Origin of the sequence: Desulfovibrio sp. MES5, from assembly GCF_002237645.1 — a bacterium.
Lineage (GTDB): Bacteria > Desulfobacterota > Desulfovibrionia > Desulfovibrionales > Desulfovibrionaceae > Desulfovibrio.
In genome coordinates, this window is record NZ_MJUZ01000052.1 from 57,672 (window position 1) to 107,713 (window position 50,042).

38 protein-coding genes (1 of these 38 only partly in view) are annotated in these 50,042 nt (G+C 59.9%); 26 read left to right on the forward strand and 12 right to left on the reverse strand.

The window, feature by feature from the left end:
* On the forward strand, window positions 1-751 hold the 3' portion of the coding sequence (locus BCS36_RS13925) for a ZIP family metal transporter (RefSeq protein WP_291303444.1). 89 nt of this gene lie to the left of the window's left edge; 751 of the gene's 840 nt are visible here — the last part of the coding sequence; its start codon lies off the left edge, out of view; its stop codon occupies window positions 749-751.
* A 440-nt stretch (window positions 752-1,191) separates the two neighbouring features.
* A complete protein-coding gene (locus tag BCS36_RS13930) occupies window positions 1,192-2,817 on the forward strand; it encodes a methyl-accepting chemotaxis protein (RefSeq protein ID WP_291303445.1) in 1,626 nt (541 codons plus the stop codon).
* A 556-nt stretch (window positions 2,818-3,373) separates the two neighbouring features.
* On the opposite strand, the gene BCS36_RS13935 is transcribed toward BCS36_RS13930, so the two are convergent.
* On the reverse strand, window positions 3,374-4,213 hold the full coding sequence (locus BCS36_RS13935) for a C-GCAxxG-C-C family protein (protein ID WP_291303446.1): 840 nt from the start codon (window positions 4,211-4,213) through the stop codon (window positions 3,374-3,376).
* Window positions 4,214-4,524: 311 nt separating this feature from the next.
* Here BCS36_RS13935 and dnaK point away from each other — a divergent pair, with 311 nt between their 5' ends.
* From dnaK to BCS36_RS13960, 5 genes are all read left to right on the forward strand, one after another.
* Window positions 4,525-6,438, forward strand: coding sequence for a molecular chaperone DnaK (gene dnaK / locus BCS36_RS13940; RefSeq protein ID WP_291303447.1), 1,914 nt, complete (start codon window positions 4,525-4,527; stop codon window positions 6,436-6,438).
* A 265-nt stretch (window positions 6,439-6,703) separates the two neighbouring features.
* The gene (locus tag BCS36_RS13945) at window positions 6,704-8,065 is read left to right on the forward strand and encodes a hypothetical protein (RefSeq protein ID WP_291303448.1); all 1,362 of its coding nucleotides are present in this window, start codon (window positions 6,704-6,706) and stop codon (window positions 8,063-8,065) included.
* A gap of 56 nt (window positions 8,066-8,121) precedes the next feature.
* Complete coding sequence (gene gatC, locus BCS36_RS13950; RefSeq protein WP_291303449.1) at window positions 8,122-8,418, forward strand: Asp-tRNA(Asn)/Glu-tRNA(Gln) amidotransferase subunit GatC; 297 nt, start codon at window positions 8,122-8,124, stop codon at window positions 8,416-8,418.
* Between the two features lie 480 nt (window positions 8,419-8,898).
* The gene (gene gatA / locus BCS36_RS13955) at window positions 8,899-10,359 is read left to right on the forward strand and encodes an Asp-tRNA(Asn)/Glu-tRNA(Gln) amidotransferase subunit GatA (RefSeq protein ID WP_291303450.1); all 1,461 of its coding nucleotides are present in this window, start codon (window positions 8,899-8,901) and stop codon (window positions 10,357-10,359) included.
* Window positions 10,360-10,450: 91 nt separating this feature from the next.
* Window positions 10,451-11,005 (forward strand): cysteine hydrolase family protein, encoded by a 555-nt coding sequence (locus tag BCS36_RS13960; RefSeq protein ID WP_291303451.1) that lies wholly within the window; start codon window positions 10,451-10,453, stop codon window positions 11,003-11,005.
* A gap of 382 nt (window positions 11,006-11,387) precedes the next feature.
* Here BCS36_RS13960 and sugE read toward each other — a convergent pair whose 3' ends face one another.
* The 3 genes from sugE to BCS36_RS13975 all read right to left on the reverse strand — a co-directional run bounded on the left by sugE (window position 11,388) and on the right by BCS36_RS13975 (window position 14,072).
* A complete protein-coding gene (gene sugE / locus BCS36_RS13965) occupies window positions 11,388-11,702 on the reverse strand; it encodes a quaternary ammonium compound efflux SMR transporter SugE (RefSeq protein ID WP_291303452.1) in 315 nt (104 codons plus the stop codon).
* Between the two features lie 314 nt (window positions 11,703-12,016).
* Window positions 12,017-12,916 carry a M23 family metallopeptidase gene (locus tag BCS36_RS13970; protein ID WP_291303453.1) on the reverse strand — a complete coding sequence of 300 codons (900 nt, stop codon included), beginning with the start codon at window positions 12,914-12,916 and terminating at the stop codon, window positions 12,017-12,019.
* A 385-nt stretch (window positions 12,917-13,301) separates the two neighbouring features.
* Complete coding sequence (locus tag BCS36_RS13975; RefSeq protein ID WP_291303454.1) at window positions 13,302-14,072, reverse strand: tRNA 2-thiocytidine biosynthesis TtcA family protein; 771 nt, start codon at window positions 14,070-14,072, stop codon at window positions 13,302-13,304.
* A 233-nt stretch (window positions 14,073-14,305) separates the two neighbouring features.
* Between BCS36_RS13975 and rpoZ the strand changes: the two genes are divergently transcribed.
* Together rpoZ and dnaJ are read left to right on the forward strand one after the other, a co-directional pair.
* On the forward strand, window positions 14,306-14,545 hold the full coding sequence (gene rpoZ / locus BCS36_RS13980) for a DNA-directed RNA polymerase subunit omega (RefSeq protein WP_291303455.1): 240 nt from the start codon (window positions 14,306-14,308) through the stop codon (window positions 14,543-14,545).
* Between the two features lie 111 nt (window positions 14,546-14,656).
* Window positions 14,657-15,763, forward strand: coding sequence for a molecular chaperone DnaJ (gene dnaJ / locus BCS36_RS13985; protein WP_291303456.1), 1,107 nt, complete (start codon window positions 14,657-14,659; stop codon window positions 15,761-15,763).
* A 1,799-nt stretch (window positions 15,764-17,562) separates the two neighbouring features.
* On the opposite strand, the gene BCS36_RS13990 is transcribed toward dnaJ, so the two are convergent.
* The gene (locus BCS36_RS13990; RefSeq protein ID WP_291303480.1) at window positions 17,563-19,386 is read right to left on the reverse strand and encodes a carbon starvation protein A; all 1,824 of its coding nucleotides are present in this window, start codon (window positions 19,384-19,386) and stop codon (window positions 17,563-17,565) included.
* 855 nt (window positions 19,387-20,241) lie between these two features.
* Here BCS36_RS13990 and thiS point away from each other — a divergent pair.
* From thiS to thiF, 4 genes are all read left to right on the forward strand, one after another.
* Window positions 20,242-20,442: a sulfur carrier protein ThiS gene (thiS, locus tag BCS36_RS13995; protein ID WP_291303457.1), complete on the forward strand. Its 201-nt coding sequence runs from the start codon at window positions 20,242-20,244 to the stop codon at window positions 20,440-20,442.
* A gap of 223 nt (window positions 20,443-20,665) precedes the next feature.
* The gene (locus BCS36_RS14000) at window positions 20,666-21,478 is read left to right on the forward strand and encodes a thiazole synthase (protein WP_291303458.1); all 813 of its coding nucleotides are present in this window, start codon (window positions 20,666-20,668) and stop codon (window positions 21,476-21,478) included.
* 12 nt (window positions 21,479-21,490) lie between these two features.
* Complete coding sequence (gene thiH / locus BCS36_RS14005; RefSeq protein ID WP_291303459.1) at window positions 21,491-22,612, forward strand: 2-iminoacetate synthase ThiH; 1,122 nt, start codon at window positions 21,491-21,493, stop codon at window positions 22,610-22,612.
* Window positions 22,613-22,810: 198 nt separating this feature from the next.
* Complete coding sequence (thiF, locus tag BCS36_RS14010) at window positions 22,811-23,410, forward strand: sulfur carrier protein ThiS adenylyltransferase ThiF (protein WP_291303460.1); 600 nt, start codon at window positions 22,811-22,813, stop codon at window positions 23,408-23,410.
* Window positions 23,411-23,980: 570 nt separating this feature from the next.
* Here thiF and BCS36_RS14015 read toward each other — a convergent pair.
* The 7 genes from BCS36_RS14015 to BCS36_RS14045 all read right to left on the reverse strand — a co-directional run bounded on the left by BCS36_RS14015 (window position 23,981) and on the right by BCS36_RS14045 (window position 34,218).
* Window positions 23,981-25,618 (reverse strand): L-lactate permease, encoded by a 1,638-nt coding sequence (locus BCS36_RS14015; protein WP_291303461.1) that lies wholly within the window; start codon window positions 25,616-25,618, stop codon window positions 23,981-23,983.
* 584 nt (window positions 25,619-26,202) lie between these two features.
* The gene (locus BCS36_RS14020; protein ID WP_291303462.1) at window positions 26,203-27,177 is read right to left on the reverse strand and encodes a glycosyltransferase; all 975 of its coding nucleotides are present in this window, start codon (window positions 27,175-27,177) and stop codon (window positions 26,203-26,205) included.
* A complete protein-coding gene (locus BCS36_RS14025; RefSeq protein WP_291303463.1) occupies window positions 27,174-27,731 on the reverse strand; it encodes a GtrA family protein in 558 nt (185 codons plus the stop codon). Before BCS36_RS14025 ends, BCS36_RS14020 begins: the two co-directional genes overlap by 4 nt.
* On the reverse strand, window positions 27,698-28,837 hold the full coding sequence (locus BCS36_RS14030; RefSeq protein WP_291303464.1) for a DegT/DnrJ/EryC1/StrS aminotransferase family protein: 1,140 nt from the start codon (window positions 28,835-28,837) through the stop codon (window positions 27,698-27,700). Before BCS36_RS14030 ends, BCS36_RS14025 begins: the two co-directional genes overlap by 34 nt.
* Window positions 28,838-28,950: 113 nt before the next feature.
* Window positions 28,951-29,445 (reverse strand): chemotaxis protein CheW, encoded by a 495-nt coding sequence (locus BCS36_RS14035; protein ID WP_291303465.1) that lies wholly within the window; start codon window positions 29,443-29,445, stop codon window positions 28,951-28,953.
* Between the two features lie 101 nt (window positions 29,446-29,546).
* Window positions 29,547-32,477 (reverse strand): response regulator, encoded by a 2,931-nt coding sequence (locus tag BCS36_RS14040; RefSeq protein WP_291303466.1) that lies wholly within the window; start codon window positions 32,475-32,477, stop codon window positions 29,547-29,549.
* A gap of 154 nt (window positions 32,478-32,631) precedes the next feature.
* Window positions 32,632-34,218 (reverse strand): cobyric acid synthase, encoded by a 1,587-nt coding sequence (locus BCS36_RS14045; protein ID WP_291303481.1) that lies wholly within the window; start codon window positions 34,216-34,218, stop codon window positions 32,632-32,634.
* A 348-nt stretch (window positions 34,219-34,566) separates the two neighbouring features.
* Here BCS36_RS14045 and BCS36_RS14050 point away from each other — a divergent pair, with 348 nt between their 5' ends.
* The 13 genes from BCS36_RS14050 (at window position 34,567) to lepA (ending at window position 49,988) form a co-directional block, all read left to right on the forward strand.
* Entirely contained in the window at window positions 34,567-36,798 is a 2,232-nt protein-coding gene (locus tag BCS36_RS14050; RefSeq protein ID WP_291303467.1) for an AsmA-like C-terminal region-containing protein, read from the forward strand.
* Between the two features lie 427 nt (window positions 36,799-37,225).
* Window positions 37,226-38,074: a flagellar motor stator protein MotA gene (gene motA, locus BCS36_RS14055; RefSeq protein ID WP_291303468.1), complete on the forward strand. Its 849-nt coding sequence runs from the start codon at window positions 37,226-37,228 to the stop codon at window positions 38,072-38,074.
* A 390-nt stretch (window positions 38,075-38,464) separates the two neighbouring features.
* Complete coding sequence (locus tag BCS36_RS14060) at window positions 38,465-39,175, forward strand: flagellar motor protein MotB (protein ID WP_291303469.1); 711 nt, start codon at window positions 38,465-38,467, stop codon at window positions 39,173-39,175.
* Between the two features lie 551 nt (window positions 39,176-39,726).
* On the forward strand, window positions 39,727-40,425 hold the full coding sequence (gene aroL, locus BCS36_RS14065; protein WP_291303470.1) for a shikimate kinase AroL: 699 nt from the start codon (window positions 39,727-39,729) through the stop codon (window positions 40,423-40,425).
* Window positions 40,361-41,485 (forward strand): glycosyltransferase, encoded by a 1,125-nt coding sequence (locus tag BCS36_RS14070; protein ID WP_291303471.1) that lies wholly within the window; start codon window positions 40,361-40,363, stop codon window positions 41,483-41,485. The genes aroL and BCS36_RS14070 overlap by 65 nt, the downstream gene beginning before the upstream one ends.
* Window positions 41,486-41,816: 331 nt before the next feature.
* Window positions 41,817-42,236 carry an ATP synthase F0 subunit B gene (locus tag BCS36_RS14075; RefSeq protein ID WP_291303472.1) on the forward strand — a complete coding sequence of 140 codons (420 nt, stop codon included), beginning with the start codon at window positions 41,817-41,819 and terminating at the stop codon, window positions 42,234-42,236.
* 104 nt (window positions 42,237-42,340) lie between these two features.
* Window positions 42,341-42,922, forward strand: coding sequence for an ATP synthase F0 subunit B (locus BCS36_RS14080; protein WP_291303473.1), 582 nt, complete (start codon window positions 42,341-42,343; stop codon window positions 42,920-42,922).
* Window positions 42,919-43,470, forward strand: coding sequence for an ATP synthase F1 subunit delta (gene atpH / locus BCS36_RS14085; RefSeq protein ID WP_291303474.1), 552 nt, complete (start codon window positions 42,919-42,921; stop codon window positions 43,468-43,470). The genes BCS36_RS14080 and atpH overlap by 4 nt, the downstream gene beginning before the upstream one ends.
* Window positions 43,471-43,473: 3 nt before the next feature.
* Complete coding sequence (gene atpA / locus BCS36_RS14090; protein WP_179980135.1) at window positions 43,474-44,982, forward strand: F0F1 ATP synthase subunit alpha; 1,509 nt, start codon at window positions 43,474-43,476, stop codon at window positions 44,980-44,982.
* Between the two features lie 26 nt (window positions 44,983-45,008).
* Window positions 45,009-45,893: a F0F1 ATP synthase subunit gamma gene (locus tag BCS36_RS14095; RefSeq protein ID WP_291303475.1), complete on the forward strand. Its 885-nt coding sequence runs from the start codon at window positions 45,009-45,011 to the stop codon at window positions 45,891-45,893.
* Between the two features lie 11 nt (window positions 45,894-45,904).
* Window positions 45,905-47,326, forward strand: coding sequence for a F0F1 ATP synthase subunit beta (atpD, locus tag BCS36_RS14100; protein WP_291303476.1), 1,422 nt, complete (start codon window positions 45,905-45,907; stop codon window positions 47,324-47,326).
* A gap of 82 nt (window positions 47,327-47,408) precedes the next feature.
* Window positions 47,409-47,813, forward strand: coding sequence for a F0F1 ATP synthase subunit epsilon (locus tag BCS36_RS14105; protein WP_291303477.1), 405 nt, complete (start codon window positions 47,409-47,411; stop codon window positions 47,811-47,813).
* A gap of 369 nt (window positions 47,814-48,182) precedes the next feature.
* Complete coding sequence (gene lepA / locus BCS36_RS14110) at window positions 48,183-49,988, forward strand: translation elongation factor 4 (RefSeq protein WP_291303478.1); 1,806 nt, start codon at window positions 48,183-48,185, stop codon at window positions 49,986-49,988.
* Window positions 49,989-50,042 lie beyond the last annotated feature (54 nt).

The following is a 50,042-nucleotide window of genomic DNA, read 5'->3' on the forward strand; positions in this document are numbered from 1 at the left end:
AACTCTGGGAGCCGCCTTTATTTTCACCCGCCGTGAATTTTCGCGTAAGGCTATGGACTGCCTTCTCGGCGCGGCTGGCGGCATGATGCTGGGCGCGGCTTTTTTTGGTCTTTTGCAACCCGCAATGGAAATGGCCGGGCATATGGGCCGCCTTGGTTTTGTGCCTGTGGTTTTCGGCCTTTTGCTGGGTGCGGCTTTTCTTCTGCTGCTTGACCGCGCCCTGCCGCACCTGCATCTGGTTCAGGGCACCACCGAAGGCATTTCCACCAGCTGGAGGCGCAGCGTGCTTCTGGTGACGGCCATGGCCCTGCACCACATCCCAGAGGGGCTTGCCATCGGCGTGGGCTACGGCGCGGCCGCCGCTGAAAACGCCATGCTCGGCAACATTGAAAGCCTCGGCATGAGTACGGCCCTGGTGCTCACCGTATCCATCATGCTGCAAAACCTGCCTGAGGGCATGGTTGTTTCCACCGCATTGCGGGCTGAAGGCTACACGGCCAAAAAATCTTTTTTCTACGGCATGCTTTCCGGCGTGACCGCGCCCATCGGGGCAGTGCCCGGCGCTCTGGCCGCAGGCGTGACTGCGGGCATACTGCCCGTAGCCCTGGCCTTTGCCGCTGGCGCCATGATTTATGTGGTCTTTGAGGAGGTTATTCCTGAGGCCAACGCCTCCGGCAACGGCAACGCAGCCTCGGTTTCCTGTATTTGCGGGGTCTGCCTTGTCATGGCGCTGACAACGCTTCTTGGTTAGACCCCTGTTTGTTTTTAATATAAAAACTCATGCCGACAACTGACATGCTATAATTTTTTTTGAAACATATCCGATAGGTTCAGTATGCGCATGGCAAAAACCTTTGCTTATTGCTCAGGATGTATGCTTTGACACTTGCGGCCATTACTTTTTTACCCTATTTTTAAATAACCCATAATTAAATTTTGTTGCCGAATGCCCAGGCGAAACGCAGATCTCCAGGTTTGTGGCCTTTCGCACGGCGAAGGAGAGGCAGGCATGCGGAAAATCAAACTTTAACTGTAGTTCTGGGTACAAAAAACTCTCTGGTAATGGGGCAACATTACAGTTCGGGCTGAATCGGTGGGCAGCCCGTACGACACCGCACCGCTTCACAGGCGCCACTGACCGTTCCTCCCCAACCTGTGACTACCGGTAACGGGCACTCAAGGATAAACCGTATGAATCTGACCCTCAGCCTTCGCATGATCCTCTTTTTCATCATATGTCTTGTTTTGGCCTGTACCGCCATGCTTGTGAGCTTCAAGCTGGTTATAGGCGACGGCTTTTCTTCGGCGCTGATGTGGAAATCACTGCTCGGCGGCATGGCCGTGGTGGTGCCCATTGCTGCGGTCGGAGCCGCACTTATCAACAGTTGGCTTTCGCCCATCCGAAAATGCGTGCTGTTCGCCGAAGCCGTCTCCGCCGGACGCGAAGACGCCAAACTTGACGTGTATCGTACAGACTGTCTTGGCCACCTGGCCGAATCCCTGCGCATCATGGTGTCAAAGCTTGAGGATCAGGCCCACTGGTACGAGAGCATACTCAATACCCTGCCCCTTTCCATTTCCGTCACGGACAACGACATGGTCTGGACGTTCTGCAATGCCAATGCCCTCGGAAGCATGCAAAAAACCTGTCAGTCAGACGTGGTGGGCAAGCACTGCTCTGAAAAGCAGGGCAACATCTGTAACACGCCCGAATGCGGCATTGAGCAGCTCCGCCTTGGCAACAAGAGAGTCATCAATCACATGCCCAACGGCAAGACCATGCAGATCATGCTGGACTACCTGAAAGACTCACAGGGCAGAACCATTGGGCATGTGGAAATAGGCGAAGACATTACCGAAAAAGTACTTCTTGAAAAAAAGGCCGCCGCTGCCGCGCATCAGGCCAGAATGTCCACCGTGACGCAGCTTGAGGACGTGGTCTCACATCTGCAAAAGGCGGCCGACACCCTCAATGCCTCGCTGGGCGATGTGCGCGACAAGGCCGGCATAGCCGCCGACCGCATGGCAGAAACCGCCACGGCCATGAACGAGATGAACGCCACGGTTCTTGAAGTGGCCCACAACGCCGAAGGCGCGGCTGACGCCGCCACCTCGGTGCAGGGGCATGCTCAGGACGGCGCGGGCATAGTGCTGCGCACCATACAGCGCATGCAGAGCGTGCAGCAGCAGTCCAGTGGGCTCAAGGGCGACATGGCAGACCTGGACAAGCAGGCCAAGGACATCGGCACAGTGCTTACGCTCATCCGTGACATTGCCGACCAAACCAACCTGCTGGCGCTCAACGCCGCCATTGAGGCTGCCCGCGCGGGCGAGGCCGGACGCGGCTTTGCCGTGGTGGCCGACGAAGTGCGTAAACTGGCCGAAAAAACCATGAGCGCCACCCGCGAGGTGGAAACCGCCATTGCCACCATTCAGGAAGGCACCGGCAAAAGCTCCACCACTGTGGACGGCACCGTGACGTCCATTGAGGAAGTGGGCCGTATGGCCGAAGAATCCGGCCAGTCGCTTGAGCGCATCTCAAACCTCGCTGGCGACTCCAGTTCGCGCGTTTCGGCCATTGCCGCCGCAGCCACGGAACAGTCCGCCGCTTCTGAAGAAATCAACCGTAACATCGCTGAAGTGAACACCCTGAGCGCCCACATCGCCGAGGCTATGGATCTGGCCGCGCGTCAGGTCAGCGACATGGCCGGGCAGGTCAGCGTCGTCACGGGCATCCTGGACGTCATCCGCCAGGAAGACAAGCAACAGTCCCTCGCCGAAGAAGCGGAATCAAAAACGCACGCCGTGCGGGCATAACAGGCCGCGTCGCAGAACGGCCCACACTTGGCGTCAGGCTGCGCCCTGTACGCAAATTCGGGCATACGCCCACGAGCAACATCCGCTGGAAATTTCCGGCGGATGTTGCTTGTTTTTGGGCCCAAGCGTTTTTCGCCCCGCCTTTCAGGTCAGATCAGATTACCTTTGAAGTGTGGCGCCGTAAATTTGTCATGCAACAAAAAATGCGGTTTTCGGCTGAATACGCGCCACATTGCGGCGCGCTGCCCTCTCATGCAGCAGCAGGGCGTTTGACCTTTTTCAGAGGCTAGTTGCTCCATTGCGTCCAAAAGAGCAACATCACTATGTGAATTTTACCCCATTTCCCATACTGCGCCGCACGCAACGAGAAATTTCATGATGCAAAGTCCTGCGTGAGCGCAGCCTGTCATGGCCGCCAAAGCGGTTTCAGACCTGTATCGCCCCATGCGCACTGCAAAAACATGAGGGCGACCTTCCGTACGGAAGGCCGCCCCATGTTCATTTGTCAGGGCCGTTTGCCGACGGCCCCGGCACTCAATCCATCATCCCTTCGGCACTAGGGATGATTCACAAACTTGTTCTGCGTGGCGGACGTGCCGCTGTGGCAAGGGGTGCAGTCCATGACGCCCTTGGCCCAGTTGGCATCGTTGCCCTTGGTCATATGGCACTCGCCACAGTAGGTCACAGATTTCTGCATGGGGAAGGCCCCCTTGAAATCCTTGCCCTGGTCGATCTTGGCATTGATGATTTCCGCTGCCTTGAAGGCAGTGTCCGCAGTGAGGCGGCCGCAGCGTTCGCTACGCTGCTTGCTTTCGGCCTCAACCTTGTTTTCATAACACCATTTGGACACGGAAATGTGGCAAAGCACGGAATCCGAGGCGCTCATGGGCTGTTCGCCCTTGAAGCCCTGGGCCGCGTCGCCGGGATTATACACGGGCAGTTTGGTTACTTCATACCAGCGGAACAGCTCGTTCACCATGGGGCGCACTTCTTTGCGATCCCAGAACAGCGAAAAGCTGGACGCTGCTCCGTAAAGAGCGCCGCAAATGGTGCCCCAGTCGGAGATGCCGCCCTTGTTGGCCTCAAGCATGGCAAAGGGAAACTGATTGTACGGCGCGCCGTATTTTTCGCCCATCAGGCCGATTATACTGTAAAAAGTTCCAAATCCACAGCCGAAGCCCTTGTGCCAGTAGCCCTCATAGGCCACCTTTGCGCATTCCTTGGGGTCGAGCTTGTGGGGCGTCCAACCAAAGGCTCCTCCAACCTGGTCAAAGCGGCCCGCTGCCTGCTGCGTCTGCCCCGCAGCATTGGCTTCAGCACCGCCCAATCCGAGCATAGCTCCGCCCACTGCGAGCCCGCCAAGGCCGCAGATAAGATCACGTCTGCCGATATTCACTTTAACTCCTCCTGGTTATGTGTCTGCCGTGACACAGTTAAGTTAATTAATTCACTAACAAGATTGAGAAAGAAAGGTCAAATACAAAGTTGAGGCAAAATCGCCCCCCTCCTGGCCGCCCGAGCGCACACTTTTTATTGTTTTTTTTCGGCAATGCTCTGGACGACCCGCCAGAAGGACTTACATATAGCTCGCAGTTGGTTAGCCATCTGCCAGAATTTGTCGCGCGCGCCGTTCTGAGCGGCCCAGAGGGCGACCCGGTCGCTGCGCGAAACTACACGAGAAAAGCTTTCCCCGAGGAGGATCACCATATGTCCAAAATTATCGGTATTGACCTGGGTACTACCAACTCCTGCGTTTACGTCATGGAGGGCAAGGACCCCAAATGCATCACCAATCCTGAAGGCGGCCGCACCACCCCTTCCGTGGTGGCTTTTACGGATAAGGAACGCCTTGTGGGCGATATTGCCAAACGCCAGGCCGTTACCAATCCCACGCGCACCATTTTCGCCATCAAGCGTCTCATGGGCCGCAAGTTTGACAGCCCTGAGGTTGACCGCTGGAAGGCGCACAGCCCCTATGCCATCGTCAAAGCCCCCAATGCCGACGCCGGTGTTGAGGTGGACGGTCGCACCTACAGCGCGCCTGAAATTTCGGCCATGATCCTGGCCAAGCTGAAGGCCGACGCCGAAGCGTACCTGGGTGAAACCGTTACCGAAGCCGTCATTACGGTTCCGGCCTACTTCAACGATGCCCAGCGTCAGGCCACCAAGGACGCGGGCCGCATCGCCGGTCTTGAAGTAAAGCGCATCATCAACGAGCCCACGGCCGCCTCGCTGGCCTACGGCGCGGACAAGAAGGCCAACGAGAAAATCGCGGTCTTCGACCTTGGCGGCGGCACGTTTGATATTTCCATTCTGGAAGTGGGCGACAACGTTGTTGAAGTGCGCGCCACCAATGGCGACACCTTCCTCGGCGGCGAAGACTTTGACCAGCGCGTCATCAACTTCCTGGTTGAAGAGTTCAAGAAAGAGAACGGCATTGACCTGTCCAAGGACAGCATGGCCCTGCAACGCCTGAAGGAAGCCGCTGAAAAGGCCAAGAAAGACCTTTCCACCTCTATGGAAACCGAGGTCAATCTGCCCTTTATCACGGCTGACCAGAACGGCCCCAAGCACATGCTCATGAAGATCAGCCGCGCCAAGCTGGAATCCCTTGTGGGCGACCTCGTGGACAGCACCATCGAGCCCTGCAAGAAGGCCCTGGCCGACGCCGGCATGTCCGCCAGCCAGATCGACGAGGTCATCCTCGTGGGCGGCATGACCCGCATGCCCCTGGTGCAGCAGGTTGTGGGCAAGTTCTTTGGCAAGGAGCCCAACCGCTCCGTCAACCCTGACGAAGTGGTGGCCATGGGCGCCGCCATCCAGGGCGGCATCCTCAGCGGCGACGTGAAGGACGTGCTGCTGCTCGACGTGACCCCGCTTTCCCTCGGCATTGAAACCATGGGCAGCGTGTTCACCAAACTTATCGAGCGCAACACCACCATCCCCACGCGCAAAAGCCAGGTCTTTACCACGGCTTCGGACAATCAGCCCTCGGTGTCCATCCACGTGCTCCAGGGCGAACGTCCCATGGCTGGCGACAACATGACCCTGGCCCGCTTTGACCTTACGGGCATTCCCCCGGCGCCCCGCGGCGTGCCGCAGATCGAAGTGTCTTTTGACATCGACGCCAACGGCATCGTCAACGTGTCCGCCAAGGACATGGGCACCGGCAAGGAACAGTCCATCAAGATCACGGCTTCTTCCGGCCTGTCCGAAGACGACATCCAGAAGCTGGTGCGTGAGGCTGAAACCCACGCCGACGAAGACAAGAAGAAGCAGGAGCTTATTGAAGCCCGCAACCATGCCGACAGCCTTATTTACGGTACTGAAAAGTCCCTGGCCGACCTGGGCGACAAGGCTGACGCCACGGTGAAGAGCGATATTGAAACCAAGATGGCCGACCTGCGCAAGCTGATGGAAGGCGAAGACGCCGCTGCCATCAAGGCCGCCACGGACGAGCTCGCCAAGGCCTCCCACAAGCTGGCCGAGCAGCTCTACCAGCAGCAGGCCCAGCAGACGGGCGGCCAGCCCGGCCCGCAGGCGGGCGCGGCTGAAGGCCAGTCCCACGGCAATGCCGGGGACGACGTGGTGGACGCCGACTACACCGAAGTGAAGAAATAAGCACGCCAGAAGCTGCTGACAGCAGTGTTTCACCAGGTTTGCCGACCGGTTCCGGCTGCGGGCGTTCGCGCCCGCGCCCACCGGCGGCCAAGCGGTTTGCCAGCCTGACGGCGAGGCGGGCCGCGCCCGGACTTGGGCGAACCTGGGTGAACTTGCCTCAATGCCTCCACTGTACTAAAAAGGTCTGGCTCCCTGTGAGCCAGACCTTTTGCTTTTTGCGGGCATAACAAGCGCCCGTATAATACCTATCCTGTCGGAGGATACAGTGCGTACATCCACGACGTATAGCCGCGCCCTCGCGCGCCTGACGCTTGGCCTTCTGGCGCTCCTGCTGCTCGGCAGCCTCAGCGCCTGCAAGATGCCTTTCAGCGGGCAGGGCGCTCCCGTGGCCCCAGCCAAACCGGTTGCTGGCCCCGGAACCTGCGTGGCTTTGGCCTTGCCTTCTTCCGGGCCGTATGCGCCCATTGGAAGCAAAATCCGCCAGGGCGCTCAGATGGCCCAAAAGGAAATGGCTGCCAATGGCGTGAACATGCGCCTTGAAATAATCAACACATCCGCTGCTGACTGGCTGCAAAAACTCAAAGCCCTGCCGCCGTCCTGCACCGTGGTGGGCGGCCCCCTTCAGGCCTCCAATTACGCGCAGGCCCGCAACGCGGGCGTCACCACCGAACGCGCGCTCTTCACCTTTCTTCCCTCCCTTGAACAGGGCGACGAAGGCACGCGCGCGTGGCGCTTTTTCCCCAGTCCCCAGGACCAGATCGACGCGCTCATCGGCTTTGCGTCCGACGGCCTGAACATACGCAGCTACGGGGCCTTCTACCCCAGCGACGCTTACGGCGCGCGCATGACGGGCCTTCTGGAGCAAAGCCTCTACAAGCGCAACATGGCTCTGCAAAAAGCCTCGTATAATCCGGGAGACTCCACATCGTGGAGTACCGCTGTCGCGCCCCTCATCAATGCAAAAACGCCTGAAGGCAGCAGCACCCCCGTGCCGCAGACAGCCTTTGAAGCCCTGTTTCTTCCCGATTCGTGGAAGAATATGGAGATGCTGACCACAAGCCTGCTCTATAATGGCGAAGACCGCCTGGTGCTGCTCGGCACCACGCTGTGGGAGCAGGGGCTCTCCGGCAAGGTCGTGAACATGCCTGAAAAGTATGCCCTCGCGGTCTTTCCCGCCGCGTGGAACGCCGCCCGCGCTCCTCGCGCCCTGCAAGCGCCCGGTTCGGACTTCTGGACGGCTCTTGGCTATGATTTCACCCGCTTTGCCGTGAGCCTCGGTCTTGATACGCGCCTCAGCTCGCCGGAAATCACCGCCCGCGTGCAGCGCGCCTCGCAGATGGTCTGGGGCATGGCTCCCATCACCTGGGACAATGCCGGCGTGGCACACCAGAAGCTCTTCATCTTCGGCGTGTCGTCCTCAGGCATGGTGCCCGTTGTTCTGGAAGACTTCCGCCAGACCCACAGCAATATCCTGCAGCAGTCCGCGCTGCGCATGCAGGGCCTGCCCCCTGTGGATGCGGCGGGCAATCCCGTCACGCCAGCCGAGGGGCAACAACAGCCAACGCTCCAGCCCATCGGCACCACGCCGCGTCCCTCGTACAAGCTCAGTCTGCCCTCACACCTCTAGAACACCATCTTTGGCCCGGCGAGCAAAACGCCGCCGGGCCGACAAAGGACTTCATAATGGCAGAGAATAAAGGCATCGGTTCAAAAGAAGTGGCCCACATGGCCCAACTTTCACGGCTCAGTCTGAGCGGGCAGGAGCAGGAGCTTTTTGCCCGGCAACTGGGCGACATCCTCGGCTATATGGATGTGCTCGCCAAGGTGGACACCAGCGCCGTTGAACCCCTGTACAGCCCGGCGCATCATACGTCCGCCGCGCGTGAAGACGTGGCCGCCCATGTGCGCACCCGTCAGGAAGTGCTGGCCAATGCCCCCGAGGCTGACGGCGAATACTTCATGGTGCCCCGCATCGTCTAGGGAAACGCTGATTTATTCCGTTTGGCGGCGTTGCTTCACTTTTTTTGAAACAGTCGAGGACGGAAAAGTCCACTCCTGCTTCAAAAAAAGAGCGCGCCTTGCCAAACGAAACAACTGCGCGTTTCCAAGAGGCTCTTTAATCAGTGCTTTCCTAGAGCATTTAACACTTTAAATGCTCATGCACGGCGGGCAAAAACCTGCCTACTCGCATTTCGTGGCAGGGATTTTCAGAAAAATCCTTGCAGAACAGTTAACTCGTTTCATTCATAAACTGCTCCAGGCGGATTGGCGTTGAGAACGGCCATTCGCAACAGTTACGGCACGGCAGTTGCGGCAAGCGGGCACGCCGCCGCAGAAGGGCGGCTTCCTGGCAGCCCGCATGGCAAGATTGCCCAAAAGCCCCGCTCCCGGAGCATGCGTACTCCCGGAGACCTGTTTGTATTCGCGCAAATACCGTAAGCGGAACACTTGAGAATACCCATGACCGACATATGCTCCCTCTCCCTCACGGCTGTGGCCCAGGCGCTGCAAAAAAAAGAACTGAGCGCCGAACAAGTGGCCGCCGCCTGCCTTGACCGCGTGGCCGCCACCGAGCCAGCACTGGCCGCCCTGCTGCATGTGGACGCTGAAAACGCCCTGGCAACGGCCGCCGCCCTGGACAAGGCTGGCCCCGACGCTTCGCGTCCTCTGTGGGGCGTGCCTGTCACGGTTAAAGACGCCCTTTCCACCAAGGGCATGCCCACCACCTCCGGCTCGCGCATACTGGAAGGCTATACCCCTTTTTACGACGCCTTTGTGGTGCAAAAACTGCGTGAAGCCGGAGCCGTCATTCTGGGCAAGGCCAACATGGACGAATTCGCCATGGGCTCCAGCACGGAAAACTCGGCCTACCAGACCACCCGCAACCCCTGGAACGTCAACAAGGTTCCCGGCGGATCCAGCGGCGGTTCCGCAGCCTCGGTGGCTTCCGGCCAGTGCTTTGCCTCGCTGGGAACGGATACGGGCGGCTCCATACGTCAGCCCGCCGCGTTCTGCGGCTGCGTGGGCCTCAAGCCCACCTATGGCCGCGTTTCACGCTACGGCGTTATCGCCTACGGCTCGTCTCTGGATCAGGTGGGGCCGCTGACCCGCAGCGTTACCGACTGCGCGCGCGTTCTTACCGCCATTGCCGGGCCGGACGCCCGCGACAACACCTGCGACCCGCGCCCCGCTGAAGACTACACGGCCAATCTCGACAGCCGCCCCCTCAAGGGCGCGCGCCTGGGCGTTCCCCGCGAGTTTTACGGCAAAGGGCTGTCCGCGGAAGTTCGTGCCGCCTGCGAAACCGCCATGCAGACAGCCAGGGACAACGGCGCTGAACTTGTGGAAGTGGGCCTGCCCCATACGGATGCGGCCATTGCCACCTACTATATCATCGCCATGGCCGAAGCCAGCTCCAACCTGGCCCGTTTTGACGGCGTCCGCTTCGGCCACCGCGCCGCTGACATAAAAAACCTTGAAGAACTCTACGTGCGCAGCCGCACCGAGGGCTTTGGACAGGAAGTCAAACGCCGCATCATGCTTGGAGCCTACGTTCTTTCCTCCGGCTATTACGACGCCTATTACCGCAAGGCCGCACAGGTGCGCCGCCTTATCCGCGACGAACTGCTGGCGGCCCTTGACCAGTGCGACGCGCTGCTGGCCCCGGTGTCGCCCGTCACCGCCAGCGACCTGGGCAGCAATACCGCAGACCCGCTTGAGATTTATCTCATGGACGCCTACACCCTGTCCCTGAACCTGGCGGGCCTGCCCGGCCTTTCACTGCCGGTGGGCCTTGGCGCGGAAAGCCGCATGCCCGTGGGCATGCAACTCATCGGCAAGCCCTTTGCCGAAGCGCAGTTGCTGGCCCTTGGTCACAGCATGGAAGAAGCCCTGCCTGCCATCGGCAGCCCCAAGCTGTAACGGCCAAGCGCACGTAAAAGAACATCCCTGATGAGTGAAGGCGCAGGACAAAGAGTACTGCCTGCCGCAAAACGCCTCATGGAGGCATGACATGAAGAAAGCTCTTGTCATAATTGACGTTCAGAATGACTACTTCCCCGGTGGAAAGATGGAACTGGATGGAAGCGACAAAGCCGGAGCCAAAGCTGGCCTGTTGCTTGAAACATTCAGGAGGTTGCAGCTGCCGGTCATCCATGTGCAACATGTGGCCATGCAGCCCGGCGCAACGTTTTTTCTGCCGGACACCGAAGGGGTTAACATCCACAAATGTGTCCTGCCGGAAAGCGGCGAGCCCGTGGTCGTCAAGCATTTTCCCAATTCGTTCCGCGAGACGACGCTGAAAAAACATCTGGAAGACAAAGGCATCACGCAACTGGTTGTGGCCGGAATGATGTCGCACATGTGCGTGGATACCACTGTTCGTGCGGCTTTTGATCTCGGCTATGCCTGCATTCTTGCACACGATGCCTGCGCCACAAGAACACTGACCCTCGCGGATCAATCCGTGGCGGCGGATCAGGTGCATCTGGCCTTCATGGCCGCGCTGAACGGCGTCTTTGCATCCGTGCGCTCTACAGACGATATCTGCAAGGAATTATCGGCCTAGCGGCTGGATAACAGGGATGATAGCGGGATTTGTGGGGGAGGGACCCTTTTGCAAAAGGGTCCCTCCCCCACGCCCCCACCCCCAAAAATCTTACGGGATTTCAGTACGGCACAAAGAGCTTTCTGCTCTGAAGCTGGGGACCAGAGGCGGCGTCTTAATGGCATCGCCATCTCAAAAATTATCCGCGCGGACAACGCAAATAACGCGAATAACGCGAATAACGCGAATACCCCGCCGCAACTCTTCGTGGCCAACGCCTGACCCCGCAGTGCCCAGAACTATTTCACGTGAACCTGCCTATCCAACAAAAAAGCCGCTTTTTACAGCGGCTTTTTTGTTGGGAGATGTGCGATTAGGGGAATGTCACGAGGGTAAATGGCGGTCACGAAGAAAGCTTCATCATCACAAGCCCGGTCACTATAAGCGCGGCCGCGCCCACGCGCATGGCGTTGGCAGGCTCGCCGAGCACCAGTATGCCCAGTAAAAACGCGCCCACCGCGCCTATGCCGGTCCAGATGGTATATGCCGTGCCCAGGGGCAGGCTTTTCATGGCTACGGATAACAGCGCAAAGCTGGCGGCCATTGCCACAAAGGTGAGTACCGAGGGCAGAGGCCTGGTGAAACCAAGCGACAGCTTCATTGTATATGCCCAGACAACCTCAAGCAATCCGGCGAAAAAAAGAAAAATCCAGGCCATCACGGCTCTCCTTGATCAGAGCCGGGTCGTCCCGGATTACATACCCTTTATGGGGGAGGTCGTCCTCACGTATTATAGTATATAAGAGCGAAGTGCCAACTGTCCAGTTGGGCAGATGGCGCGCAGTGGCTGTAAAGGCTGAAAAAGAGAGCGGCGATCGGTGCGGACGAAAGGCAGGCGGCCCCTGCCCCACTTCAAATCATGAAACGCCTCGTGCCATACTGAACTGCGACAAGGGTTTTAGGGGGTGTGGGCGTGGGACCCTTTTGCAAAAGGGTCCCACGCCCACAAAAAATTTCAAAGCGGCAGTGTATCTAATCAAGAATGTAGCGCATGGGGTTCACCGGCACGCCGTTGAGGCGCACTTCATAATGCAGGTGCGGGCCGGTGGTTCTTCCGCTCATGCCCACATTGCCGATGACCTGCCCCCGCTTGACCCACACGCCCACAGGCACGGCGCAACGCTGCATGTGCCCGTACTTGGTGATAACGCCGCCGCCGTGGTTGATTTCAAGGCTCAAGCCGTACGCGCCGTCTTGGCCGGACTGCGTAACCAGCCCCTGTGCCGGAGCCACCACGGGGGTGCCTATGCGGTTGGTGATGTCCAGCCCCTTGTGGAAGTGCCCCCGACCGCCGAAGGGCGAGGAGCGCCAGCCGAAGCTGGAAGACACAAAGCCCACCACGGGCCAGATTGTGGGCATGGAGGTCAGCGCGTCCCTGTTTTCGCGCAGGGCCAGCAAGAGGTCCTGCTGGCGCACTTCTTCAAGACGTGCGGATTGCGAAAGCCGCTCAAGAAAATCCTGCATTTTGCGGGCGGCCAGCTCCTGCCGGTGCAGGGGCAGGTAAGACCGTGAAAAATCGCCCGCGACATCAAGGCCGCCGCCAGCATCGGCGGGGTCTTTTTCCATATTCATCATGATGCGCAGCTTGGAGTCGAAGCTCTGAACCCTTTGCAGGTCGCGCCCCACCTGCGAAATGCGCTCGGCCAGATTGACCAGCTGGCGGCGCTGCTCGCTGATGACGCGCTGGGCGTTTATAAGGTCGTCGTTGAGATGGCGCGCCTCGAGCCAGGCGCGCACCAGCCAGACATTGCAGGCTGCCAGAGCCACCACAAGAACGCAGGCAAAAAAGCCGAACCAGCCCCGCATCCGCAGATTACGGCTGCCGCTACGACCTTCCTTGAATATGACAATGTGATATTTGCCGAAAAGCATGTGCGCAAACTTTATGGGGCCAGGGCGGCACTGTCAATGCAAGAAAATTGACGGCCACGGCTCAGCGCTCCTGGCCTGGCGCTCCTGCCCTGAAGCCAGGCTGGAGCATGCCACACGCCCTTTCGCTGCGTAACAGCCCGTGATGACTCACCAACCATAACAGCGGACAAATACTTGCGCCACCGTGGCGGCAAGCGACCTCACAAACAGCCGTCAGGGTTGATTCGCGCTAACGCGGCCTCTGAAACAGCGGACGTTGCGCATAGATATGTGCGACGGGCACGGCACGCCCACTCCGGCGCGCAACAGTCTGACGGCGCACGATGCCCCGGCAGCGGCGGCGTAACCGACCGTCAGGCTGGCGCAGATGCAAGCGCCCTGCTCCCTATTCTTCGTCCGTCGCGTCTTTTTGCGCGGCGCTGCTGCTTTTTTCCAGCTGCCAGCGCGTCAGGCCGTTGAGCACGCAACGGCGGCCATCCTTGGTGACGGCGTAAAGGTGCTCCAGCGTCTGGGCCATGTCGCTTCTGGCTGTCCTGCCCGCCGAAGGGCAGGCATTGGCCCATATGGGCAAGCTCCACTGGCGCGCCGCCTGACGGATATATTTTTTTTCCACGAGCATGAGCGGGCGGATAAGCTGCAACTGGCCGTTAAAGAAGGGCTCGTTCATACTCATGCCGTCCACCCGTCCGTTGCGGCAAAGATTCATAAAAAACGTCTCAACCAGGTCTTCCGCATTGTGGCCCAGCGCCAGGTGGGTCAGCTTGTACTGCGCGCAAAGCTCAAAAAGCCTCTTGCGGCGCAGCCATGCGCAGCGAAAACAGGCCGAGCGGCGCAGGTTCTTTTCGGAATGGGCGTCAGGCCCGTGCGTTGTCACTTCCACATGGGCGGGGATGCCGTGCTCGGCCAGCCAGGGCAAAAGAGCCGTGTGGCTCTGGCTGTCAAAACCGGGATTAAGGTGCAGGGCCATCATTTCAAAGTGAAAAGGTACGATTCCCTGGCGAATTTTAAGAGTCTTCAGCAACACAAAGCTGTCCACCCCGCCGGAGGCAGCCACGCCCACCCGGCAGCCAGGCCAGAGCATATTTGTCATCTGCATGGCCTTGCCCGCGCTTTTTACGCACACTTCCTGCGCGAAAGACCTTTTTTCTCTGCTCATGGCTGGCAATCTCCTTCAAAATCGTCTATGCTGCCGGGCTCTCCCGCGCATGCTTGACAGTGTCAATGGCGGCCTATATCATATCTTATTTCAGCAGGCAAAGCCTGCCCCAGGCGTATTCCACGCCCGGCCCTTTACAAAAGGTCGGGCGGTATTATTTATCAAAACGAACTGCGGCGAAGACCCTTTCGCCCCAGCCAGCGGCCCTTGGCCGCGCACACTACGGAGGCAGCATGGCCCGTATTACAGTTGAAGATTGCCAGGAGCGCGTAGACAACCGCTTTCTGCTTGTGCAAATGGCCATCAAGCGCGTGCATCAGTACCGTGAGGGGTATGAACCCCTTGTGGAATCGCGCAACAAGGAAGTGGTCACCGCCCTTCGCGAAATTGCCGCGGGCAAAGTGCTGCCCGATGATGACAGCCTTTACAATCCCCTTGCCGAAGAGCAGGCCGCGCCTGCTTCTGGCGAGTAGGGACTCAGAGCTTGCAATATCTGCGCGGCGGCTGTCCTTGGGCAGCCGCCGCGCCTGTGAATACAACCTTTAGCCCAGGCGCACAAGCACGCAGCCACCGGAATCCGGACCATGATGGAGCTTGATTACTACGAGGTGCTGGGCGTTAGCCGCAGCGCTGGCGATGACGAGATCAAAAAGGCCTACCGCAAGCTTGCCCTCAAGTATCACCCGGATCACAATCCCAATGATCCTGAGGCTGAACAGAATTTCAAGCGCGCGGCCGAAGCCTATGATGTTCTGCGCGACCCTGACAAGCGCGCCCGCTATGACCGTTTTGGCCATGCTGGCGTTAACGGGGGCGGAGGTTTTGGCAGCAACGAAGATATTTTCGCCCATTTCAGCGATATTTTTGGCGATCTCTTCGGATTTTCTGCCGCCAGCCGGGGCCCGCGCCCCATGGCCGGCTCAGACCTGCGCTATAACCTGACCATTTCTTTTTCACAGGCCGCCACTGGCGATGAAATCACCCTCTCCCTGCCAAAGCACGTTACCTGCAGCGATTGCAAGGGCAGCGGCGCGGCTCCGGGCAGCAAGGTTGAGGCCTGCCGTCAGTGCAATGGCACAGGCCAGGTGCGCCGGTCACAGGGATTTTTCCAGATCGCCATGCCCTGTACCACCTGCCAGGGCACGGGGCGCGTCATTACCAAACCCTGCGCCAAGTGCAAGGGTGAAGGCATTGTGACCGATACCCGCGAACTGGTGGTGCGCGTGCCCGCCGGAGTGGACACGGGAACCCGGCTGCGCGTGCGCGGCGAGGGCGAACCCGGCGTACACGGCGGCCCTCCCGGCGACCTTTACGTGGTGCTGACTGTTGAACAGGACAAGCGCTGGCGGCGTCAGGGCCAGGACCTTGTTTTTACCCAGGAAGTAAGTTTTGTGCAGGCGGCCCTCGGGCACAGGGTGGAAATTCCCGGCCTGGAAAAACCCATCCCCCTGGATGTTCCCAAAGGCGTTCAGAGCGGCGCTGTGTTGCGCGTGCCCGGCGAGGGCATGCCCTACCCTGGCCGCAGACAGCGCGGCGACATGCTGGTGGAAGTCAAGGTACTCACCCCCACGCGCCTCTCAGACCGGCAGGTGGAACTGCTGCGTGAATTTGAGGCCGCCGGGGAACAGACGCCACTGCAAAAAGTCAAAAAAGCCGCCAAAAAAATCAGTAAGGCCATGGGCCTCGATTAGTGCATTTTAACGTTGATAAAGCTTAATGCTCTAACGCTGCACAAGAGTGCACCGCGTCACAACAAGGCCAGGATTCGGCCGAATGACAAATTGAAATGTAAAGCATTTCAAAGTTAACCTGGTCTAAGACGATCGATCTTCGCACAACGGCAGCGCTCTCAAAAGGGGCGCTGCCGCTGCTTTTGGCGCCAGTCACTATCGCCCTTCCTGCCGTTCCTGTCGCCCTGGCTCCCTTCTGACTCCCCTGTCGCCGCCTGCATGGGGCCGCCTTCCCACACCACGCGGCCTGTCGACGCCTGCACGGGCACGCCCTCCGCACGCCTGCCCTGTCGCCTCTGTTTTTCCGCCTGTCCCCACTCTGCTTCTCTGGTCGCCCCCAGTCGAGAACGCGCTCCGGAGCAGATGCCCCATGCGATGGCGTGATGCCTGATAGAGGCTGTGTCGCTGTCCCGCTTCAGAGCAATAACCACCCAATATCATGCCAAAACACACTAAGAGTTTTAGGGGGTGGGGGCGTGGGGGAGGAGACCCTTTTGCAAAAGGGTCCCTCCCCCACAAAACCTTTCAAAGAAGAACCACTCGGCCCGCACAAGCCTTTACAGATGCAAAAATAAGACCCCGGCCAGTTCTGGCCGGGGTCTTGGCGATTGATGCAAGCTTCGTCCGGGGCGTGAGGATTGCAAGGATTCTCAGACTCCGCCAGTACGCGTCGTTTGTGGCAGCGGCAAACTCTCCCGGTTCGGGAAAATCCGTTTCCGGGGCCGCCAAACGGTTTGGACATCTGGAAGCGCTGTATGGGTAGGGCCATCAGCGTGTCAGGCGGGCATGCGGTCCCGCCTGTTCCAGATCCGGCGCAATGGACGGGCTTGCCCGCCACTCTTGGAAATAGCGTCACCCCTGTAGCAAAATCAGGGTGACCGTACGTTGCGCATACGCAGGCACAACGCTTTCAGCGGTCTTGCCGGGAACAAGATCTCGCGGGGATGCCCATCCCCCAAGCGTCAGACTCTCCGGTCGTTGCGCTATCTTGCAACTGCCAGCGGTCTTGCTTCATTTGCAGCCCTGAGGCCACAGATGAAGGCGTTTTCACGCTTTTACGGCAAACGTCTGCCCAGGCATCCGCCTGCGCATTCCGCCGTGAACTGTTCCCGTATACCAGCGCAAGCAATCCGGAGCAGACCGCTTTTACGCATATGCATTCTCAAAGGGTGCGGCATTCCCGTTACGGCTTGGCCGCACAGACAGACGCGCCTGCGCTTTCGACAACTGGAGCACTTGACGTTTGCAATGCTCGCGTACGGCAGGCAAAAACCTGCCCACTCGCACTTCGTGACAAGGATTTTCACGAAAATCCTTGCGGAGCAGTCAATTCGTTTTATCGTAAACTGCTCTAACGTCTGCTCACACAGCCGCCTGGGCATTTCACAGTAAAATACCCATTCAGGGCTTGCCGCCAAAGGGCTCCGGAGCAGGCACGCAACTTAACAAAACGCGTACGATTCTGGCCAGGATGGCTATTCAAGGGGAGAGCAGTTGCGCCTCACATCTCGATCGTGCCCAGAAAAACGCTCTATATTTTTTGTCGCGGTTCCGACACTGCAACCGCTCACTGTTTGTTCAATCAAGCTATCAAATGATGTCGGTCTTGGCAAATGATAATTTTCACAGCCCAGACATCACGTCACCCGCTGATCCCGCCGACAGCGGCCAGATCTGCTATGCGCACGCTGGTTTTTTGCTGAAAAAAGGGGACCACTGCGTCGCAGTAGTCCCCTTTCAGGCAGAGTTATGCGTGCGGGCTATTCTTCAACAAGCGCGCGTACGGATTCGCCGTAGGAGTCTGTAACCAGGGTCTTGATGCCCATAAGTTCAGACCAGCGGCGGAACGTGCCCACAATAACAAAGACCATAAGCACCATGACAAGGCAGGCCAGGCTGGCCAGCAGATACTTGCCGTTGGGGATATAGTCGGTCGTCAGTTGCAGATAGCCGGCCCAGAAGGTCACTGCCGTCATGAACACGCCAGGGATGGCCGTCATGAGGCAGTACTTGCCCCTGTTCATGCGCAGCAGCATGCTGGTGCAGACGATGAGGGAGCAGGCCGCCAGCAGCTGGTTGCTCATGCCGAAGAGCGGCCAGATGTTGCTGATGTTGCCGGTGTACACCAGGTAGCCCCACATGGAAGTGAAGACCAGGCTGGTAATGATGACGCCGGGCGTCCAGCTCTTGTCGCCAAACGGGGCGTACACCTTGCCGAGCATTTCCTGCAGGAAGAAACGGCCCACGCGCGTGCCGGAGTCGATGGCGGTCAGAATAAAGACCGCTTCAAACATGACGGCAAAGTTGTACCAGTAGGCCATGAGGTGATCCATATACGGGATCTTGTGGAAAATATGCGCCATACCCACAGCCAGAGACACCGCGCCGCCGGGGCGGGCATGCAGATTAAGGCCGATTTTTTCTTCAAAGAAGCCCAGGTCGACGGTGTGCAGGCTGGGGTGTGCTGCCAGCAGGGCGTCGAACTTGGCAGGCGTGGCGTTGATGGCAAAGTAGTCGCCGGGCATCAGCGTGCAGGCGGCGATAAGGGCCATCATGGCCACAAAGCCTTCGGTCAGCATGGCGCCGTAACCCACAAACAGAATGTCGCGCTCATTGCCGATCATCTTGGGAGTGGTGCCCGTGCCGATAATGGCGTGGAAGCCGGAAATGGCCCCACAGGCAATGGTGATAAAGATGAAGGGCAGCACTGGCCCGCCGATCACGGGGCCGCCGCCGTTAATGAAGGGCGTAATGGTGGGCATGAGAATGGTAGGCTGCACAAAGATGATGCCTACGGTGAGCATGAGAATGGTGCCTATCTTCAGATAGGTCGACAGGTAATCACGCGGCACCAGCAGGAACCACACGGGCAGCACTGACGCGAAAAAGCCGTAAACCGCAATGGCTATGGCCACGGTGTTTCTGTCCCAGTCAAAGGCCCAGCCCAGCACATCCTTCTGCATGAGGTCATGGCCGCTCAAAATGCCCACGACAAGCAGCACCAGACCCAGAAGGCTGGCGAACAGCACGCTGTTTTGCTTGTAACGCATGATGAGGCCCATGATCATAGCGATGGGCATGGTGATGACAACAATAAACAGCGACCAGGGCGCATTGTGCATGGCGCTGATGCAGGCCAGCGAAAGGCCCGCCAGGGTGAGAATAAGAATACACAGAATGGCGATGCCAGCCACCGTGCCCGTGACAGGGCCGATTTCGCGCGTGGCGATGGCCGCAAGGCTCTGGCCTTTATGGCGCACGGAGGCGAAAAGAACCACCATGTCATGCACCGCGCCGCCGAGAACGCAGCCGATAAGAATCCACAGCGCACCCGGCAGATAGCCGAACTGGGCGGCCAGCACGGGGCCCACAAGAGGCCCGGCGGCGGCAATGGCCGCAAAGTGGTGGCCGTACAAAACGTATTCGTTGGTTTTCACATAGTCGTGACCGTCGGCAAACCGCACAGACGGCGTCGCGCGACTGCCATCAAGACGCAATACTTTATTTGCTAAAAAAATCCCGTAAACACGGTATGAAATAGCAAAAATACACAATGCCGCAAACACGAGCGTTATGGCATTAATGTTTTCAAGAGCTTCCATCGTTTACTCCCGTCAGGGCTTGGCTTGCTTTCTCAACCGGGCAGGCGGCCAGATATGCCGCTGCCCTGCGAAACTGCCCAGAACAATACACAAACACATACCAAAACTGTAGCCTATCAGTGGTGCTCATCCTCCTCTTGAGAGACTGTTGAAAAAATACCCCGATATGGCCCGCATACTGTATCTAAGCCCAGTGATACAGTTTTTGCGGGCCTGCGTAATTTTTTGCTACACCCATTATCTTTATCTGTCCATGCCGCTGAAAACCGTTTGGCGCAATCTTTTGCCCATAGCGGCCCCGCAAAAACGCCCCGCTTACTTTCGCGACTCGCTCCTGATAGCAACAACACGCCATATTAATTAAATTTTTTAAAATGTGCCGCAGCTAATGACGGCGCAGAACACGCTGTGAAAATTTTCCGCGACTTGCACTTTTTTTCGCAAGCTTTCGGCCTCATATATCGTCCTCACCCCCCACACGCACCCACAAGGCGAACATCTTCACCCGCACAGGTTCAGCGCGGCATGTCCAGTACAAAAATGACCTCACCAGGGGGACTTGCATTTCATAATGCATGAGTCTATCGTTTGCCTACCGGCTGGGGGAGCCATCGGTGGCTGAGAAAGGGTGATAGCGCCCTGACCCCTTGAATCGCGCAGAAAAACGCGATTCTGCACCTGACGCGGATAATGCCGACGAAGGGAAGCTGGCCAGCCTGGAGACAGGTTTGTGCTTGCCCGCAGCCGTATTGGTTCTGCGGGTTTTTTTGTGGCCAAATTCGGTACCGTCAGCCACGCCCTCGCAGATCAGGCTCCTGTAACCTATGGAGGTTCTTTATGAACATCGTGGTTAACGGCCAAACCGAGGACTGCGCGCCAGGCGCCAGCATCAGCCGGTTTCTGACAGAACGGGCGTATGAAGCCAGCGCCGTGGTTGTAGAGCGCAACGGGCAGATCATTGCCAGGGACACTTTTGCGCAAACCACGCTGCAAGAAGGCGATTGCCTTGAGATCGTACAGTTTGTGGGTGGTGGATAGGGCACGTTCACGTTGAACCTGTTCCGGCGGCTGCACGGGCAGACGCTCGCCATGTGGGCGTCAGCGCGGGCATCCGCGCTGTTACGCACCCTAACAGGCGAGCGCGCAGGCTTGAGAATGTGTCTTCCCAAAGACGCACGGCCTCTGCTGCCGCTTGCCCCTGTTTGCAAAACGCACATCCACAACTGCAATCTTTCAGCAGCGCCTTTGCGCGGAGTACGCCATGAATGCTAATGATCCCTTTGTGCTGGGCGGCGTCAGCCTTTCCAGCCGCCTTTTTATCGGCACCGGCAAATATGGGGCCGACAGCCTTATCCCTGCCGTGGCCGAGGCCAGCGGTTCGCAGGTCATCACTGTGGCCATGCGCCGTGTGGACAAGCCCACCTCCCAGAAGGACGGCGCAGCGCCGGGGCAGACCTCGCAAAATATCCTGACGCACATTCCCGGCCACATGCGCCTTTTGCCCAATACCTCCGGCGCGCGCAACGCTGAAGAGGCCGTGCGCCTCGCCCGTCTGGCCCGCGCTGCAGGCTGCGGCGACTGGATCAAGATCGAGGTCATCTCCGACACGCGCCATCTCTTGCCCGACGGTTATGAAACCGCCAAAGCAACGGAAGTTCTCGCCAAAGAGGGCTTTACCGTACTGCCCTACATCAATCCCGACCTCTATGTGGCCCGCGCCTGCGTCGAGGCCGGAGCCGCCGCGGTCATGCCGCTTGGCGCGCCCATCGGCACCAACCGGGGGCTGCGCACCAAGGAGATGATCGCCATTTTGATAGAGGAACTGGACCTTCCCGTCATTGTGGACGCGGGCATCGGGCGGCCTTCGCAAGCCTGCGAAGCTATGGAAATGGGCGCGGCCGCATGCCTGGTCAATACGGCCATAGCTTCGGCCAACGACCCTGTGGCCATGGCGCGCGCCTTTGGCGAAGCCGTGCGGGCCGGGCGCAACGCATGGCTCTCCGGCCCGGGATTTGTGCGCGGCATGGCCGCCGGAGCAGAAGCCTCATCCCCGCTTACGGGCTTTTTGCGCTAGGGGGTAATGAACATGCAAACATTTCAGGATTTTTTGCAGAACTGGCCCGCGCAGCGAAGAGCCGAGGCCGTGCAGAAGGCCACGGAAGAACAGGTTTTTTCCGTTCTTGAGAAGCACAGCCTCCAGCCCGAGGATTTTCTGGCCCTTCTCTCCCCCGCCGCCGCCCCGCATCTGGAGCTTCTGGCCCGCCGCGCCCATGAGCTCACCCTGCGCTTTTTTGGCCGAGCGGTGCACATCTTCACCCCGCTGTACATCTCTGACGTCTGCACCAACCAATGCCGCTACTGCGGCTTTAACGCCAAAAACAAACAGCCCCGCCACCACCTCAGCGTGGATGAGGCCGCCGCCGAGGCAAGGGCCATAGCCGACCAGGGCTTCCAGCACGTGCTGCTGCTCACCGGCGACGCCCGCCACCTGTCCTCGCCCCAGTACATCGCCGATGTGGCGCGGCGTATAAAACCCTGGTTCGCCTCCGTGGGCATCGAGGTTTACTCCCTCACCACCGACGAATACAAACTGCTTGTGGACGCGGGCGTGGACAGCATGACCATGTTTCAGGAGACGTATAATCCTGATTTGTACGCATGGCTGCATCCCGCCGGGCCCAAACGCGACTACGCCTTCCGCCTCAACGCGCCGCAGCGCGCGGCTGAAGCGGGCATGCGTTCCATGGGCGTAGGAGCGCTGCTGGGGCTGGAATCCTTCGAGCAGGACGCCTTTGCCACGGGCCTGCACGCCTGGTGGCTGCAACGCCACTATCCCGGCATGGACGTCAGCGTGTCCATACCGCGCATCTGCCCGCACGAAGGCAGTTTTGACGTGCCGCACGCCCTGGACGACCGCCACCTCGTGCAATACGTGACCGCCCTGCGCTGCTTCCTGCCCCGCGCGGGCATTACCTGCTCCAGCCGTGAAAGCGCCTTTATGCGCGACCATCTGCTGCCTCTTGGGGTCACGCGCGTTTCTGCGGGCGTCTCCACGGCTGTGGGCGGGCGCGTCACTGAAGACCTGCACAACCCGGGACAGTTTGAAATCACCGATGGCCGCAGCCTGGAGGAAATGACCTCGGCCTTGCTGGGCATGGGCTACCAGCCCATACTCAAGGACTGGGAGCATCCCGCGACGGCCTGTTAATTGCCTTGCAACCACCTGCCCCCCTTTGCCGACGCCGAACCTGCGGGGTCGGCAAAGGGGACGGGCAGGCGGCGGCATGGCCTGACGCCCGCGCCGTCAAGCCCTGCGCGCTGTCTGTCCAGACCGCTACGGCCGGAGCGCACGCCCCAATCCTTTAAGAATCACCAGACGCAGTGGCGATCTGCTCCAGGAGACAACATGACCAATCCTCTGCATGACGGCCTCGGGCGCTACTTCAGCCCCCAACAGCTGGACGCCCTGTTCAGCGCCCGCATAGGCATTGCCGGGGCTGGCGGCCTGGGTTCCAACGCGGCCCTCATGCTGGCCCGTTGCGGCGTGGGGCACATCACCCTGGTGGACGACGACGTGGTGGACGCCTCCAACCTCAACCGCCAGCAATACTGGCCGCGCCACGTGGGCCGCCACAAGGTGGACGCCCTGCGCGAACTGCTGCTGGAACTCAATCCGCACATGGACGTGGCAACGCACAAGCTGCACGTCACGGCCGACAATCTGCCCGCCCTGCTGCCAGCCTGTCCCATCTGGATAGAGGCTTTTGACGACCCCAACGACAAAAGCCTGTTTGTGGAAGGAGCCTTGCTGGCAGGCCATAAGGTGGCCAGCGCATCGGGCATGGGGGGCTGCGGCGGCGCGCCCATGGGCCGGAGAAACCTGGGCGCTCTGGTGCTGGTGGGCGATTTTACCACGGATGTCCTCGTGGCCCCCCCCCTGGCCCCCCGCGTCACCGAAGCCGCCGCCCTGCTGGCCGACGCAGTGCTGGAAATGGTTTTGGCCTAATATCCTTCAAAACGCTTTGGGGGGAGGGATTGAAATGCTTCGTGGGGGAGGCCCTCTTTAGACCAGATTACCTTTGAAATATTTCGCATTTCAAAGGTGTCATTCTGCCGAAAATGCGATTTGCGGCAGAATCCACGCCACGTTGTGGCGCGCTGCACTCTCGCGCAGCGTTAGAGCATTTAACTTTTTTCAAAGGCTAAATGCTCTAAAAGAGGTCTCCTCCCCCATACCCCCTCCCCCTAAAATCTTTATTGTGTGCACCATACAAAAATTTTCTGATCTGATGCGGCCCCAGAGACCGCGCCTGCCAAGCGTCACGCCACCATAGCTATCGCAAAAATTCTCTGCACAAGGAGGGCGGAACGGGTGTGAGCAAAGGTCCTGTCGCTTGAGGCCCCGCGCATGACAAGCCTTGCCGCGCTGAAAAGCTGTCGCCCGCACGGTACCCCGCCCTGCCGCCAACGCGCTGAAACCAAAAACCTTCGCGCCAGTCATGCCTTCCCTCAGGCAAGCAAACTAAAAAGCGCCGCCCCTTGCGGGGCGGCGCGTACAATCAGTCGATGCCGGATGCTAGGAAGGAAGCATCCAGTGCAGCACGCCAGCCTGCAGATAGGTGAGCGCGCAGATAAACAGGGTCATGGCGATACTGTGACCCAGGGTGAAGCGGAAGAGGTCGCCTTCATGACCCACCAGGTTGGTAGCCGCGGTGGCCACACTGATGGACTGGGGCGAAATCATCTTACCGGTAACACCACCGGAGGAGTTGGCGGCCACGGCCAGGTTGGGGTCCATGCCCACCACTTCGGCGGTGGAGCGCTGCATACCGCAGAAGAGGGCGTTGGAGGAGGTGTCCGAACCGGTCAGGAACACGCCGAGCCAGCCCAGGATGGGCGAGAACAGCGGGAACAGCGAACCGGTCAGGGTGAAGGCGATACCCATTGTGGAGCTCATGCCAGAGTAGTTCATGAGGTAGGCCAGGCCAAGAATCATGGCGATGGTCAGAATGGGGAAACGCAACTGGTAAATGGTACGGCCAAAGCAATTGATCGCCTTGCCGAAGGAATAGCCGGGCATGAAGGGCACGGCGATGAAACCGGCGATCAGAATGGCGGTACCGCCAGCAGACAGCCAGTTAAACATAAACACGGCGGCGTAATTGCTGTTCTTGGCCACGATGGGGGCGGTCTTTTCAACCATGCCGTCCAGGCCGGGCCAGGAGAACTTCATGACCGCGCCGGGAATGGCGTTGAGCATGTTCTTGAACTGGGGCAGGCCCCACAAAAAGACCATGATGGCCAGAATGATGTAGGGCAGCCATGCGCGAAGCACCACGCCAAAAGCAGGGGCAGCGCCTTCAAGCTTGCTTTCCTGTTCGCCTTCGAAGCGCCAGATGCGGGCGGGCTTCCACACGCGCAGCAGCAGCACCAGGGCGATGATGGTGATCAGGGCCGACATGATGTCAGGCAGGGTCGGGCCGTGGAAGTTGGAGAACAGGAACTGCGAACCGGCAAAGGCCACACCGGCCACGAGAATGGCGGGCAGCACTTCCATGGCGCGGCGGAAGCCGCACATGACGCAGCAGAGCCACAGGGGCACAAGAATGGACAGGAAGGGCAGCTGACGGCCCACGATCTGGCTCACGGTCATTTCGTTCAGGCCAGAAACCTGCGCGCCCACGATGATCGGAATACCAATGGCGCCGAAGGCCACAGGGGCGGTGTTGGCGATAAGGCAGATACCGGCGGCGTACAGGGGCCGGAAGCCCAGACCCACCAGCATGGCGGCGGTAATGGCCACCGGGGTGCCGAAGCCGGCCGTGCCTTCAATGAACGAACCGAAGGCAAAGGCGATAAAGATGGCCTGCAGACGGCGGTCGTCCGTCAGGCGGGCAAGCGATTCTTTGATGTACTCAAATTCGCCCGATTCCACGGTCATGTTGTACACCCACACGGCTGTGACAACAATCCAGATGATCGGGAAGAGCCCGAAGGCCGCGCCGTACGTCAGAGCGCTGAATGCCGTGCTCACGGGCATGCCCCATACAAAGAGGGCAAGAAGGAAGGCCAGAGCCACGGCCAGAGCCGCAGCGTAGTGACCTTTGGCGCGTCGAACCGCCAACATGTAAAAAAGGCTGATGAGTGGAATTCCTGCCACCAGAGCGGACCATACAGGGCCGCCCATCGGATCGTAAACTTGCGTCCATGCCATAACAACTGCTCCCTTAACGCTGTGGGTTTTGGAGGTACGAGTGACAGGCGCTTGTCCATCCCACGCGATCTGAAACCCGTCCATCCCCAAGAATAGCTCTTGGACGGATACATTTTTCCTGAGTAAAAAACAATGCTTTTTTGAAAGTCGGACGGTATCAACACTAAAAAAAACGGCTTTGGGCAAATCAACGCTGAAAATATGCACTCTTGATTTTTTTTACGCGACTGCTCCGGCGCGTGGCAAACGACGCGTTCACCAGTCCCGTAACGGCAAAGCCAACCCTCAAACCGTCAGAGCAGAATATCGTTGAAAAGTACGCGCTGCATGACCGTGGCACGTCCGCCTGGAGCAGACAGCCTTTGAAATATTGCACATTTCGAAGGCGTCATTCTGCAGAAAATCTTATTCTCGGCAAAACCCGCGCCGCGTTGCGGCGCGCAGCAGCCTTGCGCAACGTTAGAGCATTTACACTTTTTCAAAGATAAAATGCGCTAAGATACAGTAAATATTTTAGGGGACATGTGGGAGGAGACCCGTTTTTAAAGGGTCTCCTCCCGCAAAATATTTCAAGACAGGTGGCGTTATCGGCGAAGAAAGGCAGGAAGGGCAAAATACAGGCGGGCGGCCAGGTCAAAGCACCCGCCCGGCAAATAGCTGGCCCACCAGAACATCTGGTATTTTTTGCCGCTGTTCCTCCAGGGGGCCATGGCTTTGCGCGCCTCGGCATTCCTGCCCTCGCGCCACAGGGCTACGGCCTTTTGAAACGCGGCCCGGCGGGTAAGCAGAAGCGCAAGTCCGGCGTGCTCCTGATCATAGCCAGGGTAGAGGCGGCGGTGCTTGTCCAGAATGCGCAGGGTTTCGTCCGCAAACTGGCCGAACTTGCGAAACGTCGTGTTTGCCCCGTGTACGCGCCACACCGTAAGCGGTTCGTCCACATGGTCCAGTTCCCAGTCGTGGGCAATGCGGTAAAAAACGTCGGCCTCTTCGCAGACGTTGAGGCTTTCATCAAACCAGCCGCCGTTTTCACCCTGCCCTGTGGGCACGCCGCTCTCTGAAAGACCGGCCAAGGCATCGGCCCGAACCATGGCTGACGACATGGAAATCCACTGCCGTTCCATCAGGGCGGCAAAGGCCATGCCGCGTTCGGGCCGTGTTTCTGCAAAAAGGCGTTTGATTACCCTTTTGCCGTCGAAAATTTCCGTATCCGTGCAGACAAGCCCCACTCGGGGGTTGGCCTCAAACAGCCCCACCTGAAGCTCAAGCTTGCGGGGCCGCCAGATGTCGTCACAATCCAGAAAGGCTATATAACGCCCTCTGGCCTGCGCCAGGGCAAGATTACGGGCCGCGCCGAGCGGCACCGTGGTTTCGCCCCTGAAATAGCGCACTTTTTCGCCATAGCTTTGTGCAATGGCGGGGCTTTCATCCGTGGAGCCATTATCCCAGAAAACGATTTCAAAATCCGTGAACGTCTGGGCCATGATGCTGTCCATAGCTTCACGCAGGTCGCGGGAGCTGTTGAGGCAGTTCATGATGACGGAAACGGCAGGAACGCTCATGGTTTTTCCTCGTTGGTTGGGGGATGCTCGGACGACGCCGCCCGGCTGGCAGACTGCGCGGTCTGGACTTGAGCGGCGCTGTGCCGGAACACCCAGTACTTGCACAGCAGATAGACCATGACCGGCACAAGCAGCACGGCTATGGGCATGGCCACCGCATACGTCAGGCCAAGACGCATGAGCAGCCAGATGATGGCGGAATTGAGGCCAAGCCCCAGTGCCTGGGTGGCGGCGAAACGCGGCAGCATGGCCCAGTGGGAGAGCCCGCTTCCCGGTCCGGCTGTGCGGAAGGTCCACAGGCTCTGCCCCAGGTAGGAAACGATGAAGCTCAGCGCATAGGCCAAGGCATTGCCTGCCAGAACAGGCATGCCCCACAGGTTGACGAACAGCAGACCCAGCAGAATATACGTAAGGCTGGCCGCCCCGCCCACCATGCCGAAGCGCACCCACCGTTTGGCCAGCAGGGCCCTTACAAACGCGACAAGGTCAGATGCGCTGGGCGGCCGCAAACCTGCGCCGCTCAACGCTTCAATGCCCCGGCGATTCCGGCGCACACGGCGTCCACGTCTTCCACGGTCAGACCGGGATGCATGGGCAGCGTCACCAGTTCGGCGTACAGCTGTTCGGTGACAGGCAGGCTTTCGCCATGGCCGAAGTAACTCAAAAGGTGATTGGGCTTGTAGTGGACGCCTGTGGGCAGGCCCTGGGCGGCCAGAGCTTCCTTCACCGCATCCTTGCGGCCGTCGAGCACGCGCACCGGCATGATGTGGGGCACCACAAAGTCGCGGGGGTCGGTGCGAAGCAAAGCCACGCCCGGCACGCCGGACAGGCGCTCGGCATAGCGGGCCGCAAGGGCGCGCCGCGCGGGGATGAACTCCGCCTCGAGGCGCGAAAGCTGCACACGACCGATGGCGGCCATGATGTTGCTCATATGGTAACGCCAGCCCTGCCGCTTCACGTCCGGATCCCAGGAGCGGGCCCCGGCAAAGCGCTTTTGCGCGTCATCTTCCACGGAGAGCAGGCGGGCGTCGGAAGCCAGCCGCCTGGCTTCGGCGTCAAAAGCAACCAGGCAGCCGCCTTCGCCGCAGGTGATATTCTTGATGCCGTCAAAGCTGAAGCAGACCATATCGCCGAAACTGCCGACCTTGCGGCCGTCATACTTGCAGCCGAACGCGTGGGCGGCGTCTTCAACGACGCGCAGCCCCTTGCGGCGGGCAAAGTCATAGACCTCATCAAGGTGCCAGGGGTTGCTGGCATAGTCCACGTACATGAGGGCGATGGTATTGGGGGTAAGGCGCTTTTCGGCATCGGCCAGGTCAAGGGTGCCGGTTTCTGCCAGCACGTCGCAGGCCACAGGCACGCAGCCCGCGGCGCTGATGGCCTGAAAGGACGCCACGAACGTCAGGGAGGGCACAAGCACTTCGGGCTTGCCGGGCACAGAGCACCCTGCGGCCACGGCGTCGACGGCCAGATGCAGGGCCGCCGTGCCCGTATTGGTTGTAATGACCTGATCCGGCCTTACGCCAAGATACTGGGCCACTTCTTCTTCAAAAAGGCGCACTTCATTGCCCATACCCAGGTAGCCGTCTTCAAGAAGAACACGGCTGACGGCACGGGCCTCTGCTTCACCCACTATGGAACGGGAAAGACGCATGGACATACAGCCTCCTGCTGCGCGGGCGGTTGCCCGGCGGGCAGACGCCCGTCCGGTGGCTGCGGCGCGGCATGCGCCGGATCGCCAGGCAGCTTCTGCATATGGTGAATCAATGCCGCCTAGCCCGCTTCGGCGTTCATTTCGCTCAATAACGTGTCAAGGTCAAGCAGAATAAGCAGGCGGTCGTCAAGCTTGCCCACGCCCCTGATATATTCCGAGCCGATGCCGCAGATTACGGGCGGGGCTGGCTCCACCGTGGAAGCGGGAATGCGCAGCACCTCTGAAACGCCGTCCACCAGAAAACCCACGATTTTCTGGTTGAATTCCATCACCACGATGCGGGTGTCGCTGTCGCGGTCCAGGGCGGGCATATTGAAGCGGGTACGCATGTTGATAACGGGTATGACCTTGCCCCGCAGATTGATGACGCCCTCAATAAAGCGCGCCGCATGCGGCACCATGGTTATCTGCATGGGCCGGATGATTTCCTGCACGGAAAGAATGTCCACGCCAAACTCTTCACCGGCAATATGAAAGGTGACCAGTTGCAGCCTTTCGCCTTCGTGCCCGTCTTCACCGCTCCGCTCAAACTCGGTATCTGCTATATGATCCATGATCTTACCTCCATCAGTGGCGGGCAAAAGGCCCCATTGGCCTTATCGGCCAGGACGCCTGCGGCAAAAGGGCTCAGGCGGCGACGCCCCGCGAAAAAACGTCAGGCGTCCCCGCGCAGCAGCTTTTTACGCAACCGGCAGGCTCTGTCTGTCATGCCGTCCATATCAAAATCCTTGACCGCCGCCAGTATGGCCGCCACTTCTTCAGCGTGGGGCGTGCCTTCGATCAGCGGCATCAGTGTTTCCAAAGCGCCCTCGACCCCGCCCCAGTCCGTCTCCACCCGTTGGGGCAGTTCGCCCAGCAGGGCCAGCAGCGCGGTGCGGTGTTCTTCGGCAAGTTGCAGATTGCCGCTTCTTGTTTCGCGGTCAAGGCCCTCTACGGACTGGACGTAGTCGAGCACACGCGCCATCTCTGCCTCAAAAGCATTGAGCAGCCCAGGATCCAGCGGGGTATCCGGCAGCGCGTTTTCCATCATTCGGGTCAGGCGGCGGATGCGCTCCACCCCCAGATTGGCGGCCACGCCCTTGACGGTATGCGCCAGACGGGCGGCGGCATCAAGGTCGCCGTCGCGCAGCATGTCGCGCAGACGGGCGGCGCTGTCGCCATAGTGTTCCATAAAACGGAACAAAAGCTCAAGATACAGTTTTCTGTTGTTGCCCACGGTGGCAAGACCGGCTTCAATATTGATGACAGGGTTGTGCTGCCCTTTCATGCGGCCCTTGATGGCCTGCAGGCACCTGGCATGGCTGTCTTCCTCACCGGTGCTTGAAAGAAAAGCGCTCGTCTGCGGATCCGGCTGCAGTGCCTCCTCCGTGTGCGCTTTCCTGAAAGGATTACGCCGGAGCCCGCCAGGCAGCCATTTTTCAAGGGAGGCATAGAGCGTTTCAGGATTTACGGGCTTGGTGAGGTAGTCGTTCATGCCCACATCCTTGCCGTCCATGCGCGAAGACATGTCCGCATGGGCCGTCATGGCTATGACAGGCAGATCCACCGGCGAAAACCCCTGGGAACGGATGCGCCTTGTGGCCTCAAGACCGTCCATAACCGGCATCTGCACATCCATCAGCACCAGGGCGATGCCCGTATGCGCGGATGCTTCCAGCCGGTCCAGGGCTTCCTGCCCGTTGGCGGCCAGAATGACTTCCAGTCCCGCCTGTTGCAGCAGTTCACGCGCGATCTGCGCGTTGATGTCGTTGTCTTCCACCACCAGCACCGTACGGGGCGGAAACTCGACCGGTTCCGGGGTCTCAACTGCCGGAGCCAGCGCCCCGCTGAAAAAACTCCCGGAAGAGTCGGCGGCGGGGTGCAGAGGCCGGGCGAGAGACGTTTTTTCCTCAGTCACGGCAGGCAGGCTGACGTTGCCCACGGCATCCACATTTACCGAAAAAAAGAAACGGCTGCCCTCTCCCGGCACGCTGAACACTTCAAGCTCGCCACCCATAAGGTTGACCAACTGTCGCGCCAGCGCGAGGCCCAGGCCCAGTCCGCTGCGCGACCGCGTCATGGATTCGTCCCCCAGGGCAAAGGGCTCAAAAAGTTTTTTCCATTCCTCTTCGCGCAGTCCGGGGCCGCTGTCTTCCACCACAAAGGTCAGCCGCAGGGCCCCCTCGGTCACGGCGGCTTCGTCCGCCCGCTGCACGCTCAAGGCAACGCTGCCGCGCACAGTATATTTGACGGCATTGTCCAGCAGGATGCGCAGCACCTCTTCAAGATGGCGCTCATCACCTGCTACGGTGGTTGGAATGGACGGGTCCAGGCTCACATTGAGCAAAAGGCGCTTTTCCAGAGCCGTGCCCGCCACGCTCTGACGCAGCAGCTCCAGAAAGCCCGGCAGGTCGAAAACCCTGCGCTCCATACGCATGGACCCTTCACTGGCGCTGGAAAAATCCAGAATCCTGTTGACCATGTCCAGCAGCACGCTGCCGGATTTGTTGATCTGGGCAAGATAGTCACGCTGCACGCCGCTGAGATCCGTTTGCAGACTGAGGTAGCTCATGCCGATGATGGCGTTGAGCGGCGTGCGTATTTCGTGGCTGATGCGGCGCAAGAAATCGTCCTGCACATGGGAGGCCCGCTGGGCGAGCTCCAGCGATGCGAGCGCCTGCGACCGCGCCAGCATGGCCTGCTGACGGCTTTTGCGCGCCCACATTTCAACTTCTTTCAGCTCGCTGATGCGGGAAAAAAGCGTGCCCTTCATACGCTGCAATGAAGCGAACATGCCCGCCAGTTCATCCCTGTGCCTGAGTTGCAGCGGCTCCGGATCAAGCCCGGAGGCAACGCTTTCTGCATAGCCGCTCACCCTGTCCAGAGGGTTGGCCACGCGCGTTATGAAAATGCAGGCATTACCCAGCACGCAGCCCCCGAGCAGGATCAGGCCGCCCATGGCTGCCAGCATGGCCCAACGCAGAAGGCCCTCACGCTCGTCCAGGCGGACAAGGAGTTCGGCGTACCGCATGCTGCCGATCTTGCTGGCTTCTGCGGCAATGGCATCCGGCTGGCGGGCCAGATTGCACTCGTGCATCAGGCGCAGGGCGGCTTGCGGGCCGGGCCGGGAGCTCCAGGGGGCATCCGCCGCCAAGCCGGAGTCCGGCCTCTGCTCAAGGGCAAGATTGACGGTAGCCTCGGCCATGGTATTGAATTTGTTTACCTGCGCCAGAAGATCATGCAGCTGCGCCCGCGTGGACGCGTCCGCCTCCATATTTTCCACCAGCGTGGTCAGCGCCACGCGCTCGCCCGGAGCCTCCCTTGCCGTATCAGGACGGGGCTCCTCGCCCCGCTCCTCACGCAGGAGATGCCGCCAGCGCTCTAGGTGGGCGGCATCGCCGGTGGACAGGTAGTCAAGCGCGGCATGGTAGCTTTTATGCGGGGTGTTGCCTATTTCGGCAAGCAGGTTGGCAAAGCGGTAGTAGCGGTGCAGAAGTCCGTTGACCTCGTACAGACTGCGTCCGAGCCATATGATGCACAGGCCAAGCATGAGCACCACGCCCAGTTGCGCCATGTTGGAGGTTTTAATGAGGGTTCTGATGCTCATGCCTTATGCTCCCGTAACCCGGGTACGACCGATGACCCTTGCCCCTATCAGTCGGGGCCAATCCGCGCGCCGCGTTCCGTGGTGGCCGGGAAGGCATGCGAACGGCATTTCTTTTTCCAACATGGCGTGCGTAAAAACACGGACCTCGTACAGGCTAGCACAGCCCAAGAAGCCCGTAAATGGCCGCCATGTCCAGGGATCTCTCAACACAGTCCGCCAGCCTGTCAAGCTCCGGGCCAAGCGCGTACGGAGAGCCCTCAAGAGGCGGCATACCGCAGTCGCTGCGCAGGGAAGACAGAAAGGCATGACGAAAGGCGTCGGCATCAAAAAGGCCATGCACATAGCTGCCCCAGACCCTTGCCCGCCCGGCGGCGTCGCACAGGCCCCAGCCCAGAGGGCAGCCCGTCGCGTCCGCCAGCACCTCGCGGAGATTGCGGGCGTTTGCTCCTTCTTGCAGAGGAACGGTGCGGCCATGGTGTATTTCATAGCCTTCGACTTGCTGGGCATGGGCCATAAGCCCCCCGTGCGCCGCGCTGTCCATGAATTTTTCCGATGAGTCGGCCGTAAGGCAGACGCAGGCCCGGCCCGTGACCCGCAGCAGCTTTTTGTCCGCTTCAAGACGGGTTTGCAAAGGCAGAATTCCCAGGCCGCGCTCCATGCCGCCCTCTTCAAGGCCCTGAGGATCGTCAATGGCGCTGCCGAGCATCTGCAGCCCCCCGCAGATGCCCACAAGCGCGCCCCGCTTCTCTGTAAGGGCTGTGCGGGCAAACTGTGTTATGGCGTCGGCCAGACCCGTGGCGCGCAAAAAACGCAGGTCCGCCACGGTGTTCCGGCTGCCGGGAACAATAACCGCGTGCGGACGGCCCCAGTCGCCAGCAGCGCGCACGATGCGCAGGCGCAGTCCGGGCTCCTGCCGCAGGGCGTCCAGGTCGGTGGCATTGCTGATATGGGGCAGGTCGGGCACCACGACATCCAGCGTTCCTGCGGCTGCAGTTTGGCCCTGGCCCATGCTGAGGCCGGGCGTGATGCCCAGCTTGAAGCTGACGGAGTCCTCTTCGGGCAGGCGCAGATTTTCCAGCATGGGCACAACGCCCCAGAAAGGCTTGCCCGTGCGGCGGGTGAGGCTGTGCAGGGCCGGATCGAGCAGGGTGGGATCCCCGCGGAACTTGTTGAGAATAAACCCGGCCACCCGCGCCCTTTCCGCCCGCGTCAGCAGCGCCATGGTGCCCGCCAGGGCAGCGAAGGCCCCGCCCCGGTCAATGTCGGCCACAAGGGCCACATGGGCACGGGCATAGCGGGCCATGCGCATGTTCACGATATCATGCGCCTTGAGGTTGATCTCGGCCGGGCTGCCCGCCCCTTCCAGCACCACCACGTCGGCTTCGGCCGCCAGGCTGCGGTAGGCGCGCCGCACGGCCTTCCAGGCTTCGGGCTTGTACCGCAGGTAAGCTCCCACACGCATCTGCCCCACCGGTTCCCCCAGCACGATAACCTGCGAGCCTGTGTTGGATGTGGGCTTCAAAAGAACGGGATTCATGCGCACATCGGCGGCCAGACCGCAGGCCGCTGCCTGAAGAGCCTGGGCCCGTCCCATCTCCTTGCCGTCGGCTGTCACAAAAGAATTGAGCGCCATGTTCTGCGCCTTGAAGGGCACAACCCGAAGCCCCCGTCGCGCCAGCAGGCGGCACAGGGCGGCGGTGAGCAGACTTTTGCCCGCATTGGAGCAGGTGCCCTGAAACATGAGCGCCGGAGGCAGCCCTCCCGGGCCTTCAAGCGAACGGACGGACGGCGGCCATGAACCGCCGGAGGCTTCAGCCTGAACAGGGGGAGCAGACGTAGGTGGAGAAGGTGCTGACGACATGAATTTTTCATACGCGCAAGTACCCCCATGGGCAAGCGACCCCGCGAAAATGGCGCAAGGCAACGATTGGCGGCCAACTTGCACAGTATTTGCCCTTTTCGTATAAAGAAGAAGGTGGGGAGAGAACCGGGCCGCGCCCGGCAATGATCCTGGCGCTGTCAGCGCACGGCAGTCTTTGCCGGTCAGGGGTATTCCGGCACGCGTGCCACGAGAGTTTTTGGAGACATGATGAAACGTTTTCTGCTTTGGACCACTGGCGTGCTGCTGGTTGTCGCGGCGGCGCTGGCCATTGTTCTCAGCCAGATAGACACCGCCTTTGTTGTCCGCCAGATCGCTGACGCCACGGCCAGGTCCACGGGCAAACCGCTGGTCTTTGAAACAGCGCCGAAGATTTCCTTTTTTCCTCCCGGCGTGCGCTTTGGGCAAGCCCGCTGGGGCCAGCCGGAACTTGGCGACGGCCTCGTTTTTTCGGTCAAGGGCGGCATGGCGGAACTTGAGCTGATACCGCTGCTTTCCGGCTCTATGGTCGTGCGCGAGGTGCGCCTGGACAATCCTGTGGTTGAAGTGCGGCAGTACCCCGCCGCGCCTGCTTCCTCCGCCCCTTCCGGCGCTGGCGGCACTGGCGGCGCTGGCGGCACGGCCCCTGCCGTCACTCAGGCCCCGGCCCCAGACAAAAAACCTGCCTCGTCCGCTGGCGCGGCTCCCGGCGCAGGCCCTGACTCGCAGCCTGGCGCGGCAGATTTCCGTGTTTCCGGCAGTCCTGCGGCGTCGCCCACTCCCACGGCAGGCGTCAAGGCTCCGGCTGTGGAACAGGCCAAGACGCTTGAAAGGGCGGCTCCGGCCATTGAGCTGAAGCGCCTTGTCGCCCGACAGGGCACCGTGCGCTATACGGACGCGCAAGGGCAGACGCTGACCCTCGGCGATCTGAATCTTTCTGTGGAAAATCTGCGGCCAGGGCAGGAGGCTGTGGCCCAGTGCGACTTCACCTTTACCACCGGCCGCCCAGATATTGTAGCGGGCACTGTAGCGGGCACTGCGGCTGACGCTACGGCAAAAACTGCGGCGGATTCGGCAAAGGATACGGCAAAGGACGCCAAACCCGGGGCCGTTCCGCTGTCGGGCAACCTGGCCCTGTCGGCCAAGCTGCGTTATGCGCCGCCCAACATCGCCCTGCGCCAGACCTCGCTGACCCTCAGCCCCCTGACCGGGGCCCTGCCCAAAGAAGCCGGGCCCCTGCAGCTGAATATCGAAGGCAGCCTGGACATCAACGCCTGGCGCATGCATGTGGCCAAATGCTGGATAACCGCGCCCCAGGCGCGCCTGGGCCTTCAGGGCGAAGCCTCGTTCAACCCGCCCTCCTTCACGGGCAACCTTGAACTGGACGGGTCCTTGCGCAAGCTGGCCGCCCTGGCGGGGCAGCCGCTCAAACCCGCCCCCCGCGACGCCACGGACGCGCTCAAAATCAAGAGCAGGCTGGCCTATGGCGACAACAGCCTCAATCTTTCAGACATTGACGCGCTTGTGGACGATGTGACCCTGAACGGACAGTTCCGTCTGGGCATGGAGCCAGGAGCGCCCCTGTCCATCACCACTGACATGCAGGTCAGCTCCGTCAATCTGGATGCCTACCTGCCCCTGCCCGAAAGCAACAAGCCGCAGGGGCAGCCAGCTGACGGGCCAAAAGACGAAAAGTCCGGGGAAACCGACGCCTCCCCCCTGCCCGACATCAACATCCGGGCCGCCCTGGCAGGCATCCGCATGGGCAAGGTGCACGCCAGCGACGTGCAGTTCGCGGCTCAGGGTCTGCGCGGCAGCTACAAGATTTCGGCGTTCAGCTGCACTCTCGGCAGCGGCGGCGTCATCAAGGCCGATGGCACGGCCAATGTGCCAGCCTCAGCCTATACCGTTAACGGCACGGCGTCGGACGTGAATCTGGGCGCGCTGCTGGAAAGCCTTGGAAAGGGGCGTCCCGTGGAGGGCACAGCCCGTCTGGACGCTGACCTGAGCATGCGCGGCAAAAGCGCCGCTGCCCTGCAAAACAGCCTTTCCGGCGCGGGACTGCTTGAAGTGCGGCAGATGCGCCTGAAATCCCTGCCAACTCTGCCCGCCAACGTGCCAGGCATTGTGGGCAAACCAGTGCCGGACACTTTTGACCTTGCGCGCGCGCCCTTTGCCGTCAAAAACGGCAACATACACGCCAGCCCAGTCACGGTGAGCGCCACGGGACTCAGCGCCCGAGGCCAGGCCAAAGTCAGCCTGCCGCGACAGTATCTGGAGGCGTCCGGTACTGTGGAAACTCTGGGCATGAGCGTGCCGGTCATTGCCAGGGGGCCGTTCAGCAACATCGCCTACAGCCTTGATCCGCGTTTTGCGCAGGGCAAGGGCAAAAAACTTCCTGACCTACTGCAGGACGGCATACGCGGCGCAGAAGGGCTTGTACGAGGCCTGTTTGGCAAATAGACGCCAAAGGGCACGCGCACGGATAAAATTCATCCAGGCAAAGAGAAAATACTGTCTGATTACGCCATAATCTTATATATTTTCTGGTTTTTGCCCGGACATTTTCCCATACCGGGGCTTGCCTTTTCCGCGCGACAGGCTAAAGGTTTTATACGGACAGGCGTTAAGAATGTAGAAAACCCTGGGTTGAGCCTCCCTCAGAGTCGCGTACAGCACTCTGAAATGGCCGGAAAAGGGCTTTGACTGCGCGGCATCCTGCTGGCATGTTTGCCTCTGCGGGTCTGGCGGCAGCATCGGCGGCCAGTGCCCGACCAAGTGCGGGCAACGGGCACAAGCCGGCTCCGCAACACTTTTCCGGGGAAGCGCCATTCCCCGGCACGGCAGGTGATGGAACGACACAGGACGAATTGAGCCTACAGGCGGCACTATGTATTTATTAATAGGTCTTGGCATCGTTGCGGCTTCGGTGTTCACGGGATACACCCTGGCCCACGGTGAATGGGGCATCCTCTTTCAGCCCGCAGAATTCATCATCATTCTCGGCTGCGGCCTGGGCGCCTTTTTCGGCTCGCAGACCAAGTATACGTTCGGGCTCATCCTCAAGAGCATGAAGCACCTTTTTGCCGACCCCGGGTCCAGCAAAGGGCGCTATCTTGAAACGCTGGCTCTGCTTTACGCGCTCTTTTCCAAGATGCACCGCGAAGGCGTCATCAGCATTGAAAGTGATGTGGAAAAACCCGAATCCAGCCCCATTTTCAGCAAATATCCCAACGTGTCCAAGGACACAAAGATCGTCAACTTTATCGGCGACACCCTGCGCGTCTACCTGACCACGGGCGACCCGGCCGACATCGACAGCCTCATGGACGTGGATATCGCCACCATGCGCGAAGAAGGCACCCTGCCCGCCCACGCCGTTTCTCACATGGCCGAATCGCTGCCCGGCATGGGTATTGTGGCCTGCGTGCTCGGCGTTGTGCTCGCCATGGGCAAGATCAACGAGCCGCCGGAAGTTCTCGGCCACTACATCGGCGCGGCCCTCGTCGGCACTTTTTTTGGTATTCTCTGCTGCTACGGCCTGTTTGGCCCCATGGGCTCCAAGCTTGAAAACTATGTGGCGGAAGAGCATTTTTACTATCATTCCATCAAGGAAGCCGTGGCGGCAGCCATTCGCGGGTCCACGCCGCTTATCGCCGTTGAATACGGGCGCAGGGCCATCCCCTACCCCTTCCGGCCCACCTTTGCTGAAATGGAAGACAGACTGAAGAGCGGCTAAAAAGTTATCTTTGCAAAAGGTTTAACGGCCCAGCGCAGCACGAGAGCGCAGCGCGCCGCAACATAGTATGGAATCTGCCGGGCTTTAGCCGTTGCGATAAAGGATGCTGCGGATAAAGCCCGGCAGAATGACAAATTGAAATGCGAGGCATTTCAAAGGCACTCTGCTCGAGACAAATCAGGCCGCAAATCCCGCCCGGCGCTTTGACCTTGCGTCGGCGGCCCCTGCCTGCCATAATGACCCCATGGCCGGGACGAGCAAAAGGCAACGAGCTTCTGCCCACCCCCCGGACTTACCCCGATTTTTTCACGGGGCGACCCTGGGGAACAGGCATGACAGCCCCTCGCGTGAGGCTCTTGCGCGAGACACACACGGTAAGGAGTTTTCTCTATGGGCGGCGGCGCATGGAAAGTCGCGTATGCCGACTTTGTAACGGCCATGATGGCCTTTTTTCTCCTGCTCTGGGTTCTCAGCATGGTGCCGCCCGATACACGGGCGGGTCTGGCTGCCTATTTCAGCGGCGACCGTAACTTTGACTCCAGTTCCACTTCGCCCATCTCCAACAATCCCTTCATTCAGAATACGGACAAAATCGACGCGCGCGACATCAAGATATCTGAAATAGAAAAATCCCATTACGCCATAGCCCAAAAAATCAAGCAGCTGCTTATGGCAGACGCCATACCCCAGAACTCTTCGGGCATCAGCGCCGACGACGTGGGCGTCCAGTTGCGCGTCAACTCCGACATCATGTTCAAGCCCGGCAGCGTCGACCTGCTGCCTGATGGCGAAAAAGTGCTGGCCGCCGTGCTTGACCTTATGGACGAGTACAATCTGTATCTTGTGGTGCGCGGCCATGCCGATTCGACGGAAACGGCCCCGCCCTTTACGTCTGCCTGGGAACTGTCCGGAGCGCGCGCCGCCGCCATGGTCAACTATCTGGTGCAGCACGGCGTCAAGGCCACGCGCATGCGCGCCGTCAGCTATGGCGACACCCGCCCCCTCAAGCCCGGCATCGACGAGCAGAGCCGCGCCATGAACCGCCGTGTGGAGTTTTTCTTCCACAGGCCGGAAGTCATGTCATACAGCGTGGTTTATTAGAGCATTGTACCTTTGAAAAAGGCTAGATACCCTGACGCGCCACAACATGGCGTGGGTTCTGCCGCCAAACGCATTTTCCGGCGGAATGACAGCATGAAGTGCAAAGCTTTTCAGAGGCGCTCTGATCCGAAAATTTTCTGAGTAGTGCCATTCCGGCGGGCTGCAAGGCAGATACCTGCCGTAGCGTCCCGCGTGAGCGGACCAGCCCTGAGAACACGCATTCTCGATGCTGGCCCCGCGCTGGCTGCGCGCAGACCTCGCACCGACGGAGCCCTAACCTCGCACTGGCAGCACGCTGGCGTGGCGCTCCACGGCGGGGAGACGTTAGCCGCGCCTTCACGGTGGTAGTGCGCCCATGCAGAGCCCGTTCACGCAACGCCAGGACTTTTTCAGGACACAACAGCGCTGATGCCGCCCCTTGCAGCGTCCAGCCACGCGCCGGGCGTGGCTTCGCCGGGTTGCTCCGGAAGCTGGATGGGCAACATCGCGCTGGCAATGAACCACTTTGAACTGTGCGCGCCACCGGGCAGCCACAGCCATCAGGAAGCCCCATGCCTCTCATATTCCTTGTGGGTCCACGAGCCTGCGGCAAAACGACCATTGGCCGCCTGCTGGCGCAGCGCCTCGCGCTGCCCTTTGTCGACACCGACCACTATCTTCTTGAACAGGCTGGGCTCACAGTGGCCCAGATCGTGGAAGCAGAGGGCTGGCCCGGCTTTCGCAAACGCGAGAGCGACGCCCTGCGGGCTGTCGCGGCCATCCATCCCCAGGGGGCCGTCATTGCCACTGGCGGCGGCATGGTGCTGGACGAGCAAAACCGCGCCTTCATGCGCGAACAGGGGCATGTCTTCTATCTGTCGGCCCCTGTAGAGGCACTGGCAGCGCGGCTTGCCAGCAATCCTCTGGCGGCGCAGCGTCCTTCCCTCACTGGCGCGGATATCAGGGACGAAGTGTGGCAGGTGCTGCAAGAGCGACTGCCTCTCTATCATGAGACCGCGCATCACCATCTGGACGCCAGCCTGACGCCACGCCGCATAACTTTACTGGCCATGGACTTTCTGAACAGTCTGTCCGCACTGGATGCAGAGGGCACGCCGTGCCCCGAGGCCGTAGCGGCCCACGGGGCTGAACCGTGCCGAGAGGCCGTGTCCTGCCACGACGCTGCCGCAGATACGGAAAACAAAGATGCCGCTGCGGCAGACCTCGCGCGTCAGCCTGCCCGGCACGGTGCCGACCCTGACAGTGAATAAACCCCGCGCTTCCTGCGCTGGCGCGCCCCCCCTTGTTTCGGTTGTTCTGCCTGCGTTCAATGCCGCACGCACGCTGCAAGCCGCGCTGGACAGCCTTTTTGTCCAGCAACCGGCTGCCGGTTGCCCCCTCCCCGCTTTTGAAATCATTGCAGTGAACGACGGTTCCACTGATGACAGCGTCGCCCTGCTGGAAGCCTGCGCCAGCGAAAAAGCCGCCAAGGGCAGGTTGCGCATCGTGCACCTGCCGCACGGCGGCATCGTCGCCGCCCTGAACGCCGGTCTGGCAGCGGCGCGCGGCGTCTTCATCGCCCGCATGGATGCCGACGACACGGCCCACCCCCAACGGCTGGCCCTGCAAACCGCCCATCTTTGGGGCAACAGCGAGCTCACGCTTTCGGCCAGTCTGGCTGCATTTGGCGGCGATCGCGCCAATGCCTACGGCTTTGCGCATTTTGTGGACTGGCAGAACAGCCTGCAATCTCCTGAAGAGATCAGCCGCAACCGCTTCAGGGATACGCCGGTCTGCCACCCTACCACCATGTTCCGGCGCGAGGCCGTTGACCGATGGGGGCCCTATGCCGACGGGGATTTTGCTGAAGACTGGGAGCTGTGGCTGCGCTGGCTGCACAATGGCGCGCTTATGGAAAAGCTGCCGCAAACGCTTCTGGTATGGAACGACGCGCCAGGCCGAGCCACCAGAACTGACGGGCGCTATGCGGCAGAGGCCTGCGACCGGCTGCGCGCCCTGTGGCTTGCCCGGCACCTTGAACGGCACAACCCTTTTCACCCGCTGGTCTGGGTGATCGGCGGCGGCCGTATGGCGCGCCGGAGGCTCGCCCCCTTGTGGCGGCTTGGCGTACGCCCGGCTGCGTATATTGATATTGACGCCAAAAAGATCGGCAACGTGGTGGGCGGCGTTCCCGTGCTTGGCCGACAGGCCCTGCCGGAGCCTGGCCGCTGCCGCATCCTCAATGCCCTGACCGCGCATGGCGCGGCTGAAGAGGCCGCAAGCTGGCTTGAACAGCGGGGGTACAGTTCTGCGGACTGGATGCTTGTCTGAACAATCAATCAATTTGCGACATTCCCTTATATTACGCAAGTGTTTTCTTTCATGAGCTTAAAGCCCTTTCACAGCCCTCCAATGGCCGAAAAGGCGTGCTTCGCCGTTGCCAGCCCGCTGGCAATAGCAGCCCCATTGCGGTCAGAGCCCTCTACGGCTTGGGGGCGTCCATTTTATAACAGTTTGATTTAATATGATATTTCAAAAAAAATTTCAGAGTTTGCGAAATTTGTCACCAATACCCTTTGACAGAACAGGGCCAAGCAGATATGTTGCAAGGGCTTAATGTCTTTTTCATTCCTACAATCCGACATCATCGGGAGGATGCGGCATGCTGGATCTTAACGTTACAATGATCTTTCAGCTGGTGAACTTTCTGGTCGCCATTTATGTGCTAAACATCCTCCTTATCCGACCCATCCGCGATATTATAAAAAAGCGCAACGGCATCATGGACGGCATGGCCGAAGAGGCCGAGTCTTTCGAGTATCAGGCTGCGGAACGCCTTGCCAACTATGAGGCCGAACTGGCCCGCGCCCGTCAGGACGCCGGTCTGACCCGTGAAGAAGGCCGCGCCGCAGGCATGGTTGAACAGCAGGCGCTGGTGGGCGAAGCCCAAAAAAGCGCCCGCGACATCCTTGCCGAAACCCGCGATTCCTTGCGGGCCCAGGCGGCCAAGACCCTTGATGAGCTGAGAAACCAGGTGAGCGATTTTTCCGCCCGGCTGGCTGCCAAGCTTCTCAAGGGTTAGTTTTTGCGCTTTTTCGGTTCCTTTTCGGACGCCTTCAGGTGATCCGGCTTCTTTAGGCACAGTCTACGCTATTGCATTATTCTCTGAACAGAGGGGGGTGGGCTTTGAGCAAATGGAAACACGCGGGTTATATCCTGCCGCTCGTTATTGCCTTTGCCGCGCTTGTCTTCATTCCTTTTGAGGCGCTGGCCTCTGAAGGGCATGGGGGACCGCGCTGGGGGGACTTCGGCTGGCGCGTGCTGAACTTCGTGATTTTTGCGGGCATCCTCTGGTACTTTGTTGGTGGACTGGCCAAGCGCTTCTTCAAGAATCGCCGCGAGACCATCAGTGGAGCGCTGGACGACCTGGATGAACGCCGCGCTAAGGCCAAGGAACAGTTGGCCGCTGTTGAGTCGCGCATTGCCCGCCTCAACGAAGAGCGTGAAGCCATTCTGGCCGAAAGCCGCAAACAGGCCGAAAACCTGAAAGCGGGCATTGTGGAAGAGGCGCACCGTCAGGCGGCGCAAATTGTGGAGCAGGCGCGCATGACCGCTGAAAATGAAGGCCGTGCCGTGCTTGCTGAAGTGCGCGCCGTCATAGCGGACGAAATCGTGGACGCCGCCGAAAAGGCTCTGAGCAGCAAGCTCAATGCCGAAGCCCACGACAAGCTTATCGCCAACTCCCTTAAAAAGGTGGTGCTCCATTGATCGACACCGTGGTTGCACGCAGGTACGCCAACGCCATCTTTGCGTTGGGCAAAAAGGATGGGGACGAAGCCTTGAGTGCGCGGGGCGAATGCCTTGCCGCTCTTGGTGAAATGCTTGTCGCCACGCCGGGGCTTGACCTGACCCTCAAAAGTCCCGTGATCGGCGTGGAGGAAAAAAAGGCAGTTCTCGACAAGCTGCTGGGCAAGCTCAAGGCCGACCAGACTATGCGCAGCTTCTGCTTTTTGTTGGCAGACAAGGAAAGGCTCGCCTTTCTGCGCGAAATTTCCGCCTGGTATGGCAAACTGCTTGACGAGGCCAAGGGCATCGTGCGTGGCCAACTCGTCACAGCAGTCAAACTTCCTGCCGACAAAAAGGCCAAACTCAAAGAAACGCTGGAACAAAAAACCGGCGCCGACATTGAGCTCACCTTTGCTGTCGACAAGGACATACTAGGGGGTATGGTGCTCAAAATGGGTGACCGGGTGCTGGACGCAAGTCTGCGCGCGCAATTGGGTATCCTCCGGGAGACATTCAAGAGGGGTGAATAGCACATGCAGATCAAAGCGGAAGAGATAAGCAAGATCATTGAGGATCAAATCCAGAACTACGAGCAGCGCGTAGAAATGAGCGAAACCGGCACCGTGCTTTATGTTGGTGACGGCATCGCCCGCGTCTACGGCGTGCAGAACGCCATGTCGATGGAACTGCTGGAATTTCCCGGCGGCGTCATGGGCATGGTGCTCAACCTCGAAGAGGACAACGTAGGTGTCGCTCTGCTCGGTTCGGACGTGGGCATCAAAGAAGGCGACCCGGTCAAGCGTACCGGCAAGATCTTCTCCGTGCCTGTCGGCGACGGCGTTATGGGCCGTGTGCTCAACCCCCTGGGTGAGCCCATCGACGGCCTTGGCCCCATCGAGGCTGCAGCAGTGCGCCCCGTGGAAATCAAGGCTCCCGGCATCATCGCGCGTAAAAGCGTGCATGAGCCCATGCCTACGGGTCTGAAAGCCATCGACGCCATGACGCCCATTGGCCGCGGCCAGCGCGAACTTATCATTGGCGACCGCCAGACCGGTAAGACCGCTGTGTGTATCGACGCCATCCTGGCGCAGAAAGAAACGGACATCCACTGCTTCTACGTGGCCATCGGCCAGAAGAAGTCCTCGGTGGCTCTGGTGGCCGATACCCTGCGTCGCCACGGCGCGCTGGAGTACACCACCATCATTTCGGCCACCGCGTCCGATCCCGCGCCGCTGCAGTACATCGCGGCCTACACGGGCTGCACCATGGCGGAGTTCTACCGCGACAACGGCAAGCACGCCCTCATCATTTACGACGACCTTTCCAAGCAGGCCGTGGCCTATCGCCAGATGTCCCTGCTGCTCCGTCGTCCTCCGGGACGTGAAGCCTTCCCCGGCGACGTGTTCTACCTGCACTCGCGCCTTCTCGAACGCGCGGCCAAGGTGAACGACAGCCTCGGTGCTGGCTCCATGACGGCTCTGCCCATCATTGAAACCCAAGCTGGCGACGTGTCCGCGTACATCCCCACCAACGTGATCTCCATCACTGACGGTCAGGTGTACCTGGAACCCAACCTCTTCAACGCCGGTGTGCGTCCGGCCATTAACGTGGGTCTTTCCGTGTCCCGCGTGGGTGGCGCGGCCCAGATCAAGGCCATGAAGCAGGTTGCGGGCACCATGCGTCTTGACCTTGCCCAGTATCGCGAACTGGCGGCCTTCGCCCAGTTCGGCTCCGACCTGGACAAGGGCACCAAGGCCAAGCTTGACCGCGGCGCGCGTCTGGTGGAGCTGCTCAAGCAGCCCCAGTACCAGCCCATGCCTTCCAATGAACAGGTCGCCTCCATCTACGCCGCCACGCGCGGACTTATGGATGACGTGCCGGTGGAAGACGTCCGCCGTTTTGAAGCCGCCATGCTGACCTTCCTGCGCGACACCAGGAAGGACGTGCTGGACGCCATTAAAGAAAAGAAAGTCATTGACGAGGCTGTGGAAAAAGCGCTTACCGAGGCTATTGCCGCCTTCAAGCAGGGCTGGACGGCCTAGGGGCCCCCAATATCCGGGAGAAAAGCATGCCTTCACTCAAAGACGTAAAAATGAAGATCGTGGGGGTCGGTAAGACCAAGCAGATCACCAAGGCCATGAATATGGTGGCCTCGGCGAAGCTGCGTGGCGCTCAGGCCCGCATCGAGCGCTTCAGGCCGTACGCGGCCAAATACCGCGACGTGCTCGCCGAACTGTCGAGCAAGGTGGAGGGCAACGCCCACCCCCTGCTGGCCGAGCATGAGGAAAAGAAGCATTGCGCCATTGTGCTGGTGACCTCTGACCGCGGCCTCTGCGGCAGCTTCAACGGCAATATTATTGCCACTGCGTTGAGGCTCGCCAAAGAGAAGAAAGCGGAAGGCCTTGAAGTGAGCTTTGTCTGCATGGGCAAGAAGGGCCGTGACGCCGTAAGGGCGGCCGGCTACAAGATTGTCAAAGCCTATGCAGACCGTATGGGCAGCATCGACTTTGCCCTGGCAAGCTCCGTGGCCCAGGAAGTCATTCACGGCTACGAAACCTTTGGTCTCGACGAAGTGTGGCTGATATACGGCGAGTTTGTGTCTATGGGGCAGCAGCCCCCGCGCAGTCTCTGCCTGTTGCCCCTGAAAACGCCTGAGGCTGAGGAAATCGCCGAAGAAGCCGGAGAACCGCGCTGCGAATACGTTTACGAGCCGCAGGAAGAAAAGCTGTTGGCGGAGCTTCTGCCCCGCTACGTTAAGGTGCAGGTTTACCGTGGCATGCTGGACACTTCTGCCAGCGAACATGCGGCCCGCATGGCCGCCATGGACAACGCCACGCGCAACTGCAACGAAATGATCAACATGCTGACCCTGCTCTATAACAAGACGCGGCAGGCTTCCATCACCAGCGAACTCATCGACATCGTCGGCGGCGCTGAAGCGCTGAAGGGTTAAGGAGCCAACTAATGAGCAAAAACATCGGTAAAATCGTCCAGGTTATCGGCGCTGTTGTGGACGTTGAGTTCACCGACGGCAACCTGCCGAATATCTTCACCGCCCTGGAGATCAAAAATCCGAACAACACCGACGCCCCCTACCTGGTCTGTGAAGTTGCACAGCACCTGGGCGACAACGTTGTTCGCACCATCGCTATGGACGCCACCGAAGGTCTGGTGCGCGGCATGGAAGCGGTTGACACCGGTCAGCCCATCATGGTGCCCGTGGGCAAGCCCTCTGTGGGCCGCATCCTCAACGTTATCGGGCATCCCGTTGATGAACTGGGCCCCATTAACGCTGAAAAGTACTATCCCATCCACCGTCCGGCTCCGGCCTTCACCGACCAGAACACCAAGGTCGAACTGCTCGAAACCGGCATCAAGGTTGTGGACCTGCTTGTACCCTTCCCCAAGGGCGGCAAGATGGGCCTCTTCGGCGGCGCCGGCGTGGGCAAGACCGTTATTCTGATGGAGATGATCAACAACATCGCCAAGCAGCACGGCGGCTCCTCGGTCTTCGCGGGCGTGGGTGAACGCACCCGTGAAGGTAACGACTTGTATCACGAACTCAAGGATGCGGGCGTTCTGGAACGCGCCACCCTTGTATACGGCCAGATGAACGAGCCTCCGGGAGCCCGTGCCCGCGTGGCCCTCACGGCCCTGGCCTGCGCGGAATACTTCCGCGATGAAGAACATCAGGACGTGCTCCTCTTCATCGACAACATATTCCGCTTTACCCAGGCCGGTTCCGAAGTGTCCGCCCTTCTGGGCCGCATGCCTTCGGCCGTGGGTTATCAGCCCACCCTTGGCACGGACCTTGGCTCGCTTCAGGAACGCATCACCTCTACCAACACCGGTTCCATCACGTCCGTGCAGGCCGTTTACGTGCCCGCTGACGACTTGACCGACCCGGCCCCGGCCACCACGTTCTCGCATCTGGACGGCACGCTCGTGCTTTCGCGCCAGATCGCGGAACTTGGCATCTACCCCGCCGTGGACCCGCTGGACTCCACCTCGCGCATCCTCGCCCCCGACGTGGTGGGCGACGATCACTACATGGTGGCCCGGCGCGTGCAGATGGTGCTGCAGAAGTACAAAGAACTGCAGGACATCATCGCCATTCTCGGCATGGACGAACTGTCGGACGAAGACAAGCTCACTGTGGCGCGCGCGCGTCGCATCCAGCGCTTCCTGTCCCAGCCCTTCCACGTAGCCGAAACCTTCACCGGTACCCCCGGCCAGTATGTGAAACTTGAAGACACCATCAAGGGCTTCAAGGGCATCCTGGACGGCGCGTACGACCACATGGCTGAAGGCGACTTCTACATGCTGGGCGGCATCGAACAGGCCGTGGCCAAGTACGAGCAGCGCAAGCTGCAGGAAGAAAACTAGATCGTTGACAGTCCAGTGACCGTGCCCTAGGGCGCGGTCACTGGGCAAACGCATCTGGCATATCAGGAGCGAAGGAGTACCTATGGGCACACTGCAACTGGAAGTGGTGACGCCGGACAAAACCGTGGTAAGCGGCGAAGTTGAAATGGCCGTCTGCCCCGGTGTTGAAGGCGAATTCGGCGTGCTGCCCAAGCACGTCTCCCTGCTCTCCGCTCTCAAGATTGGTGGTCTGCGCTACAAGCTGGCTGGCGGCAAGGAGGAACACGTGTTCATATCCGGCGGTTTCGCTGATGTGAACAACGACGTGCTCACCGTGCTGGCCGAGTCTGCCGAACTGGCGCAGGATATCGACACAGCAAGAGCCATGGCCGCCAAGGAACGCGCTGAAAAGCGCATGGCCAGCCATGACGAGCAGATTGATTCGGTTCGCGCTGAGGCCGCATTGCACAGGGCTGTAGTCCGCCTGCAATTGGCACAGTTACGCTAGACCATTTTTGTTCAGAGCTGACAGGCCGTGCGGCGTTTTTACGCGGTACGGCCTTTTTGCATTTTCTGGATCAGCCCCCCCCTAAAAATACTTCACATTTCAAATTGAACTCTGCCATAAATGCGACGTTCTACCGAATCCACGCCACTATCCGGGGCGCGCTGCACTCTTGTACAGCACCAGAGCATATGCCTTTTTTCAAAGGAAACAGGCTCCAACGCCTAAACCCCTTAACGTTGCAGACCGGTTGAAATCTTCGGCACCTGCCTTTACCGTGGCCCGGCGAAACCGCTGGCCTTTGCATGGACTTCGTGTCAATTCTTGGCTATACAGATCAGCTACGCAACCAGATTTTACGCAGGAAAAAACATGGTCAAGCAGGAAAATATACGCAATTTTTGCATCATCGCCCATATCGACCACGGCAAGTCCACGCTGGCCGACCGCATTCTGGAACTGACCAAGGTCGTCAGCCAGCGCGAGGCGCGCCAGCAGTATCTGGACAGGATGGATCTCGAGCGCGAGCGCGGCATCACCATCAAGGCCCAGACAGTGCGCCTGCCCTATATTGCCGCCGATGGTCAGGAATATGAGCTCAACCTCATCGACACGCCCGGCCACGTGGACTTCAACTATGAAGTATCACGCTCCCTGGCCGCCTGCGAAGGCGCGCTGCTGGTGGTTGACGCAACCCAGGGCGTAGAGGCGCAGACCCTGGCCAACGTATACCTTGCCCTGGACCACAACCATGAAGTGCTGCCAGTACTCAACAAGATAGACCTGCCCAGCGCCGAGGTTGAGCGCGTCAAGGCCGATATTGAAGAAAGCATCGGCCTGGACTGCTCCCAGGCGCTGTCTGTTTCCGCCAAGACAGGCATGGGCGTTGACGCCGTGCTTGAAGCCATAGTGAAGCACCTGCCCGCGCCCAAGGGCGACAGGGCGGCCCCCCTCAAGGCGCTTATTTTTGACTCCTGGTACGACAGTTACCAGGGGGTCGTGGTGCTCTTCCGCGTTATGGACGGCGTCATACGCAAAGGCGAGACCGTGCGCCTCATGAGCACGGACAAGGAATATGAAGTGCTGCGCCTTGGCGTATTTTCTCCCGAAGCCGCAGACGTTAAGGAACTGCTGGCAGGCGAAGTGGGTTTTCTCTGCGGTTCCATCAAGGAACTGGGCGACGCCCGCGTGGGCGACACCATCACCCATGCTGACCGCCCTGCCGCCAGCCCCGTGCCCGGCTTCAAAGAAGTGAAGCCCATGGTTTTCTGCGGCCTCTACCCCACAGAGTCCGAGGACTACGAAAACCTCAAGGCCGCCCTTGAAAAGCTGCAACTTAATGACGCGGCCTTTTCCTATGAGCCAGAAACGTCACAGGCGTTGGGATTCGGCTTTCGTTGCGGCTTCCTTGGCCTGCTGCATATGGAAATCATTCAGGAACGGCTGGAGCGGGAGTTTGAGGTCGGCCTTATCGCCACCGCGCCTTCGGTTGTGTACAAGATCGACACAATGGACGGCAAAACGCTGGAAATCGACAATCCCAGCCACCTGCCCGATCCTACCAAGATTCACGCTCTGTACGAGCCCTACGTCAATATGGACATCCATGTGCCCAACGAATACGTGGGCAACGTCATGAAGCTCTGCGAAGAAAAGCGCGGCACCCAGAAAAACCTGCACTACCTCGCTTCCAACCGCGTGGTGGTCACCTATGAGCTGCCCTTTGCGGAAATCGTGTACGATTTCTTTGACAGGCTCAAATCCGCCACACGCGGCTATGCCTCGATGGACTATCATCCCCTGGACTACCGGGCCTCCGACCTCGTGCGCCTTGACATCATGCTCAACGGCGAAACAGTGGACGCTCTGGCCGTCATCGTGCACCGCGACCGCGCCTACACTTACGGACGCGGCCTTGCCCTCAAACTCAAGCGCAGCATCCCGCGCCAGCTTTTCCAGGTCGCCATTCAGGCTGCCATCGGACAGAAAATCATCGCCCGCGAAACCGTCTCTGCCTTCCGCAAGGACGTTACCGCCAAATGCTACGGCGGCGACATCACTCGTAAGCGTAAACTGCTGGAAAAGCAGAAAGAAGGCAAACGTCGCATGAAGCGCATGGGCAACGTGGAACTGCCGCAGGAGGCATTTCTGGCCGCGCTCAAGGTGGGCGACGATTAGGGCTGAGTGGGTTGAAGTATTTTGTGGGGGAGGGACCCTTTTGAAAAAGGGTCC

Coding starts and splice junctions, on each gene's coding strand:
- BCS36_RS14000 (WP_291303458.1), top strand. CDS start 20,666: ATGAATGCTAATGATCCCTTTGTGCTGGGCGGCGTCAGCCTTTCCAGC.
- BCS36_RS14030 (WP_291303464.1), bottom strand. CDS start 28,837: ATGTCCATGCGTCTTTCCCGTTCCATAGTGGGTGAAGCAGAGGCCCGT.
- BCS36_RS14070 (WP_291303471.1), top strand. CDS start 40,361: ATGCCGCTGCGGCAGACCTCGCGCGTCAGCCTGCCCGGCACGGTGCCG.
- BCS36_RS14095 (WP_291303475.1), top strand. CDS start 45,009: ATGCCTTCACTCAAAGACGTAAAAATGAAGATCGTGGGGGTCGGTAAG.
- aroL (WP_291303470.1), top strand. CDS start 39,727: ATGCCTCTCATATTCCTTGTGGGTCCACGAGCCTGCGGCAAAACGACC.
- BCS36_RS14015 (WP_291303461.1), bottom strand. CDS start 25,618: ATGGCATGGACGCAAGTTTACGATCCGATGGGCGGCCCTGTATGGTCC.
- BCS36_RS14020 (WP_291303462.1), bottom strand. CDS start 27,177: ATGAGCGTTCCTGCCGTTTCCGTCATCATGAACTGCCTCAACAGCTCC.
- BCS36_RS14050 (WP_291303467.1), top strand. CDS start 34,567: ATGAAACGTTTTCTGCTTTGGACCACTGGCGTGCTGCTGGTTGTCGCG.
- BCS36_RS14045 (WP_291303481.1), bottom strand. CDS start 34,218: ATGTTTCAGGGCACCTGCTCCAATGCGGGCAAAAGTCTGCTCACCGCC.
- BCS36_RS13960 (WP_291303451.1), top strand. CDS start 10,451: ATGAAGAAAGCTCTTGTCATAATTGACGTTCAGAATGACTACTTCCCC.
- BCS36_RS14060 (WP_291303469.1), top strand. CDS start 38,465: ATGGGCGGCGGCGCATGGAAAGTCGCGTATGCCGACTTTGTAACGGCC.
- thiF (WP_291303460.1), top strand. CDS start 22,811: ATGACCAATCCTCTGCATGACGGCCTCGGGCGCTACTTCAGCCCCCAA.
- sugE (WP_291303452.1), bottom strand. CDS start 11,702: ATGGCCTGGATTTTTCTTTTTTTCGCCGGATTGCTTGAGGTTGTCTGG.
- motA (WP_291303468.1), top strand. CDS start 37,226: ATGTATTTATTAATAGGTCTTGGCATCGTTGCGGCTTCGGTGTTCACG.
- dnaJ (WP_291303456.1), top strand. CDS start 14,657: ATGATGGAGCTTGATTACTACGAGGTGCTGGGCGTTAGCCGCAGCGCT.
- atpD (WP_291303476.1), top strand. CDS start 45,905: ATGAGCAAAAACATCGGTAAAATCGTCCAGGTTATCGGCGCTGTTGTG.
- BCS36_RS13970 (WP_291303453.1), bottom strand. CDS start 12,916: ATGCTTTTCGGCAAATATCACATTGTCATATTCAAGGAAGGTCGTAGC.
- BCS36_RS14075 (WP_291303472.1), top strand. CDS start 41,817: ATGCTGGATCTTAACGTTACAATGATCTTTCAGCTGGTGAACTTTCTG.
- gatC (WP_291303449.1), top strand. CDS start 8,122: ATGGCAGAGAATAAAGGCATCGGTTCAAAAGAAGTGGCCCACATGGCC.
- gatA (WP_291303450.1), top strand. CDS start 8,899: ATGACCGACATATGCTCCCTCTCCCTCACGGCTGTGGCCCAGGCGCTG.
- BCS36_RS13975 (WP_291303454.1), bottom strand. CDS start 14,072: ATGAGCAGAGAAAAAAGGTCTTTCGCGCAGGAAGTGTGCGTAAAAAGC.
- dnaK (WP_291303447.1), top strand. CDS start 4,525: ATGTCCAAAATTATCGGTATTGACCTGGGTACTACCAACTCCTGCGTT.
- lepA (WP_291303478.1), top strand. CDS start 48,183: ATGGTCAAGCAGGAAAATATACGCAATTTTTGCATCATCGCCCATATC.
- atpA (WP_179980135.1), top strand. CDS start 43,474: ATGCAGATCAAAGCGGAAGAGATAAGCAAGATCATTGAGGATCAAATC.
- rpoZ (WP_291303455.1), top strand. CDS start 14,306: ATGGCCCGTATTACAGTTGAAGATTGCCAGGAGCGCGTAGACAACCGC.
- thiH (WP_291303459.1), top strand. CDS start 21,491: ATGCAAACATTTCAGGATTTTTTGCAGAACTGGCCCGCGCAGCGAAGA.
- thiS (WP_291303457.1), top strand. CDS start 20,242: ATGAACATCGTGGTTAACGGCCAAACCGAGGACTGCGCGCCAGGCGCC.
- BCS36_RS14035 (WP_291303465.1), bottom strand. CDS start 29,445: ATGGATCATATAGCAGATACCGAGTTTGAGCGGAGCGGTGAAGACGGG.
- BCS36_RS14040 (WP_291303466.1), bottom strand. CDS start 32,477: ATGAGCATCAGAACCCTCATTAAAACCTCCAACATGGCGCAACTGGGC.
- BCS36_RS14105 (WP_291303477.1), top strand. CDS start 47,409: ATGGGCACACTGCAACTGGAAGTGGTGACGCCGGACAAAACCGTGGTA.
- BCS36_RS13930 (WP_291303445.1), top strand. CDS start 1,192: ATGAATCTGACCCTCAGCCTTCGCATGATCCTCTTTTTCATCATATGT.